Origin of the sequence: Streptomyces sp. NPDC048057, from assembly GCF_040653095.1 — a bacterium.
Classification (GTDB): domain Bacteria; phylum Actinomycetota; class Actinomycetes; order Streptomycetales; family Streptomycetaceae; genus Streptomyces.
In genome coordinates this window covers 1-57,671 of record NZ_JBEZNF010000040.1, presented here as the reverse complement: position 1 = coordinate 57,671, position 57,671 = coordinate 1, and the positions used below count along the sequence as shown (strand labels likewise).

Below are 57,671 nucleotides of genomic sequence, written 5' to 3'. Positions count from 1 at the left end.
CGCCACCCAGGCCGAGGTCCGCAAGGAGGCGGCGCGCCTGAAGGACAAGGCGAAGAACGCGGAGAAGTAGCCGGGCGACCGGCACCGACCAGGGGCCGCCGGGCGCGGAATGCGCCCGGCGGCCCCTCGGTCCTTCGGCCCGGCTCAGCCGGCGACGCGCGCCATCCACTCCTCCACGTCGTCCGCCGAGCGCGGCAGCCCCTCCGACAGGTTCTCGTAGCCGTCGTCGGTGACCAGGAGGTCGTCCTCGATCCGGACGCCGATGCCCCGCCACTCCTCGGGCACGGTGAGGTCGTCCGGCTGGAAGTACAGGCCGGGCTCGACGGTGAGCACCATGCCCGGCTCCAGCACGCCGTCCACGTACTCCTCGTTCCGGGCCCGGGCGCAGTCGTGGACGTCCAGCCCGAGCATGTGCCCCGTGCCCGCCATGGTGAAGCGGCGCTGGAGGCCGAGGTCGTACGCCCGGTGGGCCGGACCCTCGATGAAGCCCCACTCGACCAGTCGGGTCGCCAGGTGGCGCTGGGCCGCCTCGTGGAAGTCGCGGTAGGCGGCGCCCGGCTTCACGGCGGCCATGCCCAGCTCCTGGGCCTCGTACACCGCGTCGTAGACCTTGCGCTGCACGGGTGTGAAGGTGCCGCTGATCGGGAGCGTGCGCGTGACGTCGGCGGTGTAGAGGGAACGCGTCTCCACCCCGGCGTCGAGCAGGAGCAGCTCCCCAGGGCGCACCGGGCCGTCGTTGTTCGTCCAGTGCATGATCGTGGCGTGCTCACCGGCGGCGCAGATGGTGCCGTAACCGACGGCGTTGCCCTCCAGGCGCGCGCGGCGGAAGAACGTGCCCTCGATCCACCGCTCGGACGAGGCGACGGCACCCGACAGCTCGCCGATCGCGTCGGTGAACCCCCGCACGGTGGAGTCCACGGCCTTGCGGAGTTCGCCGATCTCCCAGTCGTCCTTGACGAGGCGGAGGTCGTCGAGCGCCTCCTTCAGTTCGTCGTCGCGCTCGGCGTCGGTCGTGACGGCGGCCTCCAGGGCCGGGTCGATGCCGCGGACGATCCGGGTGGGCGCCGCGGAGGCGGCGGAGAGGTCCTGGGCGGCCGTGCGGACGTCGCGGCAGGGCAGCCCCAGCACGCGCTCCGACTCGGCGAGGGAGCGCCGCCGGCCCATCCACAGCTCGGCGTGGGGGCCGGTCCAGAACTCCTGGTCGTCCCGGCCGTCCCGGGGCAGCTGGTAGCAGTACGCGTCGTGCCCGCCGTCCGCGCGGGGTTCGAGCACGAGGGCGCCGTCCCGGGCCTGGTCGCCGGTCATGTGCACATAGCCCGAGTACGGGCGGAACGGGTACGTGTCGTCGTTCGAGCGGACCTTGAGGTTCCCCGAGGGGATCACCAGGCGCTCGCCCGGGAAGCGCGCGGAGAGCGCGGTGCGACGGCGGTCCGCGTACGGGGCCTGCTCGTCCTGTTCCAGGTCGTGCCGCTCGGTGTCCGCCCACCCCGTGCGCATCAGGGCGGACAGTTCCTCGGAGATCCCTGAGTAGAGACCGTTCTTCCGGCCTTTCGCCACGTCGTACGCCTTCCCCTTCAGTGATGGTGCACCGGAGCGGACAGCGGGCGCTGCCGGAGTGGGGCCGTAAGGAGCCGGCTTCCGTACCGTGCGGCCCGGACCTGCCTCGCTGCCGCCGGTCGTCGGCGGCCCTCGGACGGTATCCCGCACGGCACCCGTCCGGCGCCCGGTGGTGCCAGTGGCACGGATCGGCCAGACGCCGCTGCGGCACGCCCGATAATGCAAGGCATGACGAACCCGAAACTCGGTGAGGCGCTGCGGCTGCTGGGGCTCGATCGAGCGACGGCCCGCGTCTATCTCGCGCTCCTCGACGTCGCCCCCGCCCCGCTGGGCGCGGTCGCGGCGGCGACCGGTCTGGACGGTGCGGAGCTCGCCGCCGCGTACGGTGCGCTGGTCGACGCCGGGCTGGCCAGTGCCGCCGAGCGCGCCGGGGACGTGGTGGCGCCGGTGCCGCCCGCCGCCGGTCTGGAGATCCTCGCCCGGCACCGGGCGGCCGAGGTCGAGGAGTCGCGCATCGCGGTCGGGGGCGCCTTCGAGTCGTTCCGGCGGCAGCGGCTCGCCGCGTACAACGACGACCTCGTGGAGGTCGTCACCGGTGAGGCCATCGGGCCCAGGATGCGTCAGGCGTGGGCGAGCGCGCGCGATCAGATCCGGCAGTTCGAGTCGCCGCCGTACTTCCCCCTCTCCAGCGCGACGGAGGACTCGCTGGCCACGCTCGCCCGCGGGGTGAAGCAGCGGGTCGTGTACTCGCGGGAGTCGCTGGAGCACCCGGGCCATCTGCGGGACGTCATCGAGCCGTGCGTCCAGGCCGGCGAGCAGGCCAGGACCCTGCCGTCGGTGCCGGTGAAGCTGGTGATCATCGACGAGGCGTACGCGCTCGTGTCGCTGTCGATCGAGCAGGCCGACGTGCACAACACGATGCTGGTCGTGCAGCCGTGCGGGTTGCTGTCCGCGCTGGTGGCGCTCTTCGAGCTGTCGTGGCAGAGCGCCGTGCCGTTCCCGGGGCGCGCCGCGCGCCCGGGCGGTCTGCCGCCGGCCGACCGGCGTCTGCTGTGGCTCCTCGCGGGCGGCGCGGGTGACGACGTCATCGCCCGCGAGCTGGGGGTCAGCCGCCGGACGCTCTTCCGTCGGCTCCAGGTCCTGATGGCGAGGACGGGCGCCGCGAACCGCTTCCAACTGGCCTTGCAGGCGCAGCGCAACGGATGGCTGTGACGGGCTTCACCGGCGTTGCCACTCGGCCGCGAGGAGTTCGTAGGAGTGCACCCGGTCGGCGTGGTCGTGCGTGATGATGGTGACGATCAGTTCGTCGGCGGCGGTGGCCTCCTGGAGCTGTTCGAGCTGGTCGGCGAAGCGCACCGGGGAACCGACGAACTGGGTGTCGACGCGGTCGGCGACCAGGGCCCGGTCCGCGTCGGTCCACGCCCTGGTGCGGGCGCGGGCCTGGTCGGGGGTGGGGAACGGGATGGCGCCCTCGGCGGTGCGGATGCTGCGGACCCACGGTCCGTACCCGGTGGCCAGCTCGCGGGCGGTCCGGTCGTCCCGGGCGACGACGACGTCGGCGGAGACGCTGACGTACGGCTCGTCGAGGTCCTCGGACGGCTGGAACGCGGCGCGGTAGCCCGCGGCCGCCTCCAGCACGGTGGCCGGGCTGACGTGTACCGGCGCGAAGCCATGACCGACGCCATGCTCACCAGGTGCGAAGAGATCATGCGGGAGGTATGCACGAACTTCGAGGCCGACCTCAAGCAGTTCAACGGCGAAGAGGACCACGTCCACCTGCTCGTGCACTACCCGCCGAAGGTCCAGCTCTCCAAGCTGGTCAACTCCCTCAAGGGCGTATCCGCCCGGCTCCTGCGCAAGGAGTACGACAACCACGTGCGCCGGTACCTGTGGGGCGGACACTTCTGGTCCGGCTCGTACTTCGCCGGAAGCTGCGGCGGAGCGCCCCTGGCCGTCGTGAAGCAGTACATCCAGAACCAGAAGCGCCCCGTGGGCTGAGCTGAACACTGCGGACCCGTGCACCCGGCACTGTCACAGCAGTTCTGAGATGGCCTTCACCCCCGGCACAAACGCCGGAGCACTGGCCAAGATCAAAGATAGACGTCGGCTTCGGCGCCCCCTGCGGCGTACGCGGCCGGCGACGAACCGCCGAACGACACGTTCGGGCGAGGCTGCTGGAAGGGGAGGACGTCGCTGAGGAAGTCGTGGAAGCGGTAGTGCTCGCCCTCGTGGTCGAAGGGCTCCCGGGCGGTCCAGGCCTTCTTGACGATCCGGATGTACTCGCGGGTGCGGGCGTACCGCTCGTCCTTGGTGAGGGTGTCGCCCTCGCGGCCCTGCTCGTGGTCGTTGCCGCCGGTGATGAAGTGCACCGTCAGCCGGCCCGGCTGATCTGGTCCAACGCGGCGAAGGTCTTCGCGGCGAAGGTCGGGTACGACACGTTGGGTCGGTGGGCGAGCAGGATCTGGAGGCGCTCCAACGTGCTCGCGACGTAGGCGGCGGCCGGCGCGGGGTCCGGCGATCCGGAACCGTAGGCGAAGAGCACCCGGTCCCAGCCGTGGTCCTCGTGCGCCCGGGCGAGGCGGAGCGTGTACTCCTTGTCGAAGGCGGCGCCGGAGCGCGCGGTCGTTTCGGATCCGTCGTTGGTGGCGGCGATGCCAAGGAACTCCACGGGCATGGGAGATGCCTTTCTGCAGCCCTGTGGACAGCGCCGGGTACGGCACCGGGGCGCTGCGGAACGCCCTCGGTGCGGCCGGGTGGGAGGGCGCCCTTTCAGGGGCTGCGAATCACGGGGCGGTCGGGTGCGCTGATGCCCAGGCCCGAGGCGCGGTCAAGCGGGGGCGGGTCAGGCTCGGCAGGGACCGTCCGGGTGCGGATCGAACCCGCTCATGAGGGAGCGCGACGAAGCCTCGGGGGCAGAGCGGAGAGGACGGCACGAACGGGGTAACTCAGCCCGCGGAAAGGGGGGTTACCGCACCGGGGAAGGGCCGGTCAGACGGCCCGTTGCCGCATCAGGTGCAACACGCTGCGGACCACACGCGACCGAAGTCGACGTGGTCACGGGTGACCACGTGCCGCTCGGCGTTCATGTGACTCGTTGAGCCGCACAACGTGACTCCCGTCAACCACGGCCCGGATCGTGGACCGAAGGTGGCGCCAAATCGCCTTGCGTTATGGTGCCATTGATGTGCCATCATGGCATCACTGGATGGCGCGCCGCTTGGCCTCGTGAGGTCGAGGAGTGCGTGTTTCCGGCAGAGCCGATCAAAGGGGTGGGGTCATGGAGACAGCACAGCGCCAGCAACGCACGGCACCCGGCGCCGTCACGGCCTTCGCGCGCTTCGTGCTCTGCGGCGGCGGGGTGGGGCTCGCCGCCAGCTTCGCCGTGGTGGCCCTCGCCTCGTGGCTGCCCTGGGCCCTGGCCAACGCCCTGGTCACCGTGGCCTCCACCCTCCTCGCCACCGAACTGCACGCGCGGTTCACCTTCGGCGCGGGCGGCCGGGCGACTTGGCGTCAGCACACGCAGTCGGCCGGGTCCGCCGCGGCGGCGTACGCCGTGACGTGCGCGGCGATGTTCCTGCTCCAGCAGTCGGTGGCGACGCCGGGTGCGGTGCTGGAGCAGGTCGTCTATCTGTCCGCCTCCGCACTCGCGGGCGTCGGGCGGTTCGCAGTGCTGCGCCTCGTCGTCTTCGCCCGGGGCCGTGCACGGATCCCGACCGTGACCCGCGCCGCGGCCCCGGCCGGCCGCGCGGCGCTGTGCCGCGCCGCCTGACCGGGGCCGTCGAGCCGGATCAGCGCTCGGCCGGATCCGTGGCGATCACGCTGTACGGGTACGGCAGCGGCTGGTCACCGGCCTTGGTGAGCAGGGCCGCGTCGGCCGGGTCGAGGTCGACGTCGGCCGCGCCGAGGATGTTTTCGAGCTGGTCGAGCGTGCGGGCGCCGACGATCGGGGCGGTGACGGTGGGCCGGCCGCCGAGCCAGGCGACGGCGACCTGAGCCGGCGTCAGCCCGCTGCGCTCCGACACCTCGAACAGGGCGTCCAGGACCCGCCAGGTGCGCTCGTCCTGGTACGCGCTCCAGGACTCGCCCCAGCCGAGCCGTTCGGCGGTCTCCACCCGGCTGCCGGCCGGCGGGGCGGTGGCCCCGCGCCGGATCGACCCGCTGAGCCAGCCGCCCCGCAGCGGGCTCCACGGGATGACGCCGAGCCCTTCCTGCCGGGCCACCTCGATCAGCTCCCACTCGGCGGAGCGGTCCAGCAGGTTGTACAGCGGCTGAAGCGTGGCGAACCGCTCCCACCCGTGCAACCGGCTGAGGTCCAGCGCCTTCTGGAGCTGCCAGCCGGTGAAGTTGCTGGCCCCCAGATAGCGGACCTTGCCGGACTTCACCAGGGTGTCCAGGGTGGAGAGGGTCTCCTCCAGCGGCGTCGCGGGGTCCCACGCGTGCACCTGGTACAGGTCGATGTGGTCGGTGCCGAGCCGGCGCAGGCTCGCCTCCACCCCGGCGATCACGTGATTGCGCCCCAGTCCCCGGTCGTTGGGGCTGTCGCCGGTGCCGTACCGGACCTTGGTGGCGATGACCACGTCGTCCCGGCGACGCTGCTTCAGCCACCGGCCGAGTATCTCCTCGGAGGCGCCCGCCGAGTAGATGTCGGCGGTGTCGACGAAGTTGCCGCCCGCCTCGGTGAAGCGGTCCAGGATGGCGTGCGACTCCTCTTCGGCGCTCTCCCGCCCGAACGTCATGGCCCCCAGGCACAGTTCGCTGACTACCAGTCCGGTTGATCCCAGGAAGCGGTGACGCATCTCAAGTCCCTCTCGATCGTTCGGCTTTGCGGCACGGACCGGTGAAGACAGCCGGGCAGGCACGGTCCGGGGCCGGGGTCGTCTCATGGACGCTGCGACCGGGCGGGCCGAGGCCGTGCGTGTCGCGCGCGCGTGCGCACGCGCGCGCGACACGCACGGCAGGCGCCCGGATCAGCGCCACCCTTGCACACCCGGACGCGGATGCCGAGAGATTTTTGGCCTGGGGTCTGGCTCATCGACCCACGGTCGCCAGGACGTCGTGGCCCAGCCGGCGGATGACGTCCGTGGCCAGGCGGTGGCGTACGAGCTTGCCGTCCCGGGTCGAGCGGATCAGGCCCGCCTCGCGCAGGACGCGCAGGCTGCGGGAGACCTGCGGTTCGGTGGAGCCGAGGCGGTGGGCCAGTTCCGAGGTGGTGATGGGCTCGCCCAGCAGGTGGCGGCAGAGCTCCATCCGGGCGGGCGAGGTCAGGGCCATCAGGCGCTGGTGCAGATCGCGCACGGTGAGTTGTTCGTCGGGGGTGGTGCCGCGCGCGGCGTAGTGGACCACGACGCACGAGGGGTGCTCGTTCTTCACCGTCAGATGCGGCCACACCCGCGCGGAGGGCACGAGGACCAGCGGGCGGGGGGCGACCCGGACTTCGTGGTTCTGAAGCTTGTCGAGCCGTACCCGCTCGCCCGGGCCGACCCGGACCGCCGTCGGGAGCAGTTCGGTGAGCACGTCCACGGGCGGGCGGACCACGAGTCGGCGGCGGACCTCCCGGGCGTGCTCCTCCAGGGCCGGACGCAGGGTGCGCCAGTCCTCGGCGAAGAACGCGGAGTCGGCGGCGCGCAGGGCCGACAGCAGCCGGTCCCGTAGCTCCAGCGGGGCGGCCACCAGCTGGCGGGCCAGCTCGCCGCGGGCGTAGGAGCGGCGCTGGCAGCGGCGTACGTACTCCTGCGCGGCGGCGGTGTCGGGGCGCAGCTCGCGGGCGGACGGCACCGGTTGCGCGGTGGTGCCGAGGACTCCCGGCGCCACCAGGCCCAGGAAGTCCTCGGCCGTCAGGTGCGCCAGCGCCGTCAGCTCCTCCCCCAGGCTCTCGGCGAGCGGCAGCCCGCGGGGGAAGAACAGACGGCAGCGGAAGCGCGCCCACAGCGGGGCGAAGAGGAGCAGCTCGTCGCGGAGGGCGGGGTCAGCGACGGCACGGGCCGTCCAGCCCGTGGCCTCCGGGTGGTGCTCGGGTTCGGCGAGCACGTGCAGGCTCGCCATCAGTTCTGACAGGGCGGAGGGGCCGACCACGAGATCCTTGGGGCCGAGCCCTCCGAGGTCGAGGACGATGCTCACGCCGTCAGGGTACGGCGGGCGTCAGCGCACGGGCGCGCCCGGGCCGAGCGGGATGCCCAGCACGTACCAGAGGAAGAAGAGCGCGGTCCACACCACGAGCATGATCATCGCGACGGGCAGGGTGAAGGAGACCAGGGTGCCGATGCCGGCCTTGCGGCGCAGGGTCTGGAGGTAGCCGACGCAGAGCATGAACGAGGTGCTCATGGGCGTGATGGAGTTGGTGCAGGAGTCGGCGATGCGGTACAGCGCCATGGTGGTGGCCGGGTTGGTGCCGAGCAGCATCAGCATCGGCACCAGGGCGGGGGCGACCAGGCTCCACAGGGCGGAGCCCGAGGTGATCACCAGGTTCAGCAGCGCGATCGCGACGATCAGCAGGGAGAACAGCAGCAGCGTGGGGGCGCCCAGCCCCTTGAGGAAGTCCGCGCCCTCGACGGCGACGACGGTGGCGATGCCGGTCCACTTGAACAGGGCCAGGAACTGGGAGACGGCGAAGAAGAGCACCAGCAGCGGGGCGATGGAGCGCACGCCCTCCGCCATGAACTGCGGAATCGCGCGGCTGCCCTTGATCTGGCCGGTGAACCACCCGTACACGGCGCCGATGAAGAGGAAGAAGGCGGTGAGGAAGACGGCGATGGAGTTCATGAAGGTGGACTCCACGATCGCGCCGCCCTCGCCGCGCAGCGGCGACCCGGTGGGCAGCATCGCGAGCACGATCAGCGCGGCGTAGCCGAGGACGGCCAGTCCGGTCAGCTTCAGGGCGCGCAGTTCGGTGGCGTCGTCCACCTCGGCGGCGACGACCTGGCGCGCCGCGGCGGCCTCCAGGTCGGGGTCCGGGGTCAGGTGGTGCTCGCGCTTGGCGAGGATCTTGTCGACGACCAGGGCGATGGTGCCGGCCAGCACGAACGCCGAGACGGTCGTGAAGTACATGTTGTCCGTGGGACGGACCACCGCCTCCTTGTCGATGAGCTGCGCGGCTTCGGTGGCCACCGAGGCGAACAGCGCGTCACCGGGTGCGATCAGCGGATTGGCGTCGCCCGCCGCGTTGATGGAGACGAACGCGACGATCATGCCGAGCATGGGGGAACGGCCCACGGCGCGGAAGGCGACCGCCCCGAGCGGAATGAGCACCACGTACGCGGAGTCGGAGAGGAACTTGCCGAGCACGCCGCCCAAGGCCACGCCCAGGACGACCGTGCGCGGGGACAGCCCCGACAGCATCCGGCGGGCCAGCGCCTCGAAGAGCCCGGAGCGCTCGGCGACCGCGACGCCGAGCATCACCATCAGCACGGTGCCCAGCGGGCCGAAGGTGACGAAGGACTCCTCGGCACCGGTGATCAGGTCCCGTACGGCGTCGCTCGACAGGGCGCTGCGCACCCCGACGAGGTCCCCGGACGAGGGGTCCTCGACCTTCAGCCCGGACGCGTTCAGGGCCCAGCTCGCGACGGCGACGATGCCGCCGAGTATCCAGAACAGCCAGAACGGGTGGGGCAGTGCGTTGCCCGCGCGTTCGATCACGTCGAGGAAGCGGGATCCGCGGCCCTCGTCTCCGGATCCGCCGGGCGGCGCCTCCTGGGCGGGGTGGACGGGTGTGCTCATGGCGGGGCTCCTCGGGAATGCGGCGGGCGGTACGGGGACAGGGCGCGGCCACGCCGCGGGCGGTACGGGAAGGGACCCGGTGCACGCACGATCCGCCGTGCCGGCAGGCGGGGCGTTGCCGGGTTGCGGTGCACAGTAGGTCCCGCGTCCTGTCCCGTCACCGTCCGACGGAACAGTTGACCTGATGAGGTCAAGTGATCGCCATGACCTGGGCCACTGCCTAGCGTCACGGTCGTGACCTCGTACGACGCCTCCGCCGCCGCCCGTCCCGAACCCCTCGCGGGCGGTGCCCTGTGGCGCCGCGCCCTGCGCGTCCCCGTGCGGGACGGTGTGCACCTCGTCGCCGATCTGTACTCGGCGTCGGCCGAGCCGGAGACGACGCCGCTGCCCGTGCTCCTGGAGCGCACGCCCTACGGGCGGCGCGCGGCGCGCGTGTCGGACCAGGACCGGGCGGGCGTTCCGGTGCCGTCGCCGGAGGAGATCGCCCGGCACTTCACCGGTGCCGGCTACCACGTCGTCCGGCAGGACTGCCGGGGCCGCGGCGACTCCGAGGGGTCGTTCGTGAAGTACCTGGGCGAGGGGCCGGACGGCGCGGACACCGTCGCCTGGCTCGTGGACCAGCCGTGGTGCGACGGCAGGGTGGTGATGACGGGGGTGTCGTACTCGGCGCACTGCCAGTCGGCCGCCGCCGCCGAGGGCGCGCCGGGGTTGGCCGCCATGTTCCAGGACTCGGGCGGCTTCTCCTCCGCGTACGACGCTGGCCTGCGGATGGGCGGCGCCTTCGAGCTGAAGCAGGTGACCTGGGCCGTGCGGCACGCGGCGCGGAGCCCGGAAGCGGCGTCCGACCCGGTGCTGTCCGAGGCGCTGGCGCGGGTGGACGTGGCGGGGTGGTTCGGTGCGATGCCGTGGCGACCCGGGTGCAGCCCGCTGCGGCACCTGCCCGAGTACGAGGACTTCCTGCTGGAGCAGTGGCGGCAGGACGCCTTCGGGGAGTACTACCGCAATCCCGCGCTGTACGGGCGGGGCTTCTACGAGCGGTTCCCGGACGCGCCCAGTCTGCACCTGGGGAGCTGGTACGACCCGTACGTCCGCTCCACCATCGAGAACTTCACGGCACTGCGCGAGCTGAAGTCGGCGCCCTCCTACCTGGTGATGGGCCCGTGGACGCACGGGCACCGCTGCGAGACGCACGCCGGGGACGTGGACTTCGGCCCGCGGGCGACGCTGGACGGCAATCTCGCGCCCTCGTACCTGGAGTTCCGCCGGCGCTGGTTCGACCGGGCGCTCGGGCGGGTCGCTCCGGACGGTGCCGACGGCGCGGCGCGGGAGGACCTGCCGGCCGTCCAGTACTTCCTGATGGGCGGCGGCGACGGGCGACGGGACGCCGCCGGACGGATGCGGCACGGCGGGGCCTGGCGTACGGACGGCCAGTGGCCGCCGACGGCGACGGCGCCCGTCGCCCTGTACCTGACCGCCGACGGCCTGCTCACGGCCGGTCCGCCCGCCGTGGACGCCGCGTCGGTGACGTACGACTTCGACCCCCGCGACCCGGTGCCGACTCTGGGGGGTCAGGTCACCTCGGGCGAGCCGGTGATGGCGGGCGGGGCGTTCGACCAGAACGCCCCGGACGCCCGGGCGCACGGGGCGCGCGAGCCCTTCCTCCCGCTGGACGCCCGCCCGGACGTGATCAGTCTGAGCACCCCGCCGCTGCGGCACGACGTGGTGCTGGCCGGTCCGGTGTCGGCGCGGCTGTACGTCTCCAGTACGGCGCTGGACACCGACTTCACCATCAAGCTGATCGACGTCCACCCGCCCAACACGGACTATCCGCACGGCTTCGCGGTCAACCTCACCGACGGCATTCTGCGCTGTCGCTTCCGCGACTCCTTCGAGAAGCCGGAGCCGCTCGTCCCGGGCGAGGTGTACGCGATCGAGGTCACGGCACCCGACACGGCCAACCGCTTCGCCGCCGGGCACCGCATCCGCCTCGACGTCTCCTCCAGCAACTTCCCGCGCTTCGACGTCAACTCCAACACCGGCGAGCCGGAGGCGGCGGCGCGCCGCACCGTCGTGGCGACGAACACGGTGCACATGGACGCGGAGCGCCCCTCCCAGCTGCGGGTGTGGGTGGAGGGCGGGACGGACGCGCTCCGCTAGGAAGGGTCCACCGGCGGGGGTGGACCTCGTGGCGCGATCGTTCAAGACCTGCCCGGCCCACCGGCCCTACCGTTCCGCAGGAGCGGGAGGAAGGGGCGGTCATGGAGGAGTACGCGAGTGCCAGGTTGCTGGAGCTGGTCCAGCGCGCGCTGGCGGCCGAGGGCATCCGTGCCGTTGCGCCCGCGGGCAACGGGGCCCTGCTGCCGTTCACCGCGAAGCGGACCTTTCTGGCGGACGTCGCGCGCGACCACGGCCTGCTGCCCCTGCTGCGCGTCGGCGCGATGCTGCCCGCGGCCTCGTCCGATCCCGCGGTCGCCGCGCTGCTGAGCGCCGTCGACCCGTACGACCTGTTCGAGCGGTGGCAGCGGTTGGAGCAGTTCACCCACTCCCGGCACCGCGTGGTGGTCCGGGAGCGCGGGGCGGGGCTGCTCGTCGCGGAGCACACCGGACCTCCGGCAGCGCCGCCGGAACCCGCTGAGGACGCCCTCGTCCTCGGTGTGCTCACGGCGCTGCTGACGCTGTGCGGTGCGCGGGACGTCACGGTCGCCGTGGGCGGCGGCAGCCCGGTCACCGTGTTCTCGGCCGGCGGCTACCTCGCGCCCCCGTCCCTGGCGGACCGCGCGCTGTGGCGTTTCACCTGGTCCCGGGTGGTGCCTCCGGCCGGCGTCCGTACGGAGGAAGCCGACCGGGACGACGTGGCGCGGACGCGACGGCTCCTCGCCGCCGACCCGGCGCGCCGCTGGACCCTCGGCTGTCTCGCCGCGGAGCTGGGGGTGCCCGCGCGGAGCCTCCAGCGTCGGCTGGCGGGAGCGGGAGGCTTCAGCGGACTGCTGGGCACGGTGCGGGCCGAGGCCGCCGCCGAACTCCTGATGGCCGGCGAACACCCGGTCAGCGTCATCGGCTTCGTCTGCGGCTACGCGGACCAGCCCCACTTCACCCGCCACTTCAAGCTGCGGACCGCCATGACGCCCGCGGTGTACCGCTCGGTGTTCCGACGGCCGTCCCCCGCCGTGCGGGAGATCCACCACGAACCGACGAAGAGAGGGACTCCATGAACCTCACCGGCAGAACGGTCCTCGTCACGGGCGGGACCCGCGGCGTCGGCCGGGCCCTGACCCGGCGACTGGTCGGGCTCGGCGCCCGGGTGGTGGCCGTGGGCCGTGCGGCCGGCGGGCTCGCCGACCTCACGGCCGAGTACGGCGAGCGGGTGTCGACCGAGGCCCTGGACCTCGCGGACCTCGACGCCGTCGACGCCTTCACCGACACGCTCCCCGACCGGCACCCCGAGGTCTCCGTCGTCGTCAACAACGCCGGGGTGCAGCACCTCAGCGACTTCCTGACCGCGGACCCGCGGGAGCTTCGGCCGGTGCTGCGCCGGGAGTTGGCCGTCAATCTGGACGCCGTCATCACTCTCTCCACGGGCCTGCTCCCCCACCTCCGGAGCCACCCGTCGGCCGCGATCGTGAACATCAGCAGCGGTCTGGCGTTCGCTCCGAAAGCTTCGGCGCCGGTGTACTGCGCCGCGAAGTCGGCGGTCCGGACCTTCACCCGGTCCCTGCGCTACCAGTGCGAGGACGCCGCGCCCCACGTCCGCGTGGTGGACGCGGTGCTGCCCCTCGTCGACACCGACATGACCGCGGGCCGCGGCCGGAGCAAGATCAGCCCGGCGGAGGCGGCGCGGTCCGTGGTCGAGGGCGTCGCCCGGGACCGTACGGAGATCTACGTCGGCCGGGCCCGGCTCCTGCCCGGGCTGATGCGCATCGCCCCGTCGCTCGCCCACCGCGCGCTGCGCCATGGCTGACGCCCCGACCACCGCGCCCCGGCCCGGAAGCCGCACCGGGACCCGCGCCGGACGCATCCTGAAGCAGCTCGACCGCGCCGCGGACGGGCCGTGGTTCCTTCCCTCACTCGCCGTCTTCCCGCTCGGCGACTACGTCCTGCCAGTGCTGCCGAACCAGATGCTGCTGATGGGGGTCTCGGCGCTCCACCCGCGGCGGTGGCGGACGATCGCGCTGACCTTCCTCACCGCCTCCGTGGTGAGCGCGTTCCTCGTGGCGACGGTCGTGCAGAGCGCCGGGACCTGGCTGCTGGAGGCGGCCGGGCAGCCGGTCGAACCCGCCGAACTGGGCGGCGATGTCGGCGGGTTCGTGGCACGGCACGGCGCCCTGGCCCTGGGCGTGCTCTCCCTTCTGCCGTGGACGCCCCGGGCGGCCGTCCTGCTGTGTGCGCTGGCCGGCCTTCCGCCCTGGTCCATCGCCCTGGCCGTGCTGGCGGGCCGCCCCCTGCCCGTCACGCTCCTCGCGGCGGCCGGTGCGCGGGCGCCTCGACTGCTGCGCAGGTCCCGGCGGATCGACCGGCTGCTGACGGAGGTACGGCCCGGTCCGCTCACCCCGTCCGTGCGGGGCGGGCCGCAGCCGCGGCAGGCCGATCCGACGTGAGGGCGGCGAGGCCCACCAGGTCGTCCGCCTGCGCGTCCGGCACTTCCTGGTCGAACCGGGCCAGCACCCGCACCCGTAGCGAGACCGCCCCCAGGAGCAGGAGCGCCGCCCCGAGCAGGACGTAGAGCAGCCCGATGCCCCGGCCGTCGCCGGTGCCGAGGACGGCGCCCACGGTGTCGGCGAGGGCGCCGCCGGAGGCCATCAGCGGCTCCAGGTAGCGGGTGCCGAACGGGGCGATCAGCAGGAAGCCGACGGGCAGGGTGGACCAGGCGACGAGCTGGTTCAGCGCCATCACCCGGCCGTGGAACCGCTGCGGCACCTTCACCTGGACGATCGTCAGATAGATGCCGTTGAGCAGCGACAGCGACGCCGACGTGCCGAACACCCCGGCGCAGACCACCAGCAGCTCGGGCCGTAGCCCGGTCAGTACGGAGAAGAACGCCAGCACCGGCACCACGAGCAGCATCCCGCGCATCCGGCGGTGGCGCGGCCCGCCCCAGACTCCCATCGCAAGACCGCCCGTCAGCGCGCCGATCCCGCCGGCGAGGGAGACCGTGGCGACCGTGCCCAGTCCGGAGAAGCCCAGCACGAGCGGCGGGACGAGCTGGAAGAGGACGGGCAGGAAGAGGTTGAGCACGGCGAAGAACACCAGCATCGCCCGGAACCCGGGCCTGCGCCAGACCAGTTGGAACCCGGCCGTGATCTCCTGCTTCAGGGTCTCGCGCCGCCGGGCGGCCAGCGTGCGCGGGAAGCGGACGGTCAGCAGGACCAGCGCCGCCACCACGTAGCTGACCACGTCGATCACCAGCACGCCGCCCAGGCCGATGGCGGCCAGCAGCCCCACGGCCGCGAGCGGGGCGACGACCTGGGCGATGCCGCCGGAGATCTGTACGACGCCGTTGGCGTGGCCGAGGTAGCGCTTCGGCACGAGTTGCGGGATCGCCGACTGGAAGGCGAGTCGCTGCCCGGTGAGGGAGACGGAGAGGATCGCCATCAGCACCCCGACGTGCCAGGGCCGCAGGGCGTCCAGTGCGTGGAGCAGCGCGAGGGCCGCTTCGGACGTGCCGCAGACCAGGGTGGAGACCAGCATCACCCGGCGGCGGTCGACGCGGTCGACCAGCCCGCCGAGGACCGGGGCGGCCAGCAGCCCCGGCACGATGCCGAGGACGGCGAAGAGGCCGAACCAGGCGACGGAGTCCGTCGACAGGTAGATCCACAGCGGCAGGGCGAACTCGGTCAGCGCCGAACCGGTCTGCGAGACCATCTGGGAGGCGGCGACGGCCACGAAGCGGCGGGTGTCGCGGCGGGTCGCCGGCGCGGTGGGGCGCTCGCCGGCGGCCGGCTCGTGGTGGACGCCGTCCAGCCACCAGGTGGCGCGCTCGGGGCGCCGGGCCCGGGTGAGGGCGACGGCCGCGTTGCCGGGCGGGTCCGTGGGCCCGTCGTTCCGCGACGCCGCGACGGCGGGGTGGACCGCGGTGACGATCTCGGCCAGTTCCACGGCGCGGTGCTTGAGGAAGTAGTGGCCGCCCTCGTCGAGCACGGCCACGGCGGTGGTGGCGCCGACGAAGCCCCACTCCCGGAACCGCTCGCGGTGGAACTCGGTCCCCGGGTCGGCGGAGCCGATCACCGAGACCACCGGGGCCGTCAACGCGGTTGCGGGCCTGGCCAGTTGCTCCGTGAAGTACGCCTCGGCCGCGCGGGAGTCCTCCCGTACGTTCCGTACGATCGTCGCCAACTGCTCCGGGTCCAGGCCCTCCAGGTCGGCCCCCATGGAGCGGAGCCAGTTCAGGTGGAGCCGTCCGCTGCGCCGCCGGTCGAGCACGGAGAAGCGGGCGAGCAGCCCGAGCAGTCCCTCGGTGGGCCGGGCGAAGGGGAAGATCCCGCCCAGGTAGACGGCGGCGGGCTCCCGGCCGGCGGCCGTCAGCCGGTGGGCCAGTTCGACCGCGAGCGCGGCGCCCACCCCGCAGTGCCCGTACACCGCGACCGGGCCGGCCACCCCGTTCAGCACCTCCTCGGCACAGCGTCGGGCGACCTCCTCCAGCGGCAGCGACTCCTCGGACATGCCGAGGTCGTGTCCGGGGACGGCGACCGCGTGGAGGGCGACGCCGGGCGGCAGGGCGTCCGCGAGCGGTTGGTAGACCACGGCGCTGCCGCCGCCGTACGGCAGACAGACCAGGGAGAGCGTGACGCGGTCGACGGGTTGGCGGGGGGTCAGCTCGTGCAGGAGCCGACTCGGTCCGCGCTCGGAATCCGAGCGGTCGGCCAGGGCGGCGAGTGCGGCGACGGTCCGCTCCCGGAAGACGTCCATGAGGGTGATCCGGGCCTCGGGACGCAGGAGTCTGCGCAGCGTGGCCACCATCCGCATCGCCAGCAGGGAGTGGCCGCCGAGGTCGAAGAAGTCGTCGTGCGCGCCGACGCGTTCCAGGCCGAGGAGCGCGGCCCAGCAGGCGGCGACCGCCTCTTCGGTGGGGGTGGCGGGGGCGGTCCAGGCGGCGCCTTCGGCGGGGCCGGGCGCGCCGGGTTCGGGCAGGGCCCGGCGGTCGACCTTGCCGTGGGCCTGCCGGGGCAGTTCGGGCAGGACGACGAAGCGGGAGGGGACGAGGTAGTCGGGCAGCTTCTCGGCGAGCAGCCGGCGCAGGTCGGCGACCGGCGGCGGGGTCTCGCCCGCCGCGGGGACGAGATAGCCGACGAGGACGAGTTCGCCGGCGGGGCCCCGGGCGGCGGCGACGGCCTGGGCGATGGAGGGCAGTCGGGCCAGGTGGGTCTCCACCTCGCCGAGTTCGACCCGATAGCCGCGGATCTTGACCTGGTGGTCGTCGCGGCCGAGGAATTCGATCGAGCCGTCAAAGCGGTGGCGGGCGAGGTCACCGGTGCGGTACATGCGGGGCGGGCCGGCTCCTCTGCCCTTCTCCGCGTCCGCGCGGGGATCCGTGGCGAAGGGGTCGGGGCGGAAGCGTTCGGACGTCAGCTCCGGCAGGCCCAGATAGCCGCGCGCCAGCCGGTCGCCGCCGATCCACAGCTCTCCCGGCACCCCGGCGGGCACCGGTTGCCGGCGGGCGTCGAGGAGATAGACCCGTGCACCCGGCAGCGGGCGTCCGATGGGGGTGGTGGGTCCCGCCGCCGGGCGGTCCGGGTCCACGAGGTGGGTGGTGGCGCCCACGGTGGCCTCGGTCGGCCCGTAGTGATTGATCACCCGACAGCCGGTGGGGGCGCCCGCCGCCGCGAGCCGGCGCGCCCACTCCCAGCCGGACGCCTCGCCGCCGAGGACGAGCAGGCGGCGGGGCAGCAGCTCCCCAGGGTCGTCCACCTCGGCGCTCAGCGCGGCCAGATGGGAGGGGGTGAGCTTCACGCAGTCCACGCGCTGCGCCTGAAGATAGGCGGCCAGCTCCGGGCCGGGGGTGCGCGGGGGCAGCAGGTGCAGGCTGCCGCCGGTGGTGAGCGAGAGATAGAGGGTCGTGAGGCCGAAGTCGAAGGCGAGCGACTGGAGCAGGACGTAGCGGGCGCCGTCCGGCAGCCCGGCCTCGGCGAAGCGCTGGCGCACCCCGGCCAGGTAGGTGAGCACCTGACGGTGCTGCACGGCCACGCCCTTGGGGGTGCCGGTGGAGCCCGACGTGTAGATCACGTACGCCAGATGGTTCGGCCCCGCACCGTCGGCGAGAGGGGTGTCGGGGACGGCGGCAAGCCGGTCCGCGAGTCCGTCGAGCAGCAGGACGGGGGCGTGTGACGCGGACAGCAGGGACCGTCGGACGGAGGTGGTGACGAGGGCGACCGGCGCGGAGTCCGTCAGCATGTGCGCGAGGCGTTCCCGGGGCTGTTCGGGGTCGAGGGGTACGTACCCGGCACCGGACTTCAGCACGGCGAGCAGACAGACCGCCTGGTCGAGGCCCTGGTCGAGGCAGACGCCGACGAGGCGTTCGGGTCCGGCGCCGGTGGTGCGCAGCAGCCGGGCCAGCCGGTTGGCCCGGCGGTCGAGTTCGGCGTACGTGAGGGCGCGGCCCTCGTGCACCAGGGCGATGGCGTCGGGGGTGCGGGCGGCCTGCGCGGCGACGGCGTCGGCGAGGGTGGCGGCGACCGGATGTGCGGCGCCGGAGTCGTTCCACTCGTACAGCACCCGGTCGCGTTCGCCCGGGGTGAGGAGGTCGAGGGCGCCGACGGGCGTGCGCGGATCGGCGGCGACGTGGGCCAGGACGCGCTGCCAGTGCCCGGCGATGCGGGCGACGGTGTCGGCGTCCCAGAGGTCGGTGCGGTAGGTGATGAATGCGTCGAGCCCGGCATCGGCCTCGGTGGGTTCGGTGCAGTACAGGCCGAGGTCGAGGTGGACGCCGCTGCCTTCGAAGGGGAACGTCCGCCACTCCAGGTCGCGGGGGCTCACGGTCTGGGCGCGGTGGTTCTGGAGCGCGAAGGAGACCTGGAAGAGGGGCGGCCGGCCGACGTCGCGCGGCAGGTCCAGTGCCTCGACCAGCCGCTCGAACGGGGTCTCGCGGTGCTGCTGGGCGCCGAGGGCGGCGGTGCGGACGCGGTCGAGGACGGTCGCGAAGTCGGGCCCCGCGCCCTCGTCGACCGCCGCGTCGGCGCCCGGCGCCGGCTCGGGCGCACCGAGGTCGGCCCGGATCGGCAGCACCGTGCTGAACAGGCCGATCAGGCCCTCGGTGGCCTCGGTCGGACGGCCCGCGAACGGTGTGCCGACGGCGAAGTCCCGCTGCCCCGACCAGCGTCCGAGCACCACCTGGAAGGCGGCGAGCAGGGTCATGAAGAGGGTGGCGCCCCGGGCCCGGGAGAGCGCGCGGACGGCCCGGTACGCGTCGGGGTCGAGCCGGAAGGTGTGCGTCGCGCCGCCGGGGCCGGGCACGGCGGGCCGCGGCCGGTCCGTGGGCAGGTCCAGCGGCGGGACCCCGGCCATGGCCTCGCACCAGTACCGCAGGTCGGCGGCGGCCTGCGGCAGGTGCTGGCGTGCGCGCTGCCAGTGGGCGAAGTCGCCGTAGCGGACGGGCAGCGGGGGCGGGGCGAAGGCGGCGCCCCGGGCCGGTTCCCCGTAGCCGGTGAGGAGTTCGTCGAGAAGCACCCCGGCGGACCAGCCGTCGCCGACGAGGTGGTGCTGGCAGATCACCAGGACGTGGTCGTCGGCGGCGAGGCGCAGCAGCAGGGCCCGTAGCAGGGGTCCGTCCGCGAGGTCGAAGGGGCGCGCGACCTCGGCTTCGACGGCGGCGCGGGCGACGGTCTCCCGCTCCTCTGCGGGGAGCCCGGTCAGATCGCGGGTGCGCCAGGGCACGGTGAAGCCGTCGGCGGGGGCGATGCGCACCCGGGGCGCGCCGTCGTCGTCGACGGGGAAGGAGCTGCGGAGGGTGTCGTGGCGGACGGCGATCAGGCGCAGCGCCTCGGCGAGGGGTTCGGCCCTCAGCGGGCCGCGCAGCCGCCCGGCCGTGGGGAGGACGTAGGCGGCGGTGCCGGGGGTGAGTTGCTCGACGAACCAGAGGCGTTCTTGTGCGAGTGACAGGGGCTGGGGCACGTCGTCCGGGCGGGTCGGGATGCCGGCGGGTCGGGCGGCGGTGCGCTCCCGCAACCGTCGTGCGAGCAGGGCGCGTTGCTCACCGCTGAGCACCTGCCGGGGCGCGGGCGGGGTGGTCGCGGAACCACCCTGGGGCGTGTGTTCGGGGGCGCGTACGGGTTCCATCACGCCTCCTCGGCCAGCAGTTCGCGCACGACGGCGTCGGTCACCGTGGCCACGGTGGTGGGCTCCTCGTAGAAGACGTGCAGGGGTACGTCGGCTCCCAGGCGGTCCCGGATGCGGGCCGCGGCCTGGGTGATGGTCAGGGAGTGCGCGCCGAGGTCCACGACGTCGTCGTCGCGGCCGACGGCGGGCAGGCCCAGCACCTCGCACCAGATGGCGGCGATCTCGGTGGCGAGTTCGTCCCATGCGTCGTCCGCCTCCGGTGCGTCGCCGGTCGGTTCGGGCTCCGGTGTGCCCCGGGCCGGTTCGGGCAGGGCCGCGCGGTCCGTCTTGCCGTTGGGGGTGAGCGGGAGGGCCGCGAGCGGGTGGACGACGCCGGGGACCATCGCGTCCGGCAGCGTCCGGCCGAGGAAGGACCGCAGTTCGGCGCCGCTCGGTACGGGGGCGTCGGCGCGCCAGACCGGGTACGCGACGAGCAGCCGGCCGGCCGGATCGCCGTCGTCGCCCCGGACGGCGACGGCGGCAGCCGCCACGGCGGGGTGTTCCTGGAGCCGGGCCTCAATCTCGCCGAGTTCGATGCGGTGGCCGCGCAGCTTGATCTGGTCGTCGCGGCGGCCGAGGCAGTCGAGTGCGCCGTCGGGCCGGATCCGTGCGAGGTCTCCGGTGCGGTAGTGGCGGGCGCCGGTGACCGGGTCGCTGACGAAGCGTTCGGCGGTGTGCTCGGGCAGTCCGCGGTAGCCGCGGGCCAACCCCGCGCCACCCAGGGCCAGTTCACCGATGACGCCGTGCGGTACGGGGTGTCCGGCCAGGTCGACGACGAGGGCGGTGGTGCCGGCGATGGGGCGGCCGATGGTGACCTCGTCCGGCTCGGGCGGCACCTGTGCGGCGGTGGACCAGATGGTGGTCTCGGTCGGCCCGTAGACGTTCCAGAGGCGCCCGACGCGGTCGCGCAACCGGCGAGCGAGCGGGAGCGGCAGGGGCTCGCCGCCGCTGAGGGCGGTGAGGACGGGGGCGGCGAGCCCGCCGTCCAGCAGCAGCCGCCAGCCCGACGGGGTGGCCTGCGCGTGGGTGACGCCGTGCCGTTCGACCAGGGCGGCGAGGGCGCGGCCGTCGCGCGTCTCCGACTCGCGCGCGATCACCACCCGGCCTCCCGTGATCAGCGGCAGCAGCAGTTCGAGGGCGGAGATGTCGAAGGAGAGCGAGGTGACGGCGAGCCAGACGTCGTCGGGTCCGACGGCCAGGGCGTCGCGGAAGGCCAGCAGGAGGTGGGCGAGGGCGCCGTGCGGCACCTCGACGCCTTTGGGACGTCCGGTGGAACCGGAGGTGTAGATGAGGTAGGCGAGGTCGTCGGGGGTGGGCAGCGGCAGCGGTGCGCCATCGGTGTCGTGCCGTGTGAAGAGGTCGTCGAGCAGCAGGGTGGTGCCGTGCCCTTCGACCAGGTGCGCGGTGCTCCGCTGGGCGAGCGCGAGCGCGGTGCCGGCGTCGGCGAGCACTGACTCGACGCGCTCCGCCGGGTAGGTCGGGTCGACGGGCAGATAGGTCCCGCCGGCGAGGGTGACGGCGAGCACGGCGGCCACCATCTCGGCGGAGCGCTCCGCGCAGACGGCGACCACGGTGCCGGGGCTGACCCCGGCTGTGGTGAGCCGCCGGGCGAGGCCGGAGGCGGCGGTGGCCAGCGTTGCGTAGCTGAGGGTCCGTTCGCCCACCGTGACGGCCGGCCGTGCGGCGTGCGCGGCGAAGGAGCGGGCGAGCAGCGCGGGCAGGGTGGCGCCGGGGGCGTCGCGGGCGGGTTCGGGTCCGCGCAGCGGGGCGCGCTCCGCCTCGGTGAGGAACGTGAGGTCGGCGAGCGCGGTGCCGGGGGCTGCTGCGATCGCGGCGAGCAGTCGGCGCAGATGGGCACCGACGCGGTCGGCCCGGACGGGTGACGGCAGGTCCGTGCGGTGCACCAGCAGGACGCGGAGCCGGTCCGGGCCGTCGAGGAGGTGGAAGCGGAGGGCGCCGCGGGCCGTGCCGGGGAAGAGCGTCCAGTCGATGCTGGTCCGTACGCCCGGGAAGGTGACGGGGGCGATGCGGCGGCGGTAGGTGAGGATGACGGGTGCCAGCGAGAGGCCGGGGCGTACGCCCTGGACGGCGCGGGCCAGCGGGACGCGGCGGTGCGGGTAGCAGCCGCGCAGTTCGGCGCGGACCGTGCGGGCGAACTCGCCGAAGGGGGTGCCCGGTTCGGGAGCGGTGACCACGGGCAGCTCGTTGGCGTGCATGCCGATCCGGTCGGCGGCGCCGGGGGCGCGGGTGCCGAGGCCGACGGTGACGGCGGGGCGCTCGTTCCCGTACCGCAGCAGGAGGGTGTGCACGGCGGCGAGGAGCAGTTCGAAGAAGGTGACGCCGACCTTGTCGGCGGTGTCGACGAGGTCGGCGCGCAGGGCGGGGTCGAGGTCGAAGTCGACCGCCGCGCCGGGGCCGACGCCGCCCGTGCCGTCGGGGCCCGGGTCGAGGCCGGGCAACTGCACCGCGGGACCGGGCAGCGGGCGGTCGGCCCAGTGGGCGGACGCCGCGGCGATCGCGCGGGCGTCGGGCTCGGGGAGGTCGGCGCTGACGACCTCGGCCAAGGCCGGTCCGCCGCCGGTGCGGTGGGCGTAGCAGGCCGCCAGGTCACTCAGGAACACATCGGTGGAGGTGCCGTCGAAGGCGATGTGGTGCGCGACGACCAGCAGGGTGGCGCGGGTCGTGTCCGTACGCAGCAGGGTGAGCCGTACGGGCGGTCCGGCGGCGAGGTCGAAGGGCTCCGCGCTCGCGGCGGCCAGCTCGTCGGGCAGCCGTTCCGGCGTGGTGTCGCGGACGGTGAGCACGGGCGCGGGGCCCGGGGCGAGCAGGGGTACGCCGTCCTCCTCGCGGACGATCAGGGTCAGGGCGGGGTGGCGGTCGACCACGTCGGCGCAGGCGGCGGCGAGCACGACGGGGTCCAGGGGCCCTTCGAAGCGGACGGCGAAGGGCATGTGGTGGACGGAGCCGAGCGGCGCGATCCGCTCGTTGATCCAGATGCCCTGTTGGGCGGCGCTGGCGGGGGTACTGGTCACAGGTCTTCCTCGGTCTGTTCGGCATCGGAACGCACGGAACGGGTGGTGCCGTGGGTGCGCGCAGGAGCGTGGTCGGGCTCCCGTTCCTGCCCGGCGCGGGTCGACGCGGTGCGGGCAGGGCGGTATGAGGGCGCGGGGGCAGGACCCGGCGTCGGCGCTGACGGCGGGCGGGGTTGCGGGGTGCGGGCGGCCGTCGGCGAGCGGCGGTGGCCGGTGAGGGGGTGCCGCTGCGGGCACGACGGCGGTCAGGACGGGCGGTGCCCGCGCAGGACTTCGGTGGACGCAGCGCGTACGTCAGGAGGGGACGGTGGTCGCGGCCGGTGGACGGCCGCGGGTCAGGAGCCGGCGGCCGTGGCCAGGTCCGTACGGAAGTCGTCGGCGAGCGCGGCGATCACCGGCTCGTCGAAGGCGAGGGCGTTGTACTGGATCCAGCAGTTCAACGACCCGTCCGGCTGCTCGACCACGGTCAGCTCGGGCACCCCGAGGTCCCCGCCGGGCAGCGGCCAGGGCACGGTGGTGCCGCGCGGCAGCTCCCAGGGCGCGCAGCGCAGGCCGGGCAGATGGGCGTCGGCGGCCCAGCTCTCGTACCGCAGCCAGGCCGGGAAGGCCACCATGTGCGGTGTGAACTCGGCGTACGGATACATCTGGTGGTCGAGCGCACCGGTGGCCGCCCGTCGGACCCGCTCGGCAAGTTCGGCGAAGCCGGGGCCGCCGGAACAGTCGACGCGGACCAGCAGCGACTGCACCAGACAGCCGACGGCCCGCTGTTCTTCGGTGCTCGTCCGGCCGGGGACCGGTGTCATGAGCACCAGGTCCGGGCGGTCGGCGCGGGTGGTGAGCAGTGCGCTCCACAGGGCGGCGACGGCCATGAACGGGGTGACACCGAGGGCGCCCGCCCGCTCCCGCAGCCGGCCGGCGGGGCCGGAGGCGATGGTGAAGGGGTGGGCGACGGTGTGCACGCGGTCGACGGTGCGCCGCCCCGGGAAGGGGTCCAGTGCGGACGGTGCGCCCGCGAGGGCGGTGGCGAAGTGCCGTCGGCCGCTCGTCCAGCGGGCGTTGGCCCGGCGCACCAACTCCTGGTAGGAGAGGCCGGGTTCGGGCAGTCGTGGGGTGCGGCTGCGACGCAGGGCGTCGTAGGAGAGGCCGAGTTCGCGCAGCAGGACGCCGATCGACCAGCCGTCGGCGACCATGTGGTGCACCGCGAGCAGGACGATGTGGTCCTCGGGGCCGCGGGAGATGACGAGCAGCCGGGCCGTCGGGTCGGTCGCGAGGTCGGTGAGTCGGTCCCGCTCGGCGATGAGCTGGGCGTTCACCTCGTCGTCGGTGGCGCCGGGGGCGTCCCGCAGGGTGATGCGGGCGCGGGCGTCCTCGTCGAGCACGGTGCGGACCAGGCCGCGGACGCCGCCGGGGACGGGGACGAACCGGGTCCGCAGGGCGGGGTGGCGTTGGACGAGCGCGGACAGGGCGCGGCCGAGGGCGCGGCGGTCCAGCGGGCTGGTGACGCGGAAGAGGGCGGTGACGGCGCCGACGTCGCGGCCGTCCTCCTCGGCCATCCAGTCGAGGAAGTTCTCCTGCTGGCTGGTGAGCGGGACGTCGTGGTGCTGGGCCCGTAGGGCGCGCAGATAGGGCGGGAGTTCCGGGGCGGGCGGGCCGCCCGCGGGGAGGTGGGCGTCCGGGGTCCGCTCCCGGGTCGCTTCTTCGTCCAGCCAGGCGGCCTGGGCGCGCAGCGAGGGGCGGCCGAAGACGAGGGCGGCGCCGGTCTCGACGCCGAACCGTTCGGTGACGGCGGTGGCGAGGTGCACGGCGCGGAAGGAGTCGCCGCCGAGGGCGAAGAACTCGTCGGCCGTGTCCCGTACCGGGCGGCCCAGCACGTCCTGCCAGATGGCGGCGAGGCGCAGTTCGGTGGGGGTGGCGGGTGGCCGGGCAGCGGCCCGGACGTCCGTGTGCGCGGCGCCCGCCTCGCGTTCGTCGTCCGCCTCGTGCTCGTCGTCCGTCGTGAAGAGCGGGCGCAACCGGTGTTTGACCACCTTGCCGGAGGCGTTGCGCGGCAGGTCGTCGGCGAGCAGGACGCGTACGGGCAGTTCGGCGCGGGCGAGGCGGGTGCTGAGGAAGAGCCGGAGCGCGTCGAGGTCCAGACCATTGGCGGCGGGCACCACGACGGCGACCGGCACGGACCCCATGACCGGGTGCGGTACGCCCAGCGCCGCGGCGTCCGCGACGTCCGGGTGCTCGTGCAGCGCGTCCTCGATCCGGAGGGTGGAGACCTTCAGCGCACCGGACTTGATGACGTCGCTCTCGCGGTCCACCAGGTGCAGATAGCCGTCCTGGTCCAGCCGTCCCAGGTCGCCCGTCCGCACCCAGCCGTCGCGGAAGACCGTGGCGCCGGCGGCCGGGTCACCGGCGTACGAGCGCGGGGGTCCGGGCTGGCGCAGCCAGATCTCGCCCGTCTCGCCGGAGGGTACGGACGTGCCGTCGCCGGCGAGGATCCGCAGGTCCCGGGGGTCGGCGGGGCGGCCCACCGCTCCGGGCGGCGCCTCGCCGACGACGGCGGAGAGCTGCGCGGGGGCGGCCTCGGAGGAGGTGTAGACGTTGACGACGGTGGCTTTCGGCAGGGCTTCGGTGAGGGCCCGGGCGACGGGCGCGGGGAGAGCGGCGGCGGAGGAGCTGAGCAACAGGACGCCGGAGAGGTCGTACCGGTCGGACACGCCGGAGTTGAGGAGTTCGATCGCCATCGAGGGGACGAGGAAGACGGTGCCGATGTCCAACTCCTCGATGGCCCGGCCGAACGCGTCGGCGTCGAAGCGCGGGAGGACCACGGTGGTGGGCGCGCCGGTGAGGGCGCTGATCAGCATCACCTGGGCGGCGTTGGTGCCGATGGGGAAGGAGTGCAGGGCGCGGTGCGAGTGGGCGTAGGGCCGGGGGCGGGGGTTGAGGCGCTGGCCCGCCGTGAGGTTGGCGTGACAGGCGCGTACGCCCTTGGGGTCACCGGTGGTGCCGGAGGTGCCGACGACCTGGGCGAGGTCGTCGGGGGCGGGTCCCGTAAGGCTGCGATCGGGCGACGCGCCGGGGCCGGCGGAAACGTCTCCGGCTGCTTCGACGTCGACCAGCGTCAGGTTGGTCAAACCCAAGCCGGCGCCCAGTAAGGGGAGTTCGGTTCCGCGGAGGACCGTCGTGGCGCCGCAGATGTCGGCGAGGCGTACGGCCTCCGGTTCGGCCAGGTCGGCGCGGAGCGGCAGCGCCGCCGCCCCGGCGTAGTGGACGGCGAGGATCGCGACCGCATAGCCGTCCCACTCGCGGTCGGTGAAGCGCAGGGCCACGAGTTCACCGGGCCGGACCCCGGCGTCAGCCAGCCCGCGGGCGGCCCCGAGGGCCCGCTCGCGCCAGCCCCCGTAGGTGAGCGAGCCGCCGCCGCGCACCTCGATCGCGACCCGGTCGGGCTGTTTCGCGGCCCGGGCGTCGAGCAGGTCGGGAACGGTCAACGGTGCGGGCTGGGCGTTGATGGTGTCCTCCAAGAGCGTGACCCCCGGGGCGAGTTGACCCGGCGATGCGATGGCACAGGAGACGTTCACGGGCATGGCGCGCGGTTGTTGCCCTTGGATATGGTCTGGACCTTCGGCAGGGCATGCGAACAATAGCGTGCCTGTGTCGCACTTGTGTCGCAATGATGGTGAGTTCGTGGACATCGGTGGGGATCGGGTGCGTTGGCCGAACCTCGCCAGAACCTGAGCACTGCAAAGAAACCCCTCGTCAGAGGGGGTGCACCAGCCAACTCCGCAGAAAACCGGAGCCAGGAATCCTGGATCTGCTCCGGTCATTGCCCATCCGCACCACGGGACTCCTCCGTCCCACCGGACAACAGGATCCCCAACCGTCCCAGCCTGCACCGGCGTTCCGCATCCACCCGTACGCCGGGTGCCGCTGTGCCCCGGGCCCGTACGCCCCACCCCTGGTTCCGAGGAGGAACAACGCATGTTGTACGCGGGAATTGCCTGGTCAGCCGATGGTTACGACGTGGAGGTCATCGACATTGACGGACACCGGGCCAGCGCCCCGACCCACTGGGGCGCGGAGCGCGTGCCGGAGCTTACCGCCTGGCTCGGGGCGCCCGGCCCGTGGTCCGAGCCCTTCCGCGCCGTCGTCGTGGAGAGCACCAACGGCCTCGTGGACGGCCTCTTCACGGCGGCCGGCCTGCGGGTCTACCGGGCCGACCCCTGGGTCCTTCCCGAGCGACCCGACTTCGGCTCCGTACCGGCGAGAACCCTCGCCGAACGAGCCAGAACCGACCTCGCGTCCCTCTCCCCGCTGACCGCGGAGGGCGGCGGTCAGACCGGCCGGGACGACGACTACCACGGCGGCATCCGGCGCAGCGCCACGCACGAGGAGGAACTCGCCCGCGCGGGCCGCTTGTTCCGCCACGGGTCGCGGGAGCGCCGCGAGATCGCTCTGACCTTCGACGACGGCCCCGACCCGGTCTTCACCGGCCAGGTACTCGACATCCTCGCCCGCTACGGCGTGCACGCCACCTTCTTCTGCGTGGGCCTCCATGTGAACGCGCTCCCCGACGAGGTGCGGCGGATCGTGGACGCGGGGCACTCCCTCGGCAACCACACCTGGTCGCACCCGTTCCTCCCGGATCTGAGCCCCCGCCAGTTCCGGCTCCAACTGGAGCGCACCGACGAGGCGTTCGACCGTGCGGTGGGCCGGGTCCCGACCGTCTTCCGGCCGCCGTACGGCGCCCGCACCCCGGAGACCCTGGCCGAACTCCGCCCCGACGGCCCCGCCCTCGCCCTGTGGGACGTCGACTCCTGGGACTGGGCCCGCCCCGGCCCCGAGAAGATCGCCCGTACGGTACTGGACCACGCCGGCCCGGGCTCCCTGGTCCTGATGCACGACGGCGGCGGCGACCGCCGCCAGAGCGTGGCGGCGCTACCGACCGTGATCGAGGGCCTGCTGGAGCGGGACCTGCGCTTCGTGGCGGCGGACGCGCTGCTGCGCGGGGCGCAGCGGGAGGACACCAACGCGGGCTGACGGAGACGGTTGATCACCCGCACCCACATGGGGAATCAACCCCATTTATCCCTCCCGACGGTGCTTGGTTCTCGTGTGATTCGTGAGCCTGGACAACGCATGACGCCTCGTTCCCCTCTCCCCCGGTGCGGGGGTCCCGGGTCTTCCCGGGGTGCTGAAGCACGAACGATGACGAGGAGACACCATCGTGGGACAGGTCTCACGCGCGCTGTCGGCCGCACTGGCGGTCGTGGCGCTGGCGGCGGGTGCGTCGGCACCGGCGCACGCGCAGCCGACCGCCGAGTCCATACCCGAGGCGCCGCCGGGCGCCTCGGGGGAACGGCTGCCGGAGGGGTGGCGCTTCGCGGGCGGGGAGTTGGTGTGGAGTTCGCCCGAGCCCGTGGGCACGGGCGGCGCCCGGGTCGAGTTCCGCTCGGGGAAGCGGACCCTCGGCTTCCCGACCGCCTCCGCCGACCACCGCACCTTCCGGCTCCCCGTCGGCGCGGAGAGGGTCGGGGCGACGGGCGACCTCCAGGTGGTCGCCGGTGCCCGGCGACTGGACGCCGCGGGGGCCGACCGGGCATCCGGCCAGCGGCGTTCGCCGGGCGTGCCGGCGCCCGAGGCGCCGCTGCCCGCCAACCCCGTCGACCCCGGTGTGGCCGGGAAGTACCGCACCACCAGCGGTGAGTACGCCCTGAAGTCGGTGAAGCTGCCGGGCTACAAGGAGCCCGTGGAGATGCGCGCCACGGTCGTCGGCCCGACGGACGCGCCGGGCAAGCGCCCGCTGGTGCTCTTCCTCCACGGCCGCCACGGCACCTGCTACAAGCCGGGCGAGAGCGACGCCACCATGCAGTGGCCGTGCGGACGCGGGATGAAGCAGATCCCGAGCCACCGCGGGTATCTGCACGACCAGAAGCGCCTGGCGTCCCAGGGCCATGTGGCGGTCTCCATCTCCGCGAACGGCGTCAACGCGCAGGACCACGACGCGGTCGACTTCGGGGCGCAGGCCCGTTCGTCCCTGGTGCGCCAGCACCTGGCCCGCTGGGCGCAGTGGAGCGAGAACCCCGCGAAGGCTCCGCGGGCCGTGCGCGCGACCAAGGCCGCCGACGTGTCGAAGGTGCTCCTGGTCGGCCACTCCCGGGGCGGCGAGGGCGTCAACCGGGCGGCCCTCGACAGCGCCTCCCCGCCGCCGCCCGCCGAGGACGGCTACCGCGGGCCGGTGAGCTGGCGGATCCGCGGCACCGTCCTGATCGGCCCCACCATCTTCGGCCAGAATCCCACCCCCGACGTGCCCTCCATGACCGTCCTGCCTGGTTGCGACGGCGACGTGAGCGACCTTCAGGGCCAGATCCAGCTCGACGGCGCCCGGGGCGTCGGCCAGGGCACGGCGCTGCACAGCGCGGTGTACATGGTCGGCGCCAACCACAACTACTTCAACACGGAGTGGACGCCCGGCCAGGCGGAGGCCCCGGCCTCCGACGACGTCTGGGACGACGAGAGCCCGGTCTGCGCGGAAGGCGCGAAGCACCGGCTGAGCGCCCGCCAGCAGCAGACCGCGGGCACCACCTACATCGCCGCCGCCGCACGCCTCTTCCTCGCGGGCGACGACCGCGTCCGCCCGCTCCTCGACGGCTCCGGCCGGCGCGCGCCCTCGGCCGACCCCGCCCGGGTGCTGACCCACGCCGTCGGCGGCAACCGCACCCCGGCGATCCTGCCCGACGCCCCGCTGTCGGTGACCAACGGACGCGTGTGCCAACAGGTCACGGCGGACGGCGCACGGGCCTGCCGACCGGAAGACGGCCCCGGCCGGTCACCGCACTTCGCGACCTGGATGATCGCCAGCGACGAGCCGGGCCGCAACGCGGTCACGGCCCGCTGGAACGCGCCGGGCACCCCGGTCCGGCTGACGCCGAAGCGCTCGTTCTCCCTGGCGGGCTCCGACGCCCTCGCCCTGCGGTTGATCGCGCCACCGAACACCCGGGGCACCCGGCTCGACGTCGCCCTGACCGACACCGCCGGCAAACGGGTGAAGCTCGGTCAGATCACCGTCGACGGCCTGCCCGGCTCCGACACGACGACCGCGCACTGGGCGCGTGAGCTCCGTGTTCCGCTGAAGGCCGCCGCGGGCTCCGGTGTCGACCTGAAGCGGATCCGGTCCCTGGAGCTGACTCCACGCAGCAGTTCCGGCGAACTCTGGCTGATGGACGCCTGGGGCTGGCGCCCGGGCACCCCGGCGGTACGCCCCGTGGCGCTGCCGCGCGTCGACGTCGGCAGGGTCACGGTGCAGGAGGGCGACTCCGGCACCCGTACGTACCAGGTGGCGGTCCGCGCCACCGGCAAGGGCACCGGCGTGATCAAGCTGGCCGTACTCGACCCGAAGACGTACGCCACCACGGTCCGCACCGTGTCGGTGCGGGCCGGCCGCCCCGCAGACGTGTCGATCACGGTCAAGGGCAACTCCCGCTTCGACTTCGACCGCGACCACGTGATCGCCGCCAAGCCCGTGCAGGGCACGGCGGTCGGCGCCGCCCTCGGAGGTCTGCTCGTCCGGAACGACGACCCGGCTCCCGAGGTCACCGTGACCCCGGTCGCCGACTCGGTCACCGAGGGCCAGCGGCTCACCTGGAAGGTCCAGCTCTCCCAGCCCGCCGACACCGGCGTGGAGACGCCGTTCGCCTTCCTGCCGGCCGACGGGGGCCCGGAGTTGTCCACGAAGGACGTCGACGAGAACTGGTTCGCCGACCAATTCGGCCTGTCCGCCGACCCGGAGCGGCCCCTTTCCACGGACGGCCCCTTCCTCTGGAACGTCGTCCCCGAGGGCGAGACGAGCCTTGAGGTGTCCGTGCCCACGGTCACGGACGCGCTGGTCGAGCCGGAGGAGTCCCTGCGGACGCAGGTGTACGTCCTGAAGGAGAACGGCGAACTGGCGGAGGGCCCGATCCTCACGGGGAAGGTCAAGGACGCGCCCCGACGCTGACCCCGGGCTCCCCGGAGTACGCGCCGACGGCACCGGCCCCCGCCACGGGGCCGGTGCCGTCGGCGCACCCGGGGTGCGTGCCTCCCGGGCCTGACCTACGGATCGTGCCAGGCTCGCGCCTCAGGAGGCGCAGACGGTGTTCCGCGCGGGCAGGGTGCCGCCGAGCAGGTAGTCGTTGACGGTCCGGTTCACGCAATCGTTGGGGTGATAGAGATAGACCGCGTGGCTGCGGGCGGGAACCGTCACCAGCTTCGAGCCGCGCATCGCCCGGTGCATCGCGAGCCCGGACTCGTAGGTGGTCCGGGTGTCACCCGTCGCCTGGACCTGGAGCGCGGGTACCTTGTTGTTGATCTTCGTCGGCTTCTCGCGCGGCTTCTCCTTCCAGAAGGCGCACGGGAGCGGCACGTTCGTCACGGGGCCGAAGACGGGCTGTGACGCCCTCGACCGCTCGACCGCCTTCCAGTAGTACTCGGGGTCGCGCGGCATGGCTGCGTCGGCACAGATCACTCCGAGTTGGGCCGCGTAGTCAGCCGCCCGCCCCGTGCCACGGACGTCGAACATCGCGTCCAGGAACTGCTTCAGAGCCGGGGGCACGGTGACCGGCTTCCCGGCGGCAGCGTCCAGCAGGACGCGCAGCGCGAGCGCGAAGTCGGCGTTCCCGGTGTCGTCGGTGATGAGGCCGAAGAGGACGAGGGGCAGTTCGTGCTGGGTGACGCGGTGTGTGTCGATGCGGATCGGCTCGGTCCCGGCGCGCCGGATCAAGCCCTCGACGGTGGCACGCACCGCGGCTGCGGTGGTGCCGAGACCGTACTGCCCGTCGCGCGGGGCGGCCCAGCGGGCGAAGTCGTCGAGCGCCTCCTCGTTGGCGGGTCCCATCTTCTGCACCAACGCGAAGCTGTGGTAGTCGGCGGGGCCGGGAGCGCTGTCGAGGACGAGCCGATCGATCCGGTGGGGGAACATCTGGGCGTACACCGCGCCGAGGACCGTCCCGTAGGACTGGCCGAACCAGGAGGTCTTCCGCTCGCCGAGCGCGCTGCGGACGACGTCCACGTCCCGGGCGATGTTGCGGGTCGAGAGGTGGGGCAGCACGTCGGGGTACTTGTCCCAGCACGCGCGGGCGTCTTCGCGGGAGAGCCGCACGGACGCGTCGAACCCGGCCCGGTCCGGGCCCGGCGCGTGCAGCCACATCCCGCGGGTCAGCCCGCAGTCCACCGGGGTGCTCTCGCCGAGCCCCCGGGTGTCCATCCCGATCACGTCGTACGCCGCGGCCACCTCGGGCGTCATCTTCGCCTTGATCTCAGCGGGTAGCGACAGTCCCCGACCGCCCGGGCCACCGGGATTGCTCTGGAGGATGCCGCGCCGCTTCTGGGGGTCCGTCGCCTTGATGCGCGAGATCGCGACGGTGAGGGTACGGCCCCTCGGCTTGTCGTAGTCGAGCGGAACGGTGACGCGGGCGCACTCGGTGCCGCTGGCCGCGAGCGAGGGATCCTGACACTCCGTCCACTTCACGGACTGCTTCCGGAAGCGTTCGAGACCGTCTCCGCCGCTGGAGGGCGAGGCGACCGCGGTGTGCCCCGCGGTCGTCATCACCGTGGCGAGCGTGAGGGCGAGGGCGGTTGCTGACGTGGTCTTCTTCATGGCCCAAACGCTAGAAGTCCCATGATCCACTTCCCATGGTGCAGGTACCCCTCCTCTCCCGGGGGCTGGCTACACCACGGACCGGCCCACCGCGCCGGAAGCACCGGGCCCGAGCAACTGCGGCGCGGCGCGATGAGTCCCGCGCCATCCCTCAGTCGTACCGTCGAACCCGCTACCAAGGAGGACGTCCGATGCGCAGCGTGACCTATTCGATGAACGTCTCACTCGACGGCTACATCGTCGGGCCGGACGGCAGTTTCGACTGGACGGGGCCGGACGAGGAGGTCTTCCGCTTCTGGATCGACGAGATCCGGGACGTCGGCGTCCATCTGTTGGGACGACGGCTGTACGAGACGATGCTGTACTGGGAGACCGCCGACCAGGACCCGACGCTCGACGACTCGCAGCGCGAGTGGATCTCGCTGTGGAATCCGCTCCCGAAGGTGGTGTTCTCCACCACCTTGTCGGCCACACAGGGCAACTCCCGCCTGGCTGCCGGCAGCGTGGCCGAGGAGATCGAGCAGTTGCGCGCCGAGCCGGGCGGAGGCGACATCGCGATCGGCGGCGCAACGCTCGCCGCCGAGGCGGCTGCGCTGGGGCTGATCGACGAGTACCGGACCGTGGTCTACCCGGTGCTGGTCGGCGGTGGCACCCCGTACTACCCCCGGCGCGAGCGCCACGTGGACCTCGAACTCGTCGAAACCCGCACCTTCAGCTCAGGAGTCGTCTTCCTCCGCTACCGGGTGGCGCGTCCGCCAGCGAACCCTCGGTAGCCCCGGTCCACGTAGAGGAGTGGCCCACCGGGGTCGCCGGCGCACGGCGGACGGCGGACGGCCGCCCTGGCGACGATCAGGGTGTGATCGGCGACCACGATGCACCGGGTCGTCCGGCATGCCAGGACAACGGCGCTCCCTTCCAGTTCCGGCCCGCCACCATGAGTGGACGGGCGGTGGCGCACCCCTGCGAACTCAGCGGCGCCGGGGGCTCGGGGCCGGGCGAAACGGTCGGCGAGTTCATGCTGCCCGGCGGAGAGGACGTTGACGGTGAAGGAGCCGGTCCGCCGGATGGCGTCCTCGGTGCGACTGCCCCGCTTCAGCGAGATCAGGAGGGTGGGCGGGTCGAGTGACACCGACAGCAGGGAGTTGACGGTCACGCCGTGCGGACCCTGGTCGCTCTGCGTGGTGACGACCGCGACACCCGTCGCCCAGAGACGCATGGCTTCACGGAACGCGCCGGATTCCCCACCGCTGCCGGGGGCTCCCGCTTCCGAGGACGGGGCCGGGGTCACCATGCGGAGACCAGGGGCTCGGGGGATGCCAGGGCGGGGAAGTGCGGCACAAGCTCCTCGGTCAGCTGTGCCACCACCTCGGCCGCGGGGCGCCTGCCGTGCTGCACGCCGAGAGCGGCGTGGTTGACCCCGGCGTCCCGCCAACGGCCGAGCAGCTCGCGCAGACCTTCTGTTCCCGTGCGCAGGACGAAGCCGCCGCGCAGCGGGGTCGGCGGGTAGCCCGGATCCTCGGCCAGGTCGATCCATTCATTGGTCGCGACAGGGCGGAACGCCCCGCCGGGGATCAGGTCCCGCCACGCTCCGATCCGGTCGCCGAGGTCCCGGGGGCCGTCAGGGGTCGCGGTGGACCCGGGGTAGACCAGCCGGCCGTCGGCGTGTTCGGCGATCCAGAGCGGAGACTGCCGGGAGGACCCGGTGACCAGAAGGGGGATCCGGCCGTGCACCGGCTTCGGCAGCAGGCCCGGAGCGCCGGGACGGTCCTCCCCCAGCAGGCCGCGGAAGGCATCGAACACCTCCCGGTACCGGGCACCGCGCTCAGCGTGGTTCGCCCCGTACGCGGGGAACTCCACCGGGCGGTCGCCGGATGCCACGCCGAGCACGAGCCGGCCGCCGCTGAGCTGATCCACGGAGGCCGCCTGCTTGGCCAGGTCGATGGGGTTTCGCAAGGGGAAGATCACGCTGCCGGACGCCAGGGTGATCCGGGAGGTGTGCGCCGCGAGCCAGGTCAGGGCCGTCCATGGGTCGTACACCTGCCCCACGTCACCGAAGGCCGGGTCGGCCAGCGGCACGTCCCGCACCCAGGCGGTGGCGAACCCCCCGCGCTCGGCCTGCCGGACGACCTCCGTCTGACCGCGCATGCCCGCCATGTCCCCCGCGTACGGCCACAGGGGCAGGAACAGCCCCACGGTCAGCTCCCCCGGAGCGAACATGCGGGTGTATCCGGAATGGCTCTCCCAGGAGGAGGCCGGTGCTGCTGCGTTCATCGATTCGACACCGTTCATGACTCTGGTTGGAACGTTCAGTCCAGAGCATACGACAGGTTTGGATCGAACGTTCCAGCCAGTAGTCTTGTGTCCATGGCAGCCACGACACCGCGCGACCACTCGGCCGACCGCGACACCCGCCACCGGATCATCCGGGCCACGGCCGCCCTGCTGCAGCAGCAGGGGTACGAGAGCACCTCGGTCAAACGGATCGCAGGCGCCGCGCAGGCGTCCCCCAGCTCCGTCTACCACTTCTTCCCCGGAGGCAAGCAAGAGCTCGCGATCGAGGCGATGCACCACGGTGCGCGCGAGTTCGGCGAGATGCTCGCCAAGGGCCTCGCCTCGAACCCCGACCCGGCCGAGGCCACGGCCGCCTGCGCCCTGCTGCTGGCGGAGGACCTCAAGCGGTCGGAGTGGAGCGACGGCTGCCCGGTCGCGGTCACCGCGCTGGAAACCATCGGCCGCGTCCCCGGCCTTCAGGAAGCCGCGACCCGGGCCCTCACTGAATGGCGGAACCTCGTCGCGGCCAGGCTGACGGAGAGCGGTATCGCACCTGCCTCGGCCCACCCCCTCGCGGGGACGGTCATCAGCATGCTGGAGGGCGCCGAACTGATGAGCCGCGTGACCGCGGACGACGCCCCCCTCCGCGACGCGGCCGTCCACCTCGCCCAGCTCGTCAGAGCGGCACCCCGGGAATGACAGGACCGGCAGACCGCCGCTGACCGGCTCGGTGCCGACGCCAGGGCGACATCCTGCTCGCCGGCGGGCACGTTCGCCGTACCGCACACGGACACGGGCCGGCATCGTCACCGGAACCGGTCCGGGCGCACACCTCCGTCATCAGGTGTGCGCTCGACGGCGGTTGCTACCCCCGAAACGCCTCCAGCAGCCTCAACCAGATCTCGCTGATCGTCGGATACGAGGGAACCGCGTGCCACAAGCGCTCGATCGGGACCTCGCCGACGACTGCGATCGTGGCCGAGTGGAGGAGTTCGCCGACCCCGGGGCCGACGAAGGTGACGCCGAGGAGGACCTCGCGGTCGAGGTCGACGACCATGCGGGCGCGGCCCCGGTAGCCGTCGGCGTAGAGGCCGGCGCCGGCCACGGAGGTGAGGTCCTGGTCGACGGCGCGGACGCGGTGGCCGGCGGCCTCCGCTTCGGCGAGGGAGAGGCCGACGGCGCCGACCTCCGGATCGGTGAAGACGACCTGGGGGGCGCCGACGGTGTCCGCCGTCGCCGCGTGGGCGCCCCAGCGGTCCGTCTCCAGGAGGGGGACGCCCTGGGAGCGGGCGACGATGGCGGCGCCGGCGATGCGGGCCTGGTACTTGCCCTGGTGGGTGAGGAGCGCCCGGTGGTTCACGTCTCCGACGGCGTACAGCCACTCGCTGCCCTCGACGCGGCAGCTGTCGTCGACGGGGAGCCAGCGGCCCGGTTCCAGGCCGACGGTGTCCAGGCCGATGTCGTCGGTGCGCGGTGCCCGGCCGGTGGCGAAGAGGACTTCGTCGGCCTCGACGCGGTCGCCGTTGCCGAGGACCAGGGTGACCGGGCCGGTGCCGCCGTCCCGCACCACCGCCGAGACGTCGGTGTTCAGCCGCACGTCGACGCCGGCTTCGACGAGGGCGTCCGCGACGTGTTCGCCGACGAAGGGTTCCATCCGCGGCAGCAGTCCGTCGCCGCGTACGAGCAGGGTCACGCGGGAGCCGAGGGCCTGCCACGCGGTGGCCATCTCCACGCCGACGACTCCGCCGCCGACGACGGCGAGCCGGCCGGGCACCGCGTGCGCGCTGGTGGCTTCGCGGCTGGTCCACGCCTTCGCTCCGGAGAGGCCCGGCAGGTCGGGCAGGAGGGCGCGGCTGCCGGTGCACACGGCGACGGCGTGTCGGGCCGTCAGGACGTGGTGTTCGCCCTCGGGGCCTTCGACGACGACCGTACGGGGGCCGTGCAGCTTGCCCCGCCCTCGGTAGAAGCGGGCGCCGGTGGAGTCGAGCCAGGCCACCTGGCCGTCGTCCTTCCAGTGGGAGGCGTACGCGTCGCGGTGGGCCAGGACGGCTTCCGCGTCCAGCGGGCCCTGGACGGCCTGGCGCACTCCCGGCACGCGGCGCGCGTCCGCGCGGGTGATCACCGGGCGCAACAGTGCCTTGCTCGGCATGCAGGCCCAGTACGAGCACTCGCCCCCGACCAGTTCACTCTCCACCACGGCCACGCTCAGACCGCCCGCCCGCACCCGGTCCGCCACGTTCTCGCCGGTGGGACCGGCACCCAGCACCACGACGTCGTACTCCACTGCTTCCGTCATAGGGACAGTCTGGTCCCCGGGATGCGCCTTGGCCACAGGACAGGACAGGTGTCACATGCTGCGGCGATCCTTGGGCAGGGGCAGGAATAGCCCGGCCCGGCGGGTCGTTGTCGCGGGTCGGGGCACCGGGTCGATCCGACGGCCCGGACCGGGGTATGTACCGGACAGCCACCGAGGAGAGGAAGCAGGTCATGAGCACCGTCGAGCTCACCAAGGAGAACTTCGACCAGGTCATGTCGGAGAACGACTTCGTCCTGATCGACTTCTGGGCTTCCTGGTGCGGCCCGTGCCGTCAGTTCGCCCCCGTGTACGAGGGTGCGGCCGAGCGCCACCCCGACCTTGTCTTCGGCAAGGTCGACACGGAGGCCCAGCAGGAGCTCGCGGCGACGTTCGAGATCCGGTCCATCCCGACGCTGATGATCGTCCGTGACCGGATCGCCGTGTTCGCCCAGCCGGGCGCGCTCCCGGAGGCCGCGCTGGAGGACGTCATCGGTCAGGCGCGGGCGCTGGACATGGAGCAGGTCCGCCAGTCCGTCAAGGAGGCCGAGGCGACGCGCGGGAACGGCCAGGAGCCGCCGCAGGGCTGAAGCCGGGGCACCGCGCCGAAGCGCCGGGGGTTCGTGGCGGCCGGCCACGGACCCGGCGCCCGGCGGCCGTGGTCGCGCTGCGGTCGTCGATCGGCTGCTATCGATCGGCCGCCCGCGCGACGCGTGCGGTGAGCCCGTAGTCCAGCTCGGAGCCGTCGACGAGGAGGGCTTCGACGGTACGGGTCTCGGGGTCGATGTCGGCGACCATGCCCTGGCCCTCGTAGCGGGGGTAGCCGGACGCGCCCCACTCGCCCGTCGCCTCGACGACCGCGGAGCGGATCACGTCCTGTGCCGTCGGTGCGTCCTCGTGGCCCACGACGTGCTCGGGCAGGACCAGGATCTCGAAGCGCTGCGGATGAGTGCTCATATGAGCGACGCTAGAGGCGGTCGGGCCGGGCCGCACGCCCACACCCGCCCGCTCCCCCTCCCGCGCCGCCCCGTCGAGCCGGCGCCGGTGCGTCAGCTCGACTCGCGGTGCACCGCCCGCACCCCCATCAGGTCGTACGTCTCCGTCACGTCCGCCACCTCCGCCAGGTCGGCCACGTCGTGCGGTGCGCGCACCACCCGGTCGACGAGTTCCGCCAGCCGCCGCCCGGTCACCAGGTCGATGTGGACGGTGCTCAGCCTGGGCCGTTGGAGCCGGCCGAGCAGCAGGTCGTCGGCGCCGATGACCGCCGTTTGGGTCGGTATGGCGATCCCCTCGTCCTTCAGGGCCCGCATCAGCAGCACCGCGTAGTCGTCGTTGTAGGTGAAGACGGCGTCGAGGCCGAGTCCGCGCCAGCGCCCGGCGAGTTCGGCCGCGGGCTCCTCCGCGTACGACAGCGGCAGCGGTTCTATCCGCGCGCCGGCCGTCGCGGCGGCACGGCGCGCCCCTTCCATCCGCAGTTCGGCGCTGGGCCCGAGGCCCGGCTCCTGCGGCATGACGACGCCGATGGCCCGTCGGCCCCGCTCCACCAGGTGCGCGACGGCGCGCACCCCCACCTCGGTCTGGTCCATGACGAGGCAGTGCGCGCCCGCCACACGGCGCGATCCCAGCGTGATCACGGCCTTGGCGCCGGAGCGTTTGAGCACGTCGACGCCGTGCGGGGTCAGGCCGGCGTCGCCGAGCGAGACGACCGCGACGGGCCGCAGCTCGGCCCAGGCGCGCGCGGCCTCGTCGCCGTCGAGCCCGAGGCCGCCGTACTGGACCACGGTGTAGTCGAGTCGGCGCAGCGCCCACTGGAGTTCGGCGAGGAACTGTTCGTAGCGCGGGCCGGTCGGGAAGGACGCCGTGGGCAGCAGCACCATGCGGGTGTGGCCGGCCCGCAGGCTGCGGGCCGCCGCATGGGGGACGTACCCCAACTCCTCCGCGGCCTCCCGCACGCGTCGGCGGGTGGGTTCGCTGATGCGGACCGAGGCCGTGTTGTTGAGGACGTACGAGACGGTGGCCCGGGAAACCCCCGCTAACCGGGCGACGTCGGCACTGGTGGGAACGGAACGCTCCGCGGACTGTTTGGGTGTCTGGCTCATCGCCCGAGGCATCTTTCCAGACGGGACCCGGGCGCCGACGGCCGGATGGCCAGATTCGTCACACCGCCAACTGCCTTACGGGCAAAGGTCGTTCCCGCTCCGGACCGTCGCGGTGACGGTGGTGTGCGCGGCTCCCCGCAGGGGACGGGCGAGGACGGCGGCGGTGCCGGGGTCCGCCGGCCATCCGGGGTGAGGTGGTCGTGGATTTCAACGACCTTCCGGGGCTTCCGTTCACTCCCCCGCCTTCCTACGTCCTCCGAACCTGCCAACGCTGACCTGCGGGGACACCCCCGCGGACGGTTCCATGCCCGCCGGGGGCCCGGGGCGGGCGGCGGCGCAACCGCGGTCGACGCGTGCCCCGGCGCCCTTGTGCGCCGCCGCGACCGTGGCCTTAGGTTGGCAGGGTGCCTGCGAAAGCGGGGCGCCTTCGAACGAGGAGTCGAGCATGCGACCTCCCGATACCGGCGACCTGAGCCGGCCCCTGGTGGAAGCGGAAGCGCGGGACCTGCTCCGCGGCATCTGCTTCAAGACCGGCCCGCCCAAGGCGGTGGGCGTGGAACTGGAATGGCTCGTCCAAGAGCAGCACGACCCCCGCCGCCGCGTCCCCGTCGACCGGCTGACCGCGGCCCACGACCGAGTGCGCGCCCTGCCGCTGGCCTCGGTCCTCACCTTCGAACCCGGCGGCCAGCTGGAGCTCAGCTCGGCACCCGCCGCCTCCCTGACGGAGTGCATCGACTCCGTCGCGGCCGATCTGGCCGCCGTGCGCGCCGCACTCGGCCGGGACGGACTCGTCCTCGCCGGCATCGGCGTCGACCCCTGGCACCCACCGCGCAGACTGCTGCGGGAACCCCGCTACGACGCCATGGAGGCGTACCTCGACCGCACCAGCGCGTCGGGGCGGTCCATGATGTGCTCCTCCGCCTCGATCCAGGTGTGCCTGGACGCGGGCGAGGAGGAGCCGGGTCCACTCGGCCACGGCCGGCGCTGGCAACTGGCGCACCTGCTGGGTGCGGTGCTGATGGCCGCGTTCGCCAACTCGCCCGTCCGGGAGGGCCGGAACACCGGCTGGTGCTCCACCCGGCAGGCGATCTGGGCGGAGCTGGACGCCGTACGTCCCCTCGCACCGCCCCTGCACCGGGAGCCCCGGGCCGCCTGGAGCGATCACGTGCTGGACGCCCCGGTGATGGTGGTGCGCACCCCGCACGGCCCCTGGGAGCTGCCGCAGCGCCTGTCGTTCCGCGAGTGGATACGCACCGGCGCGCCGCGCCCGCCGACCCGGCAGGACCTCGACTACCACCTGACCACGCTGTTCCCACCCGTACGGCCGCGCGGCCACCTCGAACTGCGGATGATCGACGCCCAGCCGGGTGAGGACGGCTGGATCGTGCCGCTCGCGGTCACCACGGCCCTCTTCGACGACCCGGAAGCGGCGGAGACGGTCTATCGGGCGGTGAAGCCGCTGGCGGAGCGGGCCGGGCCGCAGCCGGCGCCGCGCAATCCGCTGTGGCTGGACGCCGCACGCCTCGGCCTGGCGGACCCGGAGCTCCGCGCGGTGGCGGCGGTCTGCTTCCGCACCGCGCTGGAGGCGCTGCCGAGGAGGGGCGCCTCACCGGAGGTGTGCGAACTGGTCGCCGCCTTCGCCGAACGGCACGTACACCGCGGCCGATGTCCCGCCGACGACCTGCGGCTGCCCGCCGGCACGACGCCCCCGGCCCACGCGACGCCCCACCGGAAGGAGTCCGGCTCATGACGACCGACCGCACGACGCACCGGAGCGCCGGCCCCGCGTCGGGGGCCGAGCCCGACGAACTGCGCCGTCGCGCCCTCGACGCCCTGGTGCGGGCCCGCAGCCGCACGGCGCTGCTGACCGACGCCGTGGACGACGACGACCTCGTCGCCCAGCACTCCCCCCTGATGTCGCCGCTGGTGTGGGACCTGGCGCACATCGGCAACCAGGAAGAGCAGTGGCTGCTGCGCACCGTCGGCGGACGCGAGGCGCTGCGGCCGGACATCGACTCCGTGTACGACGCCTTCGAGCATCCGCGCGCCGCCCGGCCCACGCTGCCGCTGCTGCCGCCCGCCGAGGCCCGCGGCTACGCCGCCGACGTGCGCGACCGGGTACTGGACGTCCTGGACGCGACCCCGCTGGAGGGCGCCGGTCGACTCGCCGACGCGTCCTTCGCCTTCGGGATGATCGCCCAGCACGAACAGCAGCACGACGAGACGATGCTCATCACCCACCAGCTGCGCAAGGGCCCGGCGGCGCTCACCGCGCCCGCGCCGCCCGCGGGCGACGCCGACGCGCTGCCGTCGGAGGTCCTGGTCCCCGGCGGGCCGTTCACCATGGGCACCTCGACCGAGCCGTGGGCGCTGGACAACGAGCGACCCGCGCACCAGCGCGTCATCGCCCCCTTCCACCTGGACGTGACCCCGGTGACCTGCGGCGCCTATCTCGCCTTCGTCGAAGACGGCGGCTACCGCGACCCGCGGTGGTGGGCGCCCGAGGGGTACGAGCAGATCCAGCGCCACCACATCGCCGCGCCACTGTTCTGGCGGCGCGAGGGCGAGCAGTGGCTGCGCCGCAGGTTCGGCGTGCTGGAGCCGGTGCCGCTGGACGAGCCGGTGCTGCACGTCAGTTGGTACGAGGCGGACGCGTACGCCCGCTGGGCGGGGCGGCGGCTGCCGACCGAGGCCGAGTGGGAGAAGGCGGCCCGGCACGACCCGGCGACGGGCCGCTCGCGCCGCTTCCCGTGGGGCGACGCGGACCCCACGCCCGACCGCGCCAACCTGGGGCAGCGGCACCTGCGGCCGGCCCCCGCGGGCGCGTACCCGGCCGGTGCGTCGCCGCTCGGCGTACGACAGCTGATCGGTGACGTGTGGGAGTGGACGGCGAGCGACTTCCTGCCGCACCCCGGCTTCACCGCGTTCCCCTACCGGGAGTACTCGGAGGTGTTCTTCGGGCCGGCGCACAAGGTGCTGCGCGGCGGCTCCTTCGCGGTGGACGCGGTGGCCTGCCGCGGCACCTTCCGCAACTGGGACCTGCCCGTACGCCGGCAGATCTTCGCCGGCTTCCGCACCGTCCGGGACGCCTGATGTGCCGCCACGTCGCCCACCTCGGGCCGCCGCTGGCACTGCGCGACGTGCTGACCGTGCCGCCGCACTCGCTGCTGCGCCAGTCGTGGGCGCCGCGCCGCCAACGGCACGGCACGGTGAACGCCGACGGCTTCGGCGTCGGGTGGTACGCCGAGGGCGACCCTACGCCCGCGCGCTACCGGCGCCCGGGCCCCGTCTGGGCCGACCTCTCCTTCGCCGACCTGGTGCGGGTGGTCCGCAGCGGAACGTTCCTGGCCGCGGTCCGGGACGCCACCGAGCCGGGCGCGGACGGCGAGGCGGCGGCGGCCCCCTTCGCCGCCGGGCCGTGGCTGTTCAGCCACAACGGTGCGGTGACGGGCTGGCCGCGGGCGCTGGCCCCGCTGGCGGCGACGCTGCCCGCCGTGGACCTGCTCGACCTCCAGGCCCGCTGCGACGCAGCCCTGCTGTGGGCGCTGGTGCTGCGGCGGCTGCGCGACGGCGACCCGCCCGGCGAGGCGCTGGCGGAGACCGTGCGGGCCGTCGCGGAGGCGGCGCCCGGCTCCCGGCTGAACTTCCTGCTGACCGACGGCCGGTCGATCGCCGCGACGGCCTGGGGCGACACGCTGTGGTACCTGACCGGCCCGGACGGGCGCACCACCGTGGCCTCGGAGCCGTACGACGACGATCCGCGCTGGCGCGAGGCGCCCGACCGCACCCTGCTGACGGCGACCCGCACCGACGTCCTCCTGACCCCCCTCAAGGAGCCCTGCACGTGAGCCCGTTCGAACTGACCCGCACCCTCCCCGAGGACGCCACCGGCGCAGCGCTGCGCGCCGACGTGCTCCACGGCCTGACCGCCGCGCCCAAGACGCTGCCGCCGAAGTGGTTCTACGACGCCCGCGGCAGCGAGCTGTTCGACGAGATCACCCGACTGCCGGAGTACTACCCGACCCGGGCCGAGCGGGAGATCCTGCGCGACCGGGCGTCCGAGATCGCCGCGGCCACCGGGGCGCGCACCCTGGTGGAGCTGGGCTCCGGCTCGTCGGACAAGACGCGCCATCTGCTGGACGCCTTCACCGGGCTGCGCGCCTACGTGCCCGTCGACGTGAGCGAGAGCGCCCTGCGGGGCGCGGCTGCGGCGCTGCTCGCGGAGCGCCCCGGTCTCCACGTGCACGCGCTGGTGGCGGACTTCACCGCCCGGTTGGAGCTGCCGAAGACGCCCGGGCCGCGGGTGGTGGCCTTCCTCGGCGGCACGATCGGCAATCTGCTGCCGGCCGAGCGCGCCGCCTTCCTGCGTTCGGTGCGGGCCATGCTCGACCCCGGTGACGCGTTCGTGCTCGGCACGGACCTGGTCAAGGACGAGGCCGTGCTGGTGCGGGCGTACGACGACGCGGCGGGGGTGACGGCCGCGTTCAACAAGAACGTGCTGGCGGTGCTCGCCCGTGAGCTGGGGGCGGACGTCGATCCGGCGGACTTCGACCACGTGGCGCTGTGGGACGGGCGCGCGGAGTGGATCGAGATGCGACTGCGGGCCCGTTCGGCGCTCACGGTGAAGATCCCGGAGCTGGGACTCGCGGTGCCGTTCGAGGAGGGCGAGGAGTTGCGTACGGAGGTGTCGGCGAAGTTCCGTCGGGAGGGGGTGCGCACGGAGTTGGCGGCGGCCGGGTTGGAGCTGGCGCGCTGGTGGACCGATGCGGAGGGCCGGTTCGCGCTCTCGCTGGCGACGGTCTCAGGCTGAGGCCCCCGGCCCTCGGGCCCATCACGGCGCGATGGGCCCGAGGGCCAGAAGGAGGGGACGGACCGGGCGTGCGGTCCGTCCCCTCCTCCTTCTCCATCTTCCGTCAGCGGCCGGATGCGGTGTGACTGCGCGGCCGGACACGGGTGTGCAGCGGAGCGCACACCCGTGGGGTCACTGCCTCCTGAGCGCGGTGGTGATGGCGTCGGACGCCTTCTTGGCGCTGCCTTCGATGTCGTCGGTGCCCTGGAGGACGACGGTCATGTACGGCTTGATGGGGTTGTCCAGCTCGACGTTGGCCCAGCGCGGCGAGTTGGGGGTGGCCTTGCTGCCCATGGCGGACGCACCCTTGGCCATCGCCTCGTTGCTCTCCCCGCCGACGGCGGTGGCCAGCGCCTTCTTGTTCGGCACGTAGTTCATCGTCCGGGCGAGGTCGATCTGCCACTTCTCGCTGGCGAGGGCCTTGACGACGTCCACGGCGGCGCCGCGGGACTTGGCCTTGCGCGGGATGATCAGCTCGGAGCCGCCGGTGAAGACCGCGCCGGGCTTGTCCGCGGACTTGCCCGGGATCGGGAAGTAGCCCAGCTTGTCCTTCATCTGGGGGTTGGCCTTGAGGATCCGGGAGGTCGCTCCGGGGGTGTCGATGAACTGGGCCACGTTGCCCCGGGCGAAGACGTCGGCCTGCGGCGGGGTGCGCTCGTCGGCGTCCTTGGGTCCCTGGCCGTGGGCCTGGAGGTCCTTGTAGAACTTCATCCCGCGTACGGCGGGCTCGCTCTCCAGGGCGCCCTCCCAGGTGCCGGAGCGCTCGACGGCGAGTTCGCCGCCCTCCTCCCATATGAAGCCGGCGAGGACGTACCAGTCCTGGCCGGGGAGGTAGATGCCCTGGTTGCCGCCGCCGTTCAGCTTCTCCGTGGCCTTCAGCCAGTCCTTCTGCGTCGTCGGCAGCTTGGTGATGCCGGCGGCCTTGAAGAGGTCCTTGTTGTAGATGACCACGCGGTTGGCCGCGTACCAGGGGATGCCGTACTGGGCGCCGTTGATGTTGCCGGGGTCGGCGAGGCCGGGCAGCCAGTCCTCGCGTCCGAGGTCGCGGGTGGCCTCCACGGTGAGGTCGGTGAGGGCTTCCGACTCGGCGTACTGGGCGACGTGGGTGTTGCCGACCTCGATGACGTCCGGGGTGTCCTGCCCGCCCAGGGCGGCGTTGACCTTCTTCCCGATGCCACTCCACTCCTGGAAGGTGAATTCCAGCTCCACGGAGGGGTGTTCCTTCTCGAACTGCTTGGTGAAGCGCTCCAGGAACTCGTCGGAGGCGCTGTCCTTCATCAGCCAGATCTTCACCGTCGTCCGGTCGGACTCGGTGCCGGGGATGAGGCCGCAGCCGGTGAGCGCGAAGAGGCACACCAGTGCGATGGAGGTGGGGACAGAACGGCTTCTCACAACGTTCACCTTATGGCATGAATATGTGAACCCGATGGGGGGTATCGCGCTCCAGGGGCGCGCGGGTCTGGCTGGATTTTGGTATGGACCAGAGAAGGGGTCAACCCCCTGATTGGCCCTCATATCCGGACACCTCACTCAAGGCCGGCCCCCGGTGCGCGGTGGGGTGAGCCTAGCGAGAGGAAACCGCCCCCATGTCGAATCACACGTATCGGGTCACGGAAATCGTCGGAACGTCCCCCGACGGCGTCGATCAGGCCATCCGTAACGGCATCAATCGCGCGAATCAGACACTGCGTGGCCTGGATTGGTTTGAGGTGACCCAGGTGCGTGGCCACCTCACCGACGGGCAGATCGACCACTACCAGGTGGGGCTGAAGGTGGGTTTCCGACTGGAGGACGGCAGTTGAACCCTGCGGGTCACCGGCCCGGACGGCAGGCGGCTGAGCAGCGAAAATCAGCCGCCACGCCATCCGGATGATCACTCCGCTTGTGAAAACTTCCACGTCAGCGCGGCGGTGACGCCGGTCCGCCGTCAGAGGCGGCCGGCGCCCCGCCCCCGCGCGACTCTCCTGCTTGGAATCAGCCATCGTGCACAGCTCTCATGACCCCTTTGTCCGTGTCCGTGGCGCCCGTGAGCACAACCTGCGCAACGTCGACGTGGACGTGCCCCGTGACGCCCTCGTCGTCTTCAGCGGGGTGTCGGGGTCGGGCAAGTCCTCGCTCGCCTTCGGGACCCTCTACGCGGAGGCGCAGCGGCGCTACTTCGAGTCCGTCGCCCCCTACGCACGGCGGCTGATCCACCAGGTCGGGGCGCCCGAGGTCGCCGAGATCACCGGCTTGCCGCCGGCGGTCTCGCTGGAGCAGCGCCGCTCCTCCCCCTCGTCGCGCTCCTCCGTCGGCACGGTGACGACGCTGTCGAACTCGCTGCGGATGCTGTACTCGCGGGCCGGCGACCACCCTCCCGGCGCACCGCGCCTGGACTCGGACGCCTTCTCGCCGAACACGGCCGCCGGCGCCTGCCCGCAGTGCCAGGGCCTCGGCCTGGTCCACGAGACCGACGAGGACCTGCTGGTGCCCGACCCCTCGCTCTCCGTCCGCGAGGGCGCCGTCGCCGCCTGGCCCGGCGCCTGGCAGGGCAAGAACCTGCGGGACGTCCTGGACGCGCTCGGGTACGACGTGGACCGGCCCTGGCGCGAACTGCCCCGCGCGGAGCGCGAGTGGATCCTGTTCACCGACGAACGGCCCGTCGTCACCGTGCACCCGGTGCGCGAGGCGGGCCGCATCCAGCGCCCGTACCAGGGCACGTACCAAAGCGCCCGGCGGTACGTGCTGCACACCTTCGCCGACACCCGGAGCCAGACGCTGCGGGCCAAGGCGGAGCGGTTCCTGCGGGCGGCGCCGTGCGCGGCGTGCGGGGGCGCCCGGCTGCGGCCCGAGTCGCTGGCGGTCACCTTCGCCGGCCGGACGATCGCCGAGCTGGCGGCCCTGCCGCTGACCGCACTGGGGCAGGTGCTGGCGCGGACGGGTGGCGAGGGCGCCGCGCGGGCGCTCACGGACGACCTGCTGGCGCGGATCGCCCCGGTCACCGAACTCGGCCTCGGCTACCTCAGCCTGGACCGCACCGCCCCCTCGCTCTCCAACGGCGAGTTGCAGCGGCTGCGGCTCGCGACCCAGCTGCGCTCGGGCCTGTTCGGGGTGGTGTACGTGCTGGACGAGCCGTCCGCCGGACTCCACCCGGCCGACACCGAGGCCCTGCTGACCGTCCTCGACCGGCTGAAGGCCGCGGGGAACTCGGTGTTCGTGGTGGAGCACCACCTGGACGTGGTGCGCGGTGCGGACTGGCTCGTGGACGTGGGGCCGGCCGCCGGGGAGCACGGCGGGCGGGTGCTGCACAGCGGCCCGATGGCGGGGCTCGCGCAGGTCCCCGAGTCCGCCACCCGGCGCTTCCTCTTCGACCGCCCGGCCCCTGCACGGCGGGCGGTGCGCAAGCCGTCGGGGTGGCTGGAGGTCGGCCCGGTCACCCGCCACAACCTCCGCGACGTACGGGTGCGCGTCCCCCGCGGTGCCCTGACGGCGGTCACCGGGGTGTCGGGGTCGGGCAAGTCGACCCTGGTGGGGGCGATCGCCGACGGAACGCGGGACGCGGGGCGGCTGGTGACGGTCGACCAGAAGCCGATCGGCCGCACCCCGCGGTCCAACCTCGCCACCTACACCGGCCTGTTCGACGTCGTACGGAAGCTCTTCGCGGCCACCGACGAGGCGCGGGCCCGCGGCTACCGGGCCGGCCGCTTCTCCTTCAACGTAGCGGGCGGCCGGTGCGAGCGCTGCCAAGGGGAAGGGTTCGTCTCCGTCGAGCTGCTCTTCCTGCCCACCACGTACGCGCCGTGCCCGGAGTGCGGCGGCGCCCGCTACGAGCCGCGGACGCTGGAGGTCCGCTACCGGGGCGCGCACATCGCCGCCGTGCTGGACCTGACCGTGGAGGCGGCGGCGGAGTTCTTCGCGGACGTGCCGGCCGCCGCGCGCAGCCTCGGCACGCTCCTCGACGTGGGCCTCGGCTACCTACGGCTGGGGCAGCCGGCGACCGAGCTGTCCGGCGGCGAGGCGCAGCGCATCAAGCTGGCGAACGAACTCCAACGGGTGCGTCGCGAGCACACCCTCTACGTGCTGGACGAACCGACGACCGGGCTGCACCCCGCCGATGTGGAGGTGCTGATGCGCCAGGTGAACGGGCTGGTCGACGCGGGGCACTCCGTGGTGGTCGTCGAGCACGACATGGACGTGGTGGCGGACGCGGACTGGGTGGTGGACCTGGGGCCGGGGGGCGGAGAGGAGGGCGGTCGGGTGGTCGCCGAAGGGACGCCGACGCAGGTGGCGTCGGCGTCCCTGAGCCGTACGGCGCCCTATCTGGCCCGGGCGCTCGGCCAGGCGGCCGGCGAGCGGGGGTGAGGGGGTGTGCCGCCGGGGGGCGGCGGCACACCGCGGGCCTCACGACCGGCCGCGTCCGGCGCGCCGGGTGGCCCGCAGCCACTCCTTGTTCATCGCGGCGATCGACGGCAGCGGGATGCCCTTGGGGCAGGCGGTGGCGCACTCCCCGGCGAGGGTGCAGCCGCCGAAGCCCTCGTCGTCCATCGCGGCCACCATGTCCAGGACCCGGCTCTCCCGCTCGGGTGCGCCCTGCGGCAGCACGTTGAGGTGGTTGACCTTCGCGGAGGTGAACAGCATCGCCGAGCCGTTGGGGCAGGCGGCGACGCAGGCGCCGCAGCCGATGCACTCGGCGTGCTCGAAGGCGAAGTCGGCGTCCGCCTTGGGGACCGGGGTGGCGTGCGCCTCGGGCGCGGAGCCGGTGGGGGCGGAGACGTAGCCGCCGGCCTGGATGATCCGGTCGAAGGCGGTGCGGTCCACCACCAGGTCCTTGACCACCGGGAAGGCGGCGGCCCGCCAGGGCTCGACGTCGATGGTGTCGCCGTCCGAGAAGGACCGCATGTGCAGTTGGCAGGTGGTGGTCCGCTCGGGGCCGTGCGCGTCGCCGTTGATGACCAGGCTGCACGCCCCGCAGATGCCCTCGCGGCAGTCGTGGTCGAAGGCCACGGGGTCCTCGCCGCGCAGGATCAGGTCCTCGTTGAGGGTGTCCAGCATCTCCAGGAACGACATGTCCGGGGAGACGCCGTCCACCTCGTAGGTGGCCATGGCGCCGGGCGCGTCGGCGCGGGGCTGGCGCCAGACGCGGAGGGTGAGCCTCATGTGTAGCTCCGCTGGGTGGGGTGGACGTACTCGAAGACCAGGGGTTCCTTGTGCAGCACCGGAGCGCGCCGGCCCGCGGGGAACTCCCAGGCGGCGGCGTAGCCGAACTCCTCGTCCCTGCGGGCCGCCTCGCCGTCGGGGGTCTGGGACTCCTCGCGGAAGTGGCCGCCGCAGGACTCGGCGCGGTGCAGTGCGTCGAGGCACATCAGCTCGGCGAGTTCGAGGTAGTCGACGACGCGGTTGGCCTTCTCCAGGGACTGGTTCAGCTCGTCGCCGCTGCCGGGGACCTTGATGCGCCGCCAGAACTCCTCGCGGATCTGCGGGATGCGCTCCAGCGCCTTGCGCAGCCCCGTCTCCGTGCGGGACATCCCGCAGAACTCCCACATCAGCTCGCCGAGCTCGCGGTGGAAGGAGTCGGGGGTGCGGTCGCCGTCCACGGAGAGCAGCAGGTTGATCCGGTCCTCGGTCTCCGCGAGGACGTCCGCCACCTCGGGGTGCGTCTCGCTCGGCCGTTCGTCGAGCGGGGTGCGCGCCAGGTAGTCGTTGATGGTGGACGGCAGGACGAAGTAGCCGTCGGCGAGGCCCTGCATCAGGGCGGAGGCGCCGAGGCGGTTGGCGCCGTGGTCGGAGAAGTTGGCCTCGCCGATGGCGAAGAGGCCGGGAACGGTGGTCTGGAGGTCGTAGTCGACCCAGAGGCCGCCCATCGTGTAGTGCACGGCCGGATAGATCCGCATCGGCACCTCGTACGGGTTCTCCGCGGTGATCCGCGCGTACATGTCGAAGAGGTTGCCGTACTTCTCCTCGACCTTGTCGCGGCCCATGCGGCGGATCGCGTCCCCGAAGTCCAGGTACACGCCCTGGCCGCCGGGGCCCACCCCCCTGCCCTCGTCGCAGACGTTCTTGGCGGCGCGGGAGGCGATGTCCCGGGGCACCAGGTTACCGAAGGAGGGGTAGATGCGCTCCAGGTAGTAGTCCCGCTCGTCCTCGGGGATCTCGTTCGCCGGCCGGGTGTCGCCCTTGGCCCGGGGGACCCAGATCCGGCCGTCGTTGCGCAGGGACTCGCTCATCAGCGTGAGCTTCGACTGGTGGTCGCCGGTGCGCGGGATGCAGGTGGGGTGGATCTGGGTGAAGCAGGGGTTGGCGAAGTACGCGCCCCGGCGGTGGGCCCGCCAGATCGCGGTCGCGTTGGAGTTCATGGCGTTCGTCGACAGGTAGAAGACGTTGCCGTAGCCGCCGGTCGCCAGCACCACCGCGTCGGCGAAGTGGGTGGAGATCTCACCGGTGACCAGGGAGCGGGCGACGATGCCGCGGGCGCGGCCGTCGACGACGAGGAGGTCCAGCATCTCGGTCCTGGCGTGCAGGTTGACGGTGCCTGCGGCGATCTGCCGGGACAGCGCCTGGTAGGCGCCGAGGAGGAGCTGCTGTCCCGTCTGGCCCCGGGCGTAGAAGGTGCGGGAGACCTGGACGCCGCCGAAGGAACGGGTGTCGAGAAGTCCGCCGTACTCGCGGGCGAAGGGGACGCCCTGGGCGACGCACTGGTCGATGATCTCCACGGAGATCTGGGCCAGCCGGTGCACGTTCGACTCGCGGGCGCGGAAGTCGCCGCCCTTGACGGTGTCGTAGAAGAGCCGGTGGATGGAGTCGCCGTCGTTGCGGTAGTTCTTGGCCGCGTTGATGCCGCCCTGGGCGGCGATGGAGTGGGCCCGGCGCGGCGAGTCCTGGTAGCAGAACTGCTCGACGTGGTAGCCCTGCTCGCCGAGGGTGGCGCCGGCGGCGCCGCCGGCGAGCCCGGTGCCCACCACGATGACGGTGTGCTTGCGCCGGTTGGCCGGGTTGACCAGCTTCGCCTCGAAGCGGCGGCGGTCCCAGCGCTCGGCCACGGGGCCGTCGGGCGCCTTGGTGTCGGTGATCGGCGCGCCGACCTCGTACTCGGTGTCACTCATGTCAGCTCACCAATCCGGTCATGACGGCCACGGGTACGGCGAGGAAGCCGGCGGTCAGCACCAGCGCGAGGCCGTTCGCGACGGCCTTGAGCGCGCGGTCGCGCCGGGCGTTGCCCGCGCCGAGGGTCTGGGCCGCGCTCCAGAACCCGTGCCTCACGTGCAGGCCGACCGCGAGCATCGCGGTGACGTAGATGACGTTGCCGTACCAGGTGGAGAAGGTGGCCACCACGTTCTCGTAGGGGCGTCCGTGCTGGGCGTTCTCGTTCACCGTCAGCGTGGTCAGGTCCAGGATGTGCCACACGATGAACAGCGCGATGATGATCCCGCCCCAGCGCATGGTGCGGGTGGCGTAGCTGGCGCGCCGCCGCTTGTGCACGTAGGCGGTGGGGCGCGCCTTGATGTCGCGGCGGCTGAGCTGGTACGCGGAGACGGCGTGCGCCACCACGGCGGCGAGCAGCAGGATCCGCACGCCCCACAGGGCCCACTCCTCGTGCAGGACGGGGGCGCCCATGGTGCGCAGCCAGCGGCCGTACGCGTTGAACTCCTCGGGGCCGAAGAAGACCTTGAGGTTGCCCATCACGTGCGCGACGAGGTAGCCCAGCATGATCAGGCCGCTCACGGCCATGACGATCTTCTTGCCGAGCGTCGATCCCCAGAAGGTGCGCGGGGGGCGGGTGGGCGACGGTTTCGCTGCCGTACGCGTTGCCAGAGCCATGTCAGGAACGGTAGGTCCGCACCCCACCAGTGGTCCAAGACATGATCCAGCTGCTGTCGATAGCTGATGCCTATGTGACGGTCGTAGGCTGGTCCCATGCAGCTGCAACAGCTCCGCTACTTCGTCGCCGTCGCCGAGGCCCGGCACTTCACCCACGCCGCCGAGCTGGTCCACGTCTCCCAGCCCTCGCTCTCCCAGCAGATCAGGGCGCTGGAGAAGGAGCTGGGGGCGGAGCTGTTCAGCCGGGCGCGGGGGAACATCGCGCTGACCGAGGCGGGCGAGGCCCTGTTGCCGCTGGCCCGGCGGATCCTCGCCGACGCGGACACCGCGCGCCACGAGGTCCAGGAGCTGGTGCAGCTGCGCCGCGGGCGGGTGCGGCTCGGGGCCACCCCCAGCCTGTGCACCGGGCTCCTCCCCGACGTGCTGCGGGCCTTCCACGACCGGCACCCCGGAATCCAGCTGCTGATCGACGAGGGCGGCTCGCACGACCTGGTGCGCCGGCTGGCCCGGGGCGCGCTGGACCTGGCGTTGGTCGTCCTGCCGCTGCCGCCGGCGTCACCGGCCCTGACCACGGTGGAGCTGCTGCGGGAGGACCTGGTCGTCGTCTCGTCGGCCGTGTCCCCGGCGCCGCGCGACCCGGTGCGGATCTCCGATCTGCGCGATCAGCCGCTGGTGATGTTCCGGCACGGGTACGACCTGCGGGAGCTGACCGTCGCGGCGTGCCGGGCGGAGGGGTTCGAGCCGGCGTTCACGGTCGAGGGCGGGGAGATGGACGCGGTCCTCGGGTTCGTCCGGGCGGGGCTCGGGCTGGCGGTGGTGCCCCGGATGGTCGCCGACCGCGCGGGCCCGGACCTGCGGGTCACCCCGCTCGCCCGGCCGGGGCTGCGGCGCACGATCGCGCTCGCGCACCGCAGCGACGTGGCGCCGCCGCGGGCCGCCCGCGAGCTCCAGAAGGTGCTGCTGACGATGACCGCGGCGGACGACGGCGCCGACGGCTGACGCCGGTCCGGGCCGTTGGGGCCCGGTGGCCCGCGGGTCCCGTCGAGCGGGTCCGCGGGCCGTGGGTCACACCGCGTCCGCCAGGGACAGCGTGTGGAGTTGGTCGGGCGGGCCGGGGCGGGCGTAGTACCAGCCCTGTGCGGTGTCGCAGCCCAGCTCCCGCAGTTGGTCCGCCTGGACGCCGGTCTCCACGCCCTCGACGGTGACCGCCAGCTCCAGGCTGTGCGCCAGCGATACGATGCCCTCGACGATCTTGAGGTCGACGGGGTCGACCGGCGCGTGCTGCATGCCCTTGGTGAAGGAGCGGTCGAGCTTGAGGATGCTGACCGGCAACCGTCTGAGGTTCGCCAGGTTGGAGTAGCCCGTGCCGAAGTCGTCGAGGGCGATGTCCACGCCCAGCTCGGCGAGTTGCCGCAGCGGTCTGAGCAGTGCCTCGTCCGCTCCTATCAACGCGGACTCGGTGACCTCCAGGCACAGCGCGCCGGGTTCCAGACCGGCGCCCTCCAGCACCGCGACCGTGTCCTTGACCAGGCCGGGGTGTTGGAGCTGGGTGGGCGAGAGGTTCACGTTGATCCGCATCGGACCGCCGTCGACCCGGTGCTCCTGCCAGTAGCGTGCCTGGCGCACCGCCTCCTGGAGCACCCACCGCCCCAGCGGCACGATCAGCCCGGTGTGCTCGGCCAGCGGGATGAACTGGTCGGGGCCGAGGATCCCGTGCTGGGGGTGGGACCAGCGCACCAGGGCCTCCGCGCCGTGCACGCGGCCGTCGCCCATGTGCACCAGCGGCTGGTACTCGATGAAGAACTCCCCGCGCTCCAGGGCCGCGGGCAGCGCGGTCGTCAGCCCGTGGCGGGTGATCGCGCTCGCCTCCAGCTCGGGATCGGCGAACTCGTAGCGGTTGCCGCCCTGCGCCTTCGCCCGGTACATCGTGATGTCGGCGCTGCGCAGCACCTCCGCCGTGGTGCGCTCGCCGGAGCAGCCCTCGACGATGCCGATGGAGCCGCGCACGGTGAACTCGCGTCCGTCCACGAGGATCGGCGCGCCGAGGGCGCCGAGGATCCGGGCGGCCAGCTCCCGCGCCTCGCACTCGGACTCCGATCCGGTGGTCAGCGCCACGAACTCGTCGCCGCCGAGGCGGGCCACCATCTCGCCGGGCGCGGTGGCGCAGCTCTGGAGCCGGTCGGCGACCTCGACCAGGAGGCGGTCGCCGGTGGCGTGGCCGAGGCTGTCGTTGATCGCCTTGAAGCCGTCGAGGTCGAGGTAGCACAGGCCGAAGCGGGAGGCGCCGCTGCCGGCGAGCGCCTTCTCCAGGCGTTCGAAGAAGAGCGTGCGGTTCGGCAGCCCGGTGAGGGCGTCGTGCGTGGCCTCGTACCGCAGGCGCAGATTGAGCAGCCGGCGCTCGGTGGTGTCCTCCAGGAGGGCGAGCAGGTACTGGGGGCGGCCTTCGGGGTCCCGGAGCAGGGACATCGTCAAGTTGGTCCACAGCACCGTGCCGTCGGTGCGGAAGAAGGGCTTCTCGACCCGGAAGTGCTCGCGTTCGCCGCGCTTGAGCTCGCGGTAGAGCTGGCCGATGTGCGGTCGGTCCTCGGGGTGCGTCCACTCGGTGATCTTCTTGGCCCGCACGTGGTGCTCCAGGCCGCCGAACATCCTCGTCAGCGTCTCGTTCACCTCGACGAGGGTGCCGTCGAGCTCGGCGATCCCGATGCCGATGGCGGCGCCTTCGAAGACGGCCCGCAGCCGGGTCTCGGTGGCGTGCAGCGCGTGCAGGGCGTCGGTGCGGGCCGCCAACGAGGAGCTGGCGACGGCCTCCTGCTCGGCGAGGGTGCGGTCGCGCAGCCCCTGGGCGAAGCCGGCGGCGACCGCGTGTTGCAGCCGGGTGCAGCGGGTGCGGCCGTCCTCGACGGGCAGTTCCTCGGCGCCCGCGTCGCCGCAGTACAGCACGAGGTACGCGTCGATCACGCCGAGGGTGCGGGTGAGCGCCTCGGGGTCGGTGCAGTGGGCTTCGATCAGCGCCGCCCCCACGTCCTGGGCCGGGCCCGGGTCGAAGGGTCGGGCGTGCAGCAGCGCGCACAGCCGCCGCGCCAGCGGCAGCAGGTGTTCCTCGACCTCGGCTCGGGTCAGCGAGGTCGCCGTCACGGGAAAGACGGCACGGCTCCAAATGGTCGCGAAACGGCGAAGTCTGTCTTCAAGACCGTCCGGGTCCGCCGTGGGACCCGTCGCCTGCGATGGCGTCTTCACGCCTTGCGTCCCACCCCTGCGAAGCCTGAGTAGGCATATGGGTCCTCCTGCTCGGCAGGGGCATCCGGCCGCCAGTGCGGCTTGGACACCAGTCCGGGCTCGACCATCTCGTACCCCTCGAAGAACCGAGCGATTTGCTCTTGTGAACGCATCGTCATTGGATTGCGGATGTCACGGTAGACGCTGACGGCCCGTGCCGTCTGCTCCTGCGGCACCGGCACTCCGTCGTACGCGGCATGGGTGATCACGATCAAACTCCCGGGCGAGAGCGCTCGCTTCAGTTCCGCAACCGCCCCGTACGGATCGTCCTGATCCTCGACGAAGTGGAGTACGGAGACCAGCACGAGCGCCACCGGGCTGGCCAGGTCCAGCACTTCGGCGAGTTCCGGGCTCTCCAGGATCTGGCGCGGTTTGCGCAGGTCAGCCGAGAGGGCGGTGGCGCGGGGATCCCCCTCAAGGCGGGTGCGCCCCTGGGCGACGACGACCGGATCGTGGTCGACGCAGACCACCCGGCACTCGGGGTCGACCGCCCTGGCGACCTCGTGGACGCTGCCGAAACCGGGCATTCCGCAGCCGACGTCGAGGAACTGCGTGACGCCTTCGCCCACCGCCCAGGTCACCGCACGGCGCATGAACGCCCGGTTGGCCTGGATGACCTTCGGCACCCCCGGCAGGTGCCGCAGCACCTCACGGGCCGCCCTGCGGTCGGCGTCGAAGTTGTGCGAACCGCCCAGGTAATAGTCGTTCATGCGGGACACGCTCGGCACCGAGATGTCGATGCCGGGCGGGGCCCAGGCGGGACGCTCCATCGATGTCTCCAACTACGTCAACCACGCCCCCCACAGGCGCGGTCCGACCATGTGCATGGCCAGTGTTCGAGCCGAGGCTACTGATCGGCCGCCAATTGAGCGAGTCCAAACGGGAATTCGCGAACCGTTCTTCATCACACTGCGACGAACGCGGGCCGGCCCGCCGCCACGCCGGGTGCGTGGGGCGGGCCGGCGCGGGGGCCGCTACCGGGGCGCCTTCGCCAGCTTCCCCTGCGGCGTCACGGCGAACCAGGTCCCGCCCACGCCCTGTCCGTTGATGTCCCCGGGCTTGGCGTCACCGGCGAAGGTGTAAAGGGGCCAGCAGTCGATGGTCTGCTGCTTGACGCCGTCGGGGCGGTCGAAGGTGACGTACCCCTTCTGACGGATGCCCCGGGTGTCGCTCTTGGCGACGGGGGCGACCACCGGCCACTCCTCCAGGCACTCGCCGGTGCAGGCCGACGTCATGGGCCAGGCCGAGTCCTTGGTGAACCGGTACACCGTCATGCCGTCCTGGTCGACGACGACGTCACCCAGTCTGGGGTCCTTGCGGGTGGTCAGGCCCGGCAGACCGGCGGGGCGGGCACCGCGCGCGGCGGGGGCCGCTGCGCGCGCCTTCTTGCCGTCCGGGGCCGCGGCGAACCAGGTCCCGCCCACGCCCTGCCCCTGGGCCTCCCCCGCCTTCGTGTCCTTGGCGTAGCGGTACATCGGCCAGCCGCCGATGGTGAGCTGCTTGGTCCCGTCGGAGCGGGTGACCGCGCCGAGGAGCGAGGCGTCGGTCCCCGGCGCGGCCGTCGCGCCGCCCGCGGGCACCACGGGCCACGCCTTCGCACAGTCGCCATCGCAATGCGAGGCGGGTGGTGCCGCGGTGTCCTTGTCGAACCGGTACAGCGTGAGGCCCGCGCCGTCGGTGACGACCCGGCCGAGCTCCGGGCTGTTCCAGACGGTGAGCCGGCCCGCCGGCTTCCCGGCGGTGCCCCGGGCGGTCGCGCCGCCCGAAGCGTGGTCGCCGTATCCGCTGCCACCGGGCTGCACGGCGCTCGCCGCACCGGCCGACCGGCCGTCCTCCTCGCCGCACGCCGTCATCAGCACCAGCACGGCCGCCGCAGTCGCCGCGAGCGAGGCGTTCCGCCAGGTGTTCATGTCCACTCCCGAAGTCCGTCAGGTTCCGGACGGCGCCCGGCCGCGCCGTTCGTGGCCCTAGGTACGACCGGGTGCGGGCGGGCGTTCAAAGCGGCCCGAAAAACTCCGGCGCGAGCCGGTGGGCGAGCGGACGGACTCCCGGTGCGGGCGGCACCACGCCGGTGTCGTCGCCCGCCCGGCCCACACGGATGACCCGTTCGCACGGCAGCGATCGCGACCCGCAGGGCCGGCTCCTAGCGTTTCGGACATCGAGGGGCATCACCCGCCTTCTGTGGACAAGAGGTTCCGCGCCTGCTCCTCGGGGACCCGGAGGAATGACCATGCGCGTGATACCCGTCGCAGCCGCCGCCCTCGTGGGGGCGGCGGCGTTCGCCCTGCCCGTCCCCGTCGCCGTCGCCGGTGGGGACGGGACGACGGTCCGGTTCACCGTCGCGCCGTCGACCGTCGCCCCCGGCGGTCGCGTCGCCCTGTCCGCGAGCGGGTGCGCGTCCGCAGCCACGGCCACGTCCGGGGTGTTCGACACCGTGACGATCCAGCCCGGCACGTCGGCGACGGCCACCGTGGACCCGGACGCCCGCCGGGGTGCCCAGTACGCGGTCCAGTTCACCTGCGGCACCCAGCGCGGCACGGTCAACCTGACGATCGCCGGAGCCACCGCGACCCCCACCACCAGTTCCACGTCCCTGCCCGTGGCCCCCGCCACGCCCACGGCGACGCCGAGCGCCAGCGTGACGCCCCAGGGGGTACGCGGCGGTCTGGGCGGCAGCATCGGCGACGCGGGGCCGAAGGAGGTCGCGATCGGCGCCGCGCTGGTGCTGGCCGCGGCGGCGGGCACCGGTTGGGCCGTACGTCGGCGGGCCCGCCCGCACGAGCACTGACCGCGCGGCGGCCCGTCCCGGTCGGCGCAACCGCCGCTCGCCCCGATTGCCGAAGAGCGCTCGGGGCGAGCG

41 protein-coding genes and 2 pseudogenes (1 of these 43 running past the window's edge) are annotated in these 57,671 nt (G+C 73.2%); 21 read left to right on the top strand and 22 right to left on the bottom strand.

The genetic code is table 11. The annotated features are described in order from the left end of the window. A protein-coding gene (locus tag AB0E05_RS33080) for a DUF5997 family protein (RefSeq protein WP_361970672.1) crosses the window boundary here: on the top strand, positions 1-70 show its 3' end. It extends 314 nt beyond the left edge of the window; the window shows 70 of its 384 coding nt (coding positions 315-384); its start codon lies off the left edge, out of view; the stop codon is at positions 68-70. 74 nt (positions 71-144) lie between these two features. On the opposite strand, the gene AB0E05_RS33075 is transcribed toward AB0E05_RS33080, so the two are convergent. Then, complete coding sequence (locus tag AB0E05_RS33075) at positions 145-1,557, bottom strand: aminopeptidase P family protein (RefSeq protein WP_361970670.1); 1,413 nt, start codon at positions 1,555-1,557, stop codon at positions 145-147. A 228-nt stretch (positions 1,558-1,785) separates the two neighbouring features. On the opposite strand from AB0E05_RS33075, the gene AB0E05_RS33070 reads away from it, so the two are divergent. Further along, positions 1,786-2,769: a LuxR family transcriptional regulator gene (locus tag AB0E05_RS33070; protein ID WP_361970669.1), complete on the top strand. Its 984-nt coding sequence runs from the start codon at positions 1,786-1,788 to the stop codon at positions 2,767-2,769. Between the two features lie 6 nt (positions 2,770-2,775). Here AB0E05_RS33070 and AB0E05_RS33065 read toward each other — a convergent pair. Further along, positions 2,776-3,213, bottom strand: a pseudogene (locus AB0E05_RS33065) (LLM class flavin-dependent oxidoreductase); the annotation flags it as partial. Here AB0E05_RS33065 and tnpA point away from each other — a divergent pair. Beyond that, positions 3,211-3,555 carry an IS200/IS605 family transposase gene (tnpA, locus tag AB0E05_RS33060; RefSeq protein WP_361970667.1) on the top strand — a complete coding sequence of 115 codons (345 nt, stop codon included), beginning with the start codon at positions 3,211-3,213 and terminating at the stop codon, positions 3,553-3,555. The pseudogene AB0E05_RS33065 and the gene tnpA sit on opposite strands and share 3 nt — an antisense overlap. A 98-nt stretch (positions 3,556-3,653) precedes the next feature. On the opposite strand, the pseudogene AB0E05_RS33055 reads toward tnpA, so the two are convergent. Next, positions 3,654-4,231, bottom strand: a pseudogene (locus AB0E05_RS33055) (LLM class flavin-dependent oxidoreductase); the annotation flags it as partial. A 603-nt stretch (positions 4,232-4,834) separates the two neighbouring features. On the opposite strand from AB0E05_RS33055, the gene AB0E05_RS33050 reads away from it, so the two are divergent. After that, positions 4,835-5,326 (top strand): GtrA family protein, encoded by a 492-nt coding sequence (locus tag AB0E05_RS33050; RefSeq protein ID WP_361970665.1) that lies wholly within the window; start codon positions 4,835-4,837, stop codon positions 5,324-5,326. 19 nt (positions 5,327-5,345) lie between these two features. On the opposite strand, the gene AB0E05_RS33045 is transcribed toward AB0E05_RS33050, so the two are convergent. From AB0E05_RS33045 to AB0E05_RS33035, 3 genes are all read right to left on the bottom strand, one after another. Beyond that, the gene (locus tag AB0E05_RS33045; RefSeq protein WP_361970663.1) at positions 5,346-6,353 is read right to left on the bottom strand and encodes an aldo/keto reductase; all 1,008 of its coding nucleotides are present in this window, start codon (positions 6,351-6,353) and stop codon (positions 5,346-5,348) included. Positions 6,354-6,585: 232 nt separating this feature from the next. Beyond that, positions 6,586-7,674: a DUF5937 family protein gene (locus AB0E05_RS33040; protein ID WP_361970662.1), complete on the bottom strand. Its 1,089-nt coding sequence runs from the start codon at positions 7,672-7,674 to the stop codon at positions 6,586-6,588. 21 nt (positions 7,675-7,695) lie between these two features. After that, positions 7,696-9,270, bottom strand: a complete 1,575-nt coding sequence (locus AB0E05_RS33035; RefSeq protein WP_361970661.1) for an AbgT family transporter — start codon at positions 9,268-9,270, stop codon at positions 7,696-7,698. 234 nt (positions 9,271-9,504) lie between these two features. On the opposite strand from AB0E05_RS33035, the gene AB0E05_RS33030 reads away from it, so the two are divergent. The 4 genes from AB0E05_RS33030 (at position 9,505) to AB0E05_RS33015 (ending at position 13,865) form a co-directional block, all read left to right on the top strand. Further along, positions 9,505-11,427, top strand: coding sequence for a CocE/NonD family hydrolase (locus AB0E05_RS33030; protein WP_361970659.1), 1,923 nt, complete (start codon positions 9,505-9,507; stop codon positions 11,425-11,427). Positions 11,428-11,528: 101 nt separating this feature from the next. Continuing rightward, positions 11,529-12,482 carry an AraC family transcriptional regulator gene (locus tag AB0E05_RS33025; RefSeq protein WP_361970657.1) on the top strand — a complete coding sequence of 318 codons (954 nt, stop codon included), beginning with the start codon at positions 11,529-11,531 and terminating at the stop codon, positions 12,480-12,482. Next, positions 12,479-13,228 carry an SDR family NAD(P)-dependent oxidoreductase gene (locus tag AB0E05_RS33020; RefSeq protein WP_361970656.1) on the top strand — a complete coding sequence of 250 codons (750 nt, stop codon included), beginning with the start codon at positions 12,479-12,481 and terminating at the stop codon, positions 13,226-13,228. Before AB0E05_RS33025 ends, AB0E05_RS33020 begins: the two co-directional genes overlap by 4 nt. Next, positions 13,221-13,865: a hypothetical protein gene (locus AB0E05_RS33015; RefSeq protein WP_361970654.1), complete on the top strand. Its 645-nt coding sequence runs from the start codon at positions 13,221-13,223 to the stop codon at positions 13,863-13,865. Before AB0E05_RS33020 ends, AB0E05_RS33015 begins: the two co-directional genes overlap by 8 nt. Here the strand turns inward: AB0E05_RS33015 and AB0E05_RS33010 are convergent. The 3 genes from AB0E05_RS33010 to AB0E05_RS33000 all read right to left on the bottom strand — a co-directional run bounded on the left by AB0E05_RS33010 (position 13,813) and on the right by AB0E05_RS33000 (position 26,182). Next, positions 13,813-19,536: an amino acid adenylation domain-containing protein gene (locus AB0E05_RS33010; protein ID WP_361970652.1), complete on the bottom strand. Its 5,724-nt coding sequence runs from the start codon at positions 19,534-19,536 to the stop codon at positions 13,813-13,815. The two genes, AB0E05_RS33015 and AB0E05_RS33010, sit on opposite strands and share 53 nt — an antisense overlap. Further along, positions 19,536-22,607 carry an amino acid adenylation domain-containing protein gene (locus AB0E05_RS33005; RefSeq protein ID WP_361970650.1) on the bottom strand — a complete coding sequence of 1,024 codons (3,072 nt, stop codon included), beginning with the start codon at positions 22,605-22,607 and terminating at the stop codon, positions 19,536-19,538. Before AB0E05_RS33005 ends, AB0E05_RS33010 begins: the two co-directional genes overlap by 1 nt. A 335-nt stretch (positions 22,608-22,942) precedes the next feature. Next, entirely contained in the window at positions 22,943-26,182 is a 3,240-nt protein-coding gene (locus AB0E05_RS33000; protein WP_361970649.1) for an AMP-binding protein, read from the bottom strand. A 394-nt stretch (positions 26,183-26,576) separates the two neighbouring features. Between AB0E05_RS33000 and AB0E05_RS32995 the strand changes: the two genes are divergently transcribed. Beyond that, positions 26,577-27,635 (top strand): polysaccharide deacetylase family protein, encoded by a 1,059-nt coding sequence (locus tag AB0E05_RS32995; protein WP_361970647.1) that lies wholly within the window; start codon positions 26,577-26,579, stop codon positions 27,633-27,635. 187 nt (positions 27,636-27,822) lie between these two features. Beyond that, positions 27,823-30,591: a hypothetical protein gene (locus tag AB0E05_RS32990; protein WP_361970645.1), complete on the top strand. Its 2,769-nt coding sequence runs from the start codon at positions 27,823-27,825 to the stop codon at positions 30,589-30,591. Positions 30,592-30,711: 120 nt separating this feature from the next. On the opposite strand, the gene AB0E05_RS32985 is transcribed toward AB0E05_RS32990, so the two are convergent. Further along, the gene (locus AB0E05_RS32985; protein WP_361970643.1) at positions 30,712-32,229 is read right to left on the bottom strand and encodes an alpha/beta hydrolase; all 1,518 of its coding nucleotides are present in this window, start codon (positions 32,227-32,229) and stop codon (positions 30,712-30,714) included. A 191-nt stretch (positions 32,230-32,420) separates the two neighbouring features. Here AB0E05_RS32985 and AB0E05_RS32980 point away from each other — a divergent pair, with 191 nt between their 5' ends. After that, positions 32,421-33,002, top strand: coding sequence for a dihydrofolate reductase family protein (locus tag AB0E05_RS32980; protein ID WP_361970642.1), 582 nt, complete (start codon positions 32,421-32,423; stop codon positions 33,000-33,002). Here AB0E05_RS32980 and AB0E05_RS32975 read toward each other — a convergent pair. Together AB0E05_RS32975 and AB0E05_RS32970 are read right to left on the bottom strand one after the other, a co-directional pair. After that, positions 32,966-33,445, bottom strand: a complete 480-nt coding sequence (locus tag AB0E05_RS32975) for a flavin reductase family protein (RefSeq protein ID WP_361970640.1) — start codon at positions 33,443-33,445, stop codon at positions 32,966-32,968. The genes AB0E05_RS32980 and AB0E05_RS32975 overlap by 37 nt on opposite strands. Before the next feature lie 68 nt (positions 33,446-33,513). Continuing rightward, positions 33,514-34,500: a TIGR03571 family LLM class oxidoreductase gene (locus AB0E05_RS32970; RefSeq protein ID WP_361970638.1), complete on the bottom strand. Its 987-nt coding sequence runs from the start codon at positions 34,498-34,500 to the stop codon at positions 33,514-33,516. A gap of 93 nt (positions 34,501-34,593) precedes the next feature. Between AB0E05_RS32970 and AB0E05_RS32965 the strand changes: the two genes are divergently transcribed. Further along, the gene (locus AB0E05_RS32965) at positions 34,594-35,199 is read left to right on the top strand and encodes a TetR/AcrR family transcriptional regulator (protein WP_361970637.1); all 606 of its coding nucleotides are present in this window, start codon (positions 34,594-34,596) and stop codon (positions 35,197-35,199) included. A 166-nt stretch (positions 35,200-35,365) separates the two neighbouring features. Here the strand turns inward: AB0E05_RS32965 and AB0E05_RS32960 are convergent, their stop codons facing one another. Next, complete coding sequence (locus AB0E05_RS32960; protein WP_361970636.1) at positions 35,366-36,796, bottom strand: NAD(P)/FAD-dependent oxidoreductase; 1,431 nt, start codon at positions 36,794-36,796, stop codon at positions 35,366-35,368. Positions 36,797-36,951: 155 nt separating this feature from the next. Between AB0E05_RS32960 and trxA the strand changes: the two genes are divergently transcribed. Further along, entirely contained in the window at positions 36,952-37,383 is a 432-nt protein-coding gene (trxA, locus tag AB0E05_RS32955; RefSeq protein WP_361970634.1) for a thioredoxin, read from the top strand. Between the two features lie 97 nt (positions 37,384-37,480). On the opposite strand, the gene AB0E05_RS32950 is transcribed toward trxA, so the two are convergent. Both AB0E05_RS32950 and AB0E05_RS32945 read right to left on the bottom strand, forming a co-directional pair. Further along, positions 37,481-37,750 (bottom strand): hypothetical protein, encoded by a 270-nt coding sequence (locus AB0E05_RS32950; protein WP_361970632.1) that lies wholly within the window; start codon positions 37,748-37,750, stop codon positions 37,481-37,483. 92 nt (positions 37,751-37,842) lie between these two features. Further along, the gene (locus AB0E05_RS32945) at positions 37,843-38,892 is read right to left on the bottom strand and encodes a LacI family DNA-binding transcriptional regulator (protein WP_361970631.1); all 1,050 of its coding nucleotides are present in this window, start codon (positions 38,890-38,892) and stop codon (positions 37,843-37,845) included. Between the two features lie 445 nt (positions 38,893-39,337). Between AB0E05_RS32945 and egtA the strand changes: the two genes are divergently transcribed. The 4 genes from egtA to egtD are packed head-to-tail and all read left to right on the top strand — an operon-like array spanning position 39,338 to position 43,702. Next, positions 39,338-40,642: an ergothioneine biosynthesis glutamate--cysteine ligase EgtA gene (egtA, locus tag AB0E05_RS32940; protein ID WP_361970630.1), complete on the top strand. Its 1,305-nt coding sequence runs from the start codon at positions 39,338-39,340 to the stop codon at positions 40,640-40,642. Then, entirely contained in the window at positions 40,639-41,985 is a 1,347-nt protein-coding gene (gene egtB / locus AB0E05_RS32935) for an ergothioneine biosynthesis protein EgtB (protein ID WP_361970628.1), read from the top strand. The genes egtA and egtB overlap by 4 nt, the downstream gene beginning before the upstream one ends. Then, on the top strand, positions 41,985-42,740 hold the full coding sequence (gene egtC, locus AB0E05_RS32930) for an ergothioneine biosynthesis protein EgtC (protein ID WP_361970626.1): 756 nt from the start codon (positions 41,985-41,987) through the stop codon (positions 42,738-42,740). The genes egtB and egtC overlap by 1 nt, the downstream gene beginning before the upstream one ends. Further along, positions 42,737-43,702 carry an L-histidine N(alpha)-methyltransferase gene (gene egtD / locus AB0E05_RS32925; protein ID WP_361970625.1) on the top strand — a complete coding sequence of 322 codons (966 nt, stop codon included), beginning with the start codon at positions 42,737-42,739 and terminating at the stop codon, positions 43,700-43,702. Before egtC ends, egtD begins: the two co-directional genes overlap by 4 nt. A 171-nt stretch (positions 43,703-43,873) precedes the next feature. Here the strand turns inward: egtD and AB0E05_RS32920 are convergent, their stop codons facing one another. Further along, positions 43,874-45,133 carry an extracellular solute-binding protein gene (locus tag AB0E05_RS32920; protein ID WP_361970624.1) on the bottom strand — a complete coding sequence of 420 codons (1,260 nt, stop codon included), beginning with the start codon at positions 45,131-45,133 and terminating at the stop codon, positions 43,874-43,876. 194 nt (positions 45,134-45,327) lie between these two features. Here AB0E05_RS32920 and AB0E05_RS32915 point away from each other — a divergent pair, with 194 nt between their 5' ends. Beyond that, positions 45,328-45,543, top strand: a complete 216-nt coding sequence (locus AB0E05_RS32915; RefSeq protein ID WP_361970622.1) for a dodecin — start codon at positions 45,328-45,330, stop codon at positions 45,541-45,543. Between the two features lie 181 nt (positions 45,544-45,724). Continuing rightward, complete coding sequence (locus AB0E05_RS32910) at positions 45,725-48,082, top strand: excinuclease ABC subunit UvrA (protein WP_361970620.1); 2,358 nt, start codon at positions 45,725-45,727, stop codon at positions 48,080-48,082. A 39-nt stretch (positions 48,083-48,121) separates the two neighbouring features. Here AB0E05_RS32910 and AB0E05_RS32905 read toward each other — a convergent pair whose 3' ends face one another. From AB0E05_RS32905 to AB0E05_RS32895, 3 genes are read right to left on the bottom strand one after another with little or no spacing between them, the layout of a single operon-like run. Continuing rightward, on the bottom strand, positions 48,122-48,877 hold the full coding sequence (locus AB0E05_RS32905) for a succinate dehydrogenase/fumarate reductase iron-sulfur subunit (protein ID WP_361970619.1): 756 nt from the start codon (positions 48,875-48,877) through the stop codon (positions 48,122-48,124). Next, entirely contained in the window at positions 48,874-50,820 is a 1,947-nt protein-coding gene (locus AB0E05_RS32900; protein WP_361970618.1) for a fumarate reductase/succinate dehydrogenase flavoprotein subunit, read from the bottom strand. The genes AB0E05_RS32905 and AB0E05_RS32900 overlap by 4 nt, the downstream gene beginning before the upstream one ends. 1 nt (position 50,821) lies before the next feature. Next, complete coding sequence (locus AB0E05_RS32895; protein ID WP_361970617.1) at positions 50,822-51,535, bottom strand: succinate dehydrogenase cytochrome b subunit; 714 nt, start codon at positions 51,533-51,535, stop codon at positions 50,822-50,824. A 96-nt stretch (positions 51,536-51,631) separates the two neighbouring features. On the opposite strand from AB0E05_RS32895, the gene AB0E05_RS32890 reads away from it, so the two are divergent. Continuing rightward, on the top strand, positions 51,632-52,534 hold the full coding sequence (locus tag AB0E05_RS32890) for a LysR substrate-binding domain-containing protein (protein ID WP_361970615.1): 903 nt from the start codon (positions 51,632-51,634) through the stop codon (positions 52,532-52,534). 66 nt (positions 52,535-52,600) lie between these two features. On the opposite strand, the gene AB0E05_RS32885 is transcribed toward AB0E05_RS32890, so the two are convergent. From AB0E05_RS32885 to AB0E05_RS32875, 3 genes are all read right to left on the bottom strand, one after another. Beyond that, positions 52,601-54,772 (bottom strand): EAL domain-containing protein, encoded by a 2,172-nt coding sequence (locus tag AB0E05_RS32885; RefSeq protein WP_361970613.1) that lies wholly within the window; start codon positions 54,770-54,772, stop codon positions 52,601-52,603. Next, on the bottom strand, positions 54,769-55,581 hold the full coding sequence (locus AB0E05_RS32880; protein WP_361970611.1) for an SAM-dependent methyltransferase: 813 nt from the start codon (positions 55,579-55,581) through the stop codon (positions 54,769-54,771). The genes AB0E05_RS32885 and AB0E05_RS32880 overlap by 4 nt, the downstream gene beginning before the upstream one ends. Positions 55,582-55,785: 204 nt before the next feature. Further along, positions 55,786-56,721 (bottom strand): SCO0930 family lipoprotein, encoded by a 936-nt coding sequence (locus AB0E05_RS32875; RefSeq protein ID WP_361970609.1) that lies wholly within the window; start codon positions 56,719-56,721, stop codon positions 55,786-55,788. A 320-nt stretch (positions 56,722-57,041) separates the two neighbouring features. Here AB0E05_RS32875 and AB0E05_RS32870 point away from each other — a divergent pair, with 320 nt between their 5' ends. Further along, positions 57,042-57,599 (top strand): hypothetical protein, encoded by a 558-nt coding sequence (locus AB0E05_RS32870; protein ID WP_361970607.1) that lies wholly within the window; start codon positions 57,042-57,044, stop codon positions 57,597-57,599. The last annotated feature ends 72 nt before the right edge of the window (positions 57,600-57,671 follow it).

What these genes read in the sequence shown, in the direction of transcription:
- AB0E05_RS33070 (WP_361970669.1), top strand. Translation starts at nt 1,786, where the DNA reads ATGACGAACCCGAAACTCGGTGAGGCGCTGCGGCTGCTGGGGCTCGAT.
- AB0E05_RS33050 (WP_361970665.1), top strand. Translation starts at nt 4,835, where the DNA reads ATGGAGACAGCACAGCGCCAGCAACGCACGGCACCCGGCGCCGTCACG.
- AB0E05_RS33045 (WP_361970663.1), bottom strand. Translation starts at nt 6,353, where the DNA reads ATGCGTCACCGCTTCCTGGGATCAACCGGACTGGTAGTCAGCGAACTG.
- AB0E05_RS33035 (WP_361970661.1), bottom strand. Translation starts at nt 9,270, where the DNA reads ATGAGCACACCCGTCCACCCCGCCCAGGAGGCGCCGCCCGGCGGATCC.
- AB0E05_RS33025 (WP_361970657.1), top strand. Translation starts at nt 11,529, where the DNA reads ATGGAGGAGTACGCGAGTGCCAGGTTGCTGGAGCTGGTCCAGCGCGCG.
- AB0E05_RS33020 (WP_361970656.1), top strand. Translation starts at nt 12,479, where the DNA reads ATGAACCTCACCGGCAGAACGGTCCTCGTCACGGGCGGGACCCGCGGC.
- AB0E05_RS33015 (WP_361970654.1), top strand. Translation starts at nt 13,221, where the DNA reads ATGGCTGACGCCCCGACCACCGCGCCCCGGCCCGGAAGCCGCACCGGG.
- AB0E05_RS33010 (WP_361970652.1), bottom strand. Translation starts at nt 19,536, where the DNA reads ATGGAACCCGTACGCGCCCCCGAACACACGCCCCAGGGTGGTTCCGCG.
- AB0E05_RS33000 (WP_361970649.1), bottom strand. Translation starts at nt 26,182, where the DNA reads ATGCCCGTGAACGTCTCCTGTGCCATCGCATCGCCGGGTCAACTCGCC.
- AB0E05_RS32995 (WP_361970647.1), top strand. Translation starts at nt 26,577, where the DNA reads ATGTTGTACGCGGGAATTGCCTGGTCAGCCGATGGTTACGACGTGGAG.
- AB0E05_RS32985 (WP_361970643.1), bottom strand. Translation starts at nt 32,229, where the DNA reads ATGAAGAAGACCACGTCAGCAACCGCCCTCGCCCTCACGCTCGCCACG.
- AB0E05_RS32980 (WP_361970642.1), top strand. Translation starts at nt 32,421, where the DNA reads ATGCGCAGCGTGACCTATTCGATGAACGTCTCACTCGACGGCTACATC.
- AB0E05_RS32975 (WP_361970640.1), bottom strand. Translation starts at nt 33,445, where the DNA reads ATGCGTCTCTGGGCGACGGGTGTCGCGGTCGTCACCACGCAGAGCGAC.
- AB0E05_RS32970 (WP_361970638.1), bottom strand. Translation starts at nt 34,500, where the DNA reads ATGAACGCAGCAGCACCGGCCTCCTCCTGGGAGAGCCATTCCGGATAC.
- AB0E05_RS32965 (WP_361970637.1), top strand. Translation starts at nt 34,594, where the DNA reads ATGGCAGCCACGACACCGCGCGACCACTCGGCCGACCGCGACACCCGC.
- AB0E05_RS32960 (WP_361970636.1), bottom strand. Translation starts at nt 36,796, where the DNA reads ATGACGGAAGCAGTGGAGTACGACGTCGTGGTGCTGGGTGCCGGTCCC.
- trxA (WP_361970634.1), top strand. Translation starts at nt 36,952, where the DNA reads ATGTACCGGACAGCCACCGAGGAGAGGAAGCAGGTCATGAGCACCGTC.
- AB0E05_RS32950 (WP_361970632.1), bottom strand. Translation starts at nt 37,750, where the DNA reads ATGAGCACTCATCCGCAGCGCTTCGAGATCCTGGTCCTGCCCGAGCAC.
- AB0E05_RS32945 (WP_361970631.1), bottom strand. Translation starts at nt 38,892, where the DNA reads ATGAGCCAGACACCCAAACAGTCCGCGGAGCGTTCCGTTCCCACCAGT.
- egtA (WP_361970630.1), top strand. Translation starts at nt 39,338, where the DNA reads ATGCGACCTCCCGATACCGGCGACCTGAGCCGGCCCCTGGTGGAAGCG.
- egtB (WP_361970628.1), top strand. Translation starts at nt 40,639, where the DNA reads ATGACGACCGACCGCACGACGCACCGGAGCGCCGGCCCCGCGTCGGGG.
- egtC (WP_361970626.1), top strand. Translation starts at nt 41,985, where the DNA reads ATGTGCCGCCACGTCGCCCACCTCGGGCCGCCGCTGGCACTGCGCGAC.
- AB0E05_RS32915 (WP_361970622.1), top strand. Translation starts at nt 45,328, where the DNA reads ATGTCGAATCACACGTATCGGGTCACGGAAATCGTCGGAACGTCCCCC.
- AB0E05_RS32905 (WP_361970619.1), bottom strand. Translation starts at nt 48,877, where the DNA reads ATGAGGCTCACCCTCCGCGTCTGGCGCCAGCCCCGCGCCGACGCGCCC.
- AB0E05_RS32900 (WP_361970618.1), bottom strand. Translation starts at nt 50,820, where the DNA reads ATGAGTGACACCGAGTACGAGGTCGGCGCGCCGATCACCGACACCAAG.
- AB0E05_RS32895 (WP_361970617.1), bottom strand. Translation starts at nt 51,535, where the DNA reads ATGGCTCTGGCAACGCGTACGGCAGCGAAACCGTCGCCCACCCGCCCC.
- AB0E05_RS32890 (WP_361970615.1), top strand. Translation starts at nt 51,632, where the DNA reads ATGCAGCTGCAACAGCTCCGCTACTTCGTCGCCGTCGCCGAGGCCCGG.
- AB0E05_RS32880 (WP_361970611.1), bottom strand. Translation starts at nt 55,581, where the DNA reads ATGGAGCGTCCCGCCTGGGCCCCGCCCGGCATCGACATCTCGGTGCCG.
- AB0E05_RS32875 (WP_361970609.1), bottom strand. Translation starts at nt 56,721, where the DNA reads ATGAACACCTGGCGGAACGCCTCGCTCGCGGCGACTGCGGCGGCCGTG.
- AB0E05_RS32870 (WP_361970607.1), top strand. Translation starts at nt 57,042, where the DNA reads ATGCGCGTGATACCCGTCGCAGCCGCCGCCCTCGTGGGGGCGGCGGCG.